We start from the raw sequence: 57,671 nt of genomic DNA, 5'->3' as shown, positions 1-57,671 counted from the left end.
TAAACATAAGGATATGATAAGGAGTGGAATGTGATGAAAAAGGAACAGGAACAGTTTGATATCGAAACGCTTCAGCTTATTCAAAATAGACTTGATTATATTTACTCCATCGCCAAGAGGTATAACAGTGATCACCCTGAATTAATGGACACGATTGAAAGTTTAGCTAATGTGGCAAACATGTTTGCAAAGAATAAATATGAAGAGTTGAAGGGTAAGGAAGTAACAGCGAGCCAACAAGGAAACATTGTAAGAAGGCTGGGAAACTCATACTCCAGAATGAGAGAGTATGAAAAACAAAAAGAGACGGACTTTCCGGAGTGGAAGCTTTGAATCATGGGTGATGTACGGGGACGGTTCTCGTGCCTCATTTTCGTTATTCTGAGGTACAAGAACCGGAAACATAGGGCCGGTCTCATTCCCCATTTCGAAAGCAGCTTGCTAATAAAAATTGGCAGGCTGTTTTATTTATTATGAAAATATAAATTCTGATGCAGACATTCATATTCTCGCAAAGAAAATCCCCTCCCGCTGCCATGAAGCAAAAGAACCGTCCCCGTGTCTCACCTACATATAATTTCCCTCAGCGGGGATAATAAAGCCAACTTATCCTCAAAATGGAGATTTATATGCAGAGTTTAGTAAAAATCTTGCTTCCAAGACAGTTGTTTATGTTGCTGATTCTTTCGACTGGATTGCTTAACCATGTGATTCTTATCCCGAATTTGCTCACTGCTGCTGGTCGGGATAGCTGGTTAAGTGTTATTTTGGTTTACCCGATTGCCATCTTCTTTTCATGGCTGGTTTACTTTATTGCCAAGAAAAGTCCGAATGAGGGCTTCTTTTCATTGATGAAACAACGTTTAGGAAAGGTGTTCTCGACGATCCTGTCCATTCCAATGATGCTCTTTTTGTTATCCAGCTGCTACGTCACCTTAAGGGACTTAATGATTTGGTTAAGTGCCTATTTTCTAGCTGACGCGCCCATTTTTATGATTAATATGATTCTAATTTCTGTATGTTTTCTTGTCACACTAAGCGGGGTAAAAGCAATGGCGATAGCGAGCGGATTCCTATTACCGATTGTGATGTTGCTAGGGTTCTTTATTGCATTTACAAACATTCATCATAAGGATCCTAGTTTGTTGTTTCCCGTTCTCGCCGAGGGTTATGCCCCTTTAATGAAAGGGGCCATTTATGGACTGGCCGGCCTCCTCGAGATATACGTGGTTATTTTATTACAGCCATATTCCCAAGAACCGATTAAATTTAGACAAATGTTCGTTTTATTATTCATTTTAACGGGCTTAATATTGGGACCGCTGTCCGCAGGCATCATGGAATTTGGCCCAACAGACGCAGTCAATTTTCGCTATCCTGCCTATGAGCAATGGCGTATTTTAAGTATCGGCGAATATATCTCCAATTTGGACTTTTTTGCTTTATACCAATGGCTGAGTGGAGCATTAATCCGGGTAGGCTTATTCATGTATTTGCTATGCACATTTTTCACATCAAAGAAGCAACCATACAGGCTGAATCCAAAGCTTGTGATCGTTATGTATCTCCTCTTATTCGGTCTTATGATGATAAAAGTCGAAACTTTTTATTTCTATAAGGCTGTTTATGATTACTTTTTGCCGATATGCATGGCATTTTTTTTAGTGCAAATCCTGGTATCTGTTGTACTTGTTTTAGTTTTTAACAAAAGGGATGATCATCATGGCAAGGACACCAAGCTCGAAACGACCTCATAACGGAAGTGCTGATCATAAACTTGAAGAGCTAAAAAATCAATTTGTGAAGAGCCAGGATTTAATCTTTAAAGTGCACATTTCCGGACGGGAAAGCTTTGATATCATTTATTTTCAAAGCTTAATCGATTTAAATTTTCTAGATCAATACATATTGCCTAAACTTGGGTTTCATATAGAGGCTCCCGTTCTATATAAACTGAAATCCTTTTTTCAAGCAGATGATGTCACCTCGAGAACAATTGAAGATTTATCCGCTTTACTTTTTGAAGGAAGAGTCCTATTCAAAATCGATGATGTGCTTTTAAGTATTGATGCCGGCGACTTTCCGAAACGAATCCCTGAAGAATCAGCGCTTGAGACTTCGATAAGAGGCCCAAAGGACGGGTTTGTTGAGGACATAAAGACAAACATCTCCCTCATTCGGAGAAGACTTAATACCTCATCTTTATGTTTGGAAAGATATATTATTGGGAAAAGAAGCAAAACAAAAGTCGCTCTCATGTATTTAGAAGATGTCATTGATCAAAGAGTTCTTGATGAGATCCACAAAAGGCTGGATAATGTCGAAACTGATATTTTATTGAGTATTCATGAACTTGAGTCATTTGTACGAGATCGTCCGTATTCAGTCTTTCCTACTATGGACTATACAGGGAGACCGGACTTTATTGTTCAGGGATTGAATCAAGGTCGATTTGCTCTGCTGGTGGACGGGAATCCTACTGTATCTATCGCCCCCATTAGTTTACTGGTACAGACCAAATCTCCTGAGGACAATTACATCAGTTATGCGTATGTTTCAGTCGAAAGGATCATCAGGCTGATAGGGTTAATGATATCTGGCTTTTTACCCGGTTTGTGGATTGCCTTATCCTCCTTTAACATTGAACAGATTCCGTACACCATGGTTGCGACGATAGCAGTCTCCCGTTTCGGCCTGCCTTTGTCTTCGCCCATCGAAATGGTGATTATACTCTTTTTATTTGAGCTATTTAATGAAGCAGGGGTACGCTTGCCGAGGGCGATTGGGCAAACGGTAGCGGTATTGGGAGGCTTAATTGTAGGTGATGCTGCCATCAGGGCCGGATTAACTTCTCCTACCATGCTAGTTGTTACTGCGATTACCTATATTTCGTCTTTTACGTTAGTGAATCAAACATTAAGTACAGGAATCACGGTTATCAGGTTTTCTGTTATTTTACTTAGTACGTTTTTCGGATTATTTGGAGTGGTGAGCGGCTTTATTTTAACGATTTTTTACTTTTCAACGCTGTCTTCCTTTGGGGTTCCATACCTCGCATCGGTGGCACCAATAAGCCTAAAAGAAGTGATGAAGTCATTCTTAAGACTTCCTAATGGCTTATACAAATCAAGAGCCGCCTCAACGAGCCCAGATGATCCAACAAGGGATGGTAATCCATCATGAGAATAATGAAACTCGTATTGGTTCTCTCATGTTGTCTAATCTTTACCGGCTGTACGGGAATAAAAAATATTCAAGATATCACTTATATCGTGGCGATTGGTATGGATTATGATGTGAAAAAAAAGGAATATACCGCGTATATTCAAGGTTTGAATTTTGCTAATGTAGCAAAGACAGAGGGAGGGAGGCCGGTAGAACCGATTCCGACTTTTGTGGCATCAGCCACTGGTGAAACACTAAATTTGGCAGTAAGTAAATTATATAAAAAGTCAGAACCGCCATTGTTTTTTGGACACGTTAAAACACTTGTGTTAAGTCAGCGTTTAATCAAACACAAGGCAAAAGAAGTAATTAAAGAAGTAGGCAGAAATCGTTCACTTCGCCCCACACTTAGAGTCGTAACGACAGATGAGGATATCCAAAAGGTTTTTAATGTAAAGGCATTATTCGATTATCCATCAGTGTATACGGTGATTTTTAAAAAAGATGGCAGTGATCTGGCCGAGGATGAAATAAGACCCACCACGCTCATGCGCTTTTTAAGAGACTATTATGAACCGATGGGGGCGGCCAAACTGCCTTTAGTTAAAATTGATAGAGACAGCTGGAAGACTAAAAAGAACTTCCCCATTTTATTTTTTAATGGATATGCTGTGTTTCAGCACAAAGAGTTTATCAAAGTTCTTCCTTTTAATGATGCAGTTTATATTAATTGGCTGCTCGAAAACAGGGTTGCATTAGATCGGAAAGTGATAAATAACGGAAAGCTGGTAGCTGCTGTCAGGCTGACTTCGCCAAAAATGAAAATAAAATACGAAAAGGGCGCATCTTCACCAAAGTTTTCTATCGAGCTTTTTGCACATGCTGATTTACTGGAAAAAATAGAGGATATCCCCATGAAAAAATTAAAGAAATTAATTGAAAGCGATATAAAAAAGAACCTTGAATCAATTTATAAAAAAGGGGTAGACGACCAGATTGATGTCCTAAACGCCGGGGAAAAATGGTATCGGGCCCACGCTAAACAATACCAACAATTAAAAAAATCACAGAACTTTTATTTAGATAAGAAATCCCTAAGTAAAGTTACCGTTAAGGTACAAGTCTTTCATTATAATGCCTATAAATATGACCTCAAAGGCAATGGGGATTTCTGAGGCACGGGGACGGTTCACATGCATCATTTTAAAAGCAGCTTGCTAATAACCGGCAGGTTGCTTTATTAGTTTTAAAGCCCAAAATTGCTTTTTTTACGAAGTACTTTACTCCCGTTTCAACTTTTCATTTTTTATAGTAAATTTTCCCTATTATCTATTATAATAGTAATGTATATTTTGAATTCAATATTTTCATAGTACTAATAGATTAATTCATAGGTAGGGATGATTGTTGTGAAAGAGTTGTTGCCAATTATCGAAAAATGGCCAGGCGTTGGCTTTATCATAAAATATATCTTGGATTCCAATCTGAAAGTTATTGGCATGGTTGCCGTGATAATCCTAGCTGGTTTGTATCTTCTAAAGGAAGGAAAAGAGCTGGCGGATTTATTTAAGCCAATCCTCAATCTTTTCCGTAAGAAAAATGGCCCTAACAAAGATGATTTGAAGCGGGAGCATTTTTATGAGGTATCCACAAGTCCAGAATTTGTAAAATGGCAAAATGAAGTCTTGAAAAAAATATACTCCGATTTGAACCTGTTAACCCTGTTTGGCAGGGACTACCCGATTCTGATTCATGAAGCGAAAGATAATTTTTCCTATCCTTTCAATGAAAAGGTTTCCGGCTTTGCAAAACTGAATAGTACCGACCTTCCAAAATTTGAGTATGATAAGGGGCAAAAGGCGTATTTTAACATGATGAAATCTACCATTAAACGGCCAAAATTGGTCGGCTTTGAATTGGATGAGTTTTATTTGGACAATGCCGATAGAATCGAAGGTTTCTCAGCTAAAGTATGTCAGTATGAGCAAAATGTCGTGACCAGCCATATTCTCGATTATGAAATGTACAAGTATTATCAAAAAAGAGGCGAGAAGGCACTGGATAAATCGGGTGAGGAGCTGTTAAATGAGCTGTCCTATCGAAAAAAAATCCATACTGGGAAAACACAAAGGGAAGTTGTGTCAACAGGGTGCAATCGCCATTCCTTGTTAAGTGTACAGATGCTAGTGATTTTTAAGGATAAAAATAATAGCTACCGGGCGCTGATGATTAAGCGATCGAAGGACGTAGCGATCAAGCCGAATTATTGGCAATTGATTCCGGCCGGCGGCTTTGAAATTTTTGAAAGAGAAGATACTACCTCAAAACTTGTCATCAAGCAAAATTTCAATATTGAGTTGGCCTTATTTAGGGAATTGATTGAGGAGGCCTTTAATGGGGCGGATTTTGAGGATAATGAATCTGGGAATGAATTCGAGGTCATTAATAAACACAAGGACGTTATTTACATAAAAGAATTGCTGAAGAAGAAGGATGCGCATCTGGAGTTTATCGGAAATGTGGTCGACCTAGTCTCGCTAAGGCCGGAGCTTTCGTTTCTATTGGTGGTCGATAACCTGGAATTTGCCGATATGAACTTTAAGAAAAATCATGAGGGCAAGGATTTGCAAGTTATTAAAGTGAACGAGATTCCAGATTTGCTAGAGGACGGCTTACTCTATCCGAGCAGCGCCGGGCTGCTCAAGCTAGCCATGAAAAGCCAACTATTCGCCGAACGCGGTCTGCTGCAGGAAATGTGATACACGGGGACGGTTCTCATGCATCATTTTGGTGATGCACAAGAGCCGTCCTTGTTTATCATTTCCAGTAAAAACCAGGGGACAAGTTGTAACCGCTTCCATTATAATAGAGATAGATAGAGGAAAGGGGATGCAGCAATGGAACTATTAATGGAACTACTAGCCAACAACCCGTCGGAGGAGCCTTGTGAAGAAAATTCCCCAACAATAGAAGAAGAGAATTACGATGTGTCTGACTATGATTATAATAAGAGGATATGGTTTTAATAGATGGAACGCGGGGACGGTTCTCGTGCATAAATGATGCATGAGATCCGTCCCTTTGCTTCACCTTTAGTGAACAAAATGGTCGGTATTTTTATCAATATATAAAGTGCCATCCTTTTGCAGTTCTGCGTAAAAGACTTCTGATAGGTCTGTTCCTGCTTGGGCTAATTGTTCATGGACCCAGGCCATATCTAGGTTAAATGGCTGAAGGTTCTCATCAATGATTTTCCCGTCCGCTATCACCTGAATAGGAATCGGGAACTGTGCAGCTTGAGGCCCTACCACGCCTAATGCCTGTGCCGGTAATGGTAAATCCCCGCACTTCAATGGCTGCTTTTGTTCCTTCAGCAAAACAGACAATTTTCCATTTGTCTCCAAAATTGCATAATCCACCTCCTCAATCGAAAAAACATCCTTATTCCTTAACAGGACCTGCAGCTCATCCATGTCGAGGAGCTGTTTTTTCAAGACATGCTCGAGTATTTTCCCTTGTTTGATAATAATGACCGGTTCACCTTCTACTACTTTACGGAACGATCTTGATTTGACATCGAAAAAAGCCACCAGCAAAGTCAGTCCGCACCATGTTAAAAGGCTGACAAAGCCTGAGGAAACCTTCAAGGTTGGGTCAACCGTCAACGACCCGGCAATTGTTCCAATCGAAATTCCGGTAATATAATTAAAAAACGTAAGCTGTGAAACCTGCTTCCGCCCCAATAGTCTTGTTAACAAAAAAAGCACCACAAAGGCACCAACCGCCCTCGCAAAAATCTCCACCACGCGACACTCACCATCCATTTGTAAAAATATACCTTATTTATAATCTCACCAGAAGTTATGACAAATATTCGGTTTATGAAGTGAGGCACGAGAACCGTCCCCATGCATCATGACCTTTTTCCTATGTTTCTTCCATTTCTCTTTATTGGCAGAAATAGTATAATGAAAGGAGAGTATTTTGAATATTTGGCAATTAATGGAAAACACAGTATCTGCTAAGGGATATGTCTTGAAGGAGCGGAGTTTTACATATGAAGGTCATGTCGATTGCTGCCCTTTTTGATGAGCATATGGGGATGAATGAAGCGTTAGGAAAATTAGTTGAGAGTCCGGAATTAACGATTTGGTATAGGGATTTGGCAAAGGATACGTTATGGGTATCGAAGGGAAATGCCGCCATCTATGGGTATACACAGGATGATTTTATGAATAAACCTTTTCTGTGGCGGAACTCTGTATACCCGGACGACCGGTGGATTCTTGACCATGCAATCGCCCGGCAGCTTACGGGCAGCCCGACGACCGTGGAATATCGCATTATTCGTTCGGATGGCGAAGTAAGGTGGATCGAGAATCGCACCCATTCGATTTTGGATTCGAATGGAAAGGTCAGTGCTATTAGCGGGTCTATCTATGACATTACCGAGCAAAAAAGAGAGTCCCTACAATTGCAGGAACAGCTCATCATGAACGAAAAAAGGTATAAGTCGCTCTTTAACTACAACCATGATTTAGTGTGTTCCCTGGATCTAAATGGGAAAGTGACGAGTGTTAATAAAAGCTGTGAAGCTTTAACTGGATATAGTGAAACAGAATTGATGAGTAAGTTTTTTAAAGATTGGGTTTATGAAGCTGACCTGCCTAAAACCTATCGGGCTTATAAACTTGCCAAAAATGGGCATTCCGAGCGGATGGAATTAAGAATCGTCCATAAAAGCGGAGACATTCTCTTCACTAGTACAACCACCATTCCGATTATGATTGATGACAAAATGGTCGGTGTGTATTGTATTGTCAAAGACATTACCAAACATAAAAAACTGCAGGAGGAATTAGAAGGCAATAACCTGCGTTACAAATCGCTGTTTGAACATAATGCTAACTGTGTCTACTCTTTTGATTTAAATGGGTATTTTACAAGCTGTAATTCCGTATGTGAACAACTTACAGGCTATCGAAAAGAAGAATTACTTAAGCCGATCTCTTTTCATTCGTTCATTGCTTCGGAAAAACTGCTAGATACCATCTATCATTTTGAACAATGTAAAAATGGCACACCGCAAAATTTCCGAACGTCCATTAAAAATAGAAATGGCTTGATTGTTCATGCCAACGTGACCATTGTCCCCCTCATTGCAGATGGGCAAATTAATGGCGTCTTTGGCATTGCGCAGGACATTACGAAGCAGGTCGAAATAGAAGAAATCAATGAGCATATGGCCTACCACGATTATTTAACCGGCCTGCCCAACCGAAATAAGTTAAATTCGACCCTTTCAAAGGAACTGCTATTCGCTCAAGAACGAAACCAGCAGGTGGCGATCCTCTTTTTAGATCTCGATCGCTTCAAACTGATCAACGATACACTTGGTCATACAACAGGAGATCAATTGTTAAAGGAAGTAGCCGAACGGATGAAATCTTCCCTCTATGATAAAGACATTGTTTTCAGACAGGGTGGGGACGAATTTATCATTATATTAAAAAATGCCGATCGCGATGTCGCTTCCATCGTATCGAGAAGAATACTCGATATTCTGAGTGAGCCTTTCCAAATCGATAACTATGATATTTTTACATCTCCGAGCATTGGAATCAGCATGTACCCGGAGGATGGCGAAAACGTGGAAATCCTCATCAAAAAGGCCGATTTCGCTATGTACCATGCCAAGAATGACGGAAAAAATAATTTTAAATTTTATTCCCAAAAAGAACGTAAATCCAACATGAATCCATTAAAAATCGAGATGGACCTCCATAAGGCGCTGGAAAAAGAAGAGCTGCTTCTTCATTACCAGCCAAAGGTGAATTTAAAAACAGGGAAAATAACCGGGGTGGAGGCGTTAATCCGCTGGAACCATTCGGAATTCGGGATGATTGCTCCCGGTACCTTTATCCCGATTGCGGAAGAAACTGGGTTGATCACTCCGATTGGCGAGTGGGCCTTATATACCGCCTGCAAGCAATGCAAGGACTGGCAGTGCAAAGGTTTTTCCACCACGGTCTCAGTCAATCTCTCGGCCCGTCAGTTTACGCAATCCAATTTGCATGAAACCGTTGCAATCGTCTTGTACGAGACGGAGTTAGAGCCTCGATTTTTAGAGCTTGAGATCACGGAAAGCATGACGGCCAGCATTGAACGGACTATTTATACGTTACAAAAGCTAAAAAAGCTTGGTGTACGGATTAGTATCGACGATTTTGGAAAGGGATTTAGTTCGTTAAATTACCTGCAAAAATTCCCGGTGGATACGTTGAAAATTGATCAGGAGTTTGTCCAGCGTGTGCACAAAAACCCAAATGACGAGACCATTGTCAAAACGATCATTTCGATGGCGCACAATTTAAACTTGAGTGTGGTAGCGGAAGGAATCGAGACAAAGGAACAGTTATTGTTCCTGCAGCAACATCTTTGTGACGAAGGGCAGGGTTACTTTTTTACAAAACCTGTAGCGGCCGAAGAAGTTGAAAACAATTGGTTTGCCATTCAGCAGATGGTGAAGGAATTCGGATTATCTCAAGACGTCAACGAACGCAAGTGGGCGGAAGAATTCGTCCGGATTGCGAGAAAAGAATTAAATGAAACCATCCGCCTTCAGCAAGGGATGACCTTTAAGTATAAAAAAATTAATGGCCGTTTCATTCATACCCTGTGTGATGGGGAGTTGCTGTATCGGCTTGGCCTTATCCCTAGTCTTGTTGTAGGAAAGAGTTTAGCAGAGTTTTTACCTAAGGAGTATGCCGAAGAAAAGGAAGTTTATTATCAAAGGGCTTGGGACGGGGAAGAACATGTTTCCTACGAAGGCGAGCTGAATGGCGTTACCTACCTTGCTGCGTTAAGCCCGATTAAACGAGGCGGGGAAGTCGTCGAGGTCATCGCTTCGTGTGTGGATATTACGGAAAGAAGAAAAGTGGAAAAAGCCTTGCATGATAGCGAAAATAAGTACCGGTTGATTACGGAGAACATGACCGATTTGATTATATTATTTGATCGGAACGGAAAGAGTGTTTATGCCTCTCCGTCTCATCAAACCGTACTCGGTTATGCTCCTGAATTTTTTATAGGAAACAATACGGCACATCTGATTCATCCGGAAGATGCCCAGCTTATCGAGAAGCTATTTGCAGAGGTGTTGGATAGCAAATCTCCGATGAAAGTGGAACTTCGCTTTTTACATGCGAACGGGGATTGGAGACTGCTGGAATGTAATGGCACGCCGGTTATTGGTGAGAATGGAGAAGTGGAACATATCATGGTGGTCAGCAATGATATTACCGAGAAAAGAAGAGCAGAGGAGCTGCTATCGAAATCGGAAAAATTATCATTGGTGGGTGAGCTAGCGGCCGGTGTTGCCCATGAAATCAGAAATCCGATGACCTCGATTAAAGGGTTTATTCAGCTATTCCAGCAGGGAATCATCAGGGACGAATACTTTGATGTGGTACTTGGCGAGTTCGACCGGGTGGAGGACATTATTAAGGAGTTTCTTTCCCTGGCAAGACCCCAGGAAATCCAGCTGAAGCAAGTGAATATTCCAGTTTTGTTAAAAGAGGTGGAGACCTTAATCAAATCGGAGGCGCACCTGAAGGATGTGGAAATTCTGCTGGAAATAGAGCCAGATCTCCCGACGATAATGTGCGACACTAACCAAATCAAACAGGTGCTGTTGAATCTCTGCAAAAATAGTATGGATGCGTTGGATACCAAACGAAAAGGTCTTATTAAAATCACGGTAGGGGTTGAGTGTAACCAGCTGCTGCTTCAGGTAATCGATAACGGAATTGGAATCAGTGAAGAGCGTATCAAAAGACTTGGTGAGCCTTTCTACAGCAACAAGGAAAAGGGGACAGGCCTTGGCCTGATGATCTGTTTTAGAATCATCAAGCAGCACAATGGAACGATCACCTTCCAAAGCAAAGGAAACTGCGGCACCACCGCACAGGTTAGGCTGCCGCTATAGTGAGGGCCTGATTTTGTTAGCTGCTATGAAAATAAAATCTAAAAAGTATAAAAAAAGACGGCGGGGGAAACAGTTCCCCCGCTTTTTCTGCGTTAGCACCTTATCCTTACTAAAATCTTTAATGTTTGACCCTTGCTACTTTGAAAAAATAATTGTTGAAAAACGCTTACATTGGGTTTATAATTTAGATAAATCGTTTTACTAAACCGGTTTAGTAAAATTATAACACATCATAGAAAGGATCCTTAGCATGCAGAATGTGATTGTCCCGTTAAATGCTTTTGATCGATCCAAGGTCCTAGAACGCGGCCAGGCTGCCTTTGTCGGACTTATAGCTGAAGCGGGTGCTTATGGGATTGAGATTCGCCGCGAACTTATGCCGGAACCAGTCTCATCGTTTGACATAACAGAAAACCGGCAGAAACTAGCTCCAATACAATGTTCACAGTTTAGTAGAATAAAGCAAGAAATTGATCGCCACGGACTGTTCACCGTGTACTCTGCACCAATCGAACTGTGGAAAGCGGGTCACCAATTAAACGAAGAAGAATTAACAACTGTTTTTCAAGAGGGCAGAATGCTTGGAGCGAAATGGCTCAAAGTATCACTGGGACATTTTAGCGAAGAGCATTCCGATTTCAGCGGCTTAAGGGATTTTTTAAAAAGGCACCAAGAAATCCAGCTGCTGGTTGAAAATGACCAGACCTTTCACGGCGGAAATGTCCATCACCTGTTTAGCTTTTTTGAAAACGCTGACAGATGGGTGATTTCTGTTAAAATGACCTTCGATGCGGGAAACTGGTATTATACCAACCAAGATGTCGAAGAAGCTTTACAGAAGCTCGCGCCGTATGTGGTTTACCTGCATTTAAAACAGGTTGAAACGCAAAATGGGAAACTGGTGACAATCCCGCTGCAAAAGGAAGGGACCCACACCTGGAAAATGGTGTTGAACCATTTCCCTCAAGACATTGTGAAGGCACTTGAATTTTCGATTGGGCCCAAGGAAAGAATCAGAGAATTTATAGAATTGGTATGGGAGGAGGCTTTACTATGCCACAGCAGCTAGATACGATTACGTTTGGGGAAGCGATGGCGATGTTTATGGCCGCTGAGCCTGGTCCCTTGCACACAATCAGCCAATTCACGAGGGAGCTTGCCGGTGCCGAAACGAACGTGGCAATTGGATTGGCACGTCTTGGTCTGAAGTCAGGCTGGGTAAGCAAGGTCGGAAATGATGCCTTCGGGAAATTTATCATCGACCGGCTTGGAAATGAAAACGTTGACATCAAAAGCGTCCTATTAGATGATTGCTATCCAACCGGATTCCAGCTGAAATCTAAGGTGACCGAGGGCGACCCAGAGGTTCAGTATTTCCGTAAAGGGTCGGCGGCCAGCCATCTCGGAGTGGACGATTTCAATGAGGCTTATTTTTCAAAAGCCAAGCATCTTCATATGACTGGGATTCCGTTAGCCCTTTCACTCGAGACACGGAACTTTGCCAGGCATGCCTTATCTTTTTTGAAAAATAACGGCAAGACTGTCTCCTTTGACCCCAATTTAAGGCCGTCACTTTGGTTGTCGCAGGAAGAAATGGTGAGGGTCATCAATGAAGCGGCCATCGAGGCTGACTATGTGTTTCCAGGGATTACGGAAGGGGAAATTTTAACCGGATACCGCAAGCCTTCAGATATTGCTTCCTTTTATTTAGAAAAAGGCGTTGAACTCGTCGTTATCAAATTAGGCGAAGACGGCGCCTATTATAAAACTGCCGTGGAAGAAGGAATCGTTCAGGGCTTTAAAGTTGAAAAGGTGGTTGATACCGTAGGTGCCGGCGATGGCTTTGCGGTTGGCGTCATTAGCGGCCTGCTCGAGGGACTTTCTATCCGTGACGCCGTTGTCCGAGGAAACGCCATTGGTTCCTTGGCTGTTCAGGCTCCTGGCGACAACGATGGCTATCCAACGAAAGTAGAGTTATTGAATTATATTGAAAAAAATTCCCAGGGAGTGAAGTAACATGAATCAAAAGGTTACGAAACAAAGATGGCTCCGCCTTATTCCGATTGCTTTTATCACTTACAGTTTAGCGTATCTTGACCGTGCCAACTATGGATTCGGTGCGGCTGCCGGATTGGCCAAGGATCTTCACATTACGGCGGGAACTTCCTCCTTGCTTGGTTCCCTATTCTTCTTGGGCTATTTCTTTTTCCAAGTGCCAGGTGCCTCGTATGCGGAGCGGAAAAGTGCGAAAAAGCTGATTTTCTGGTCGTTGATTGCCTGGGGACTGTTGGCTTCTTTTACAGGAATGATCACAAATATTAAGCTATTATTCGTGATACGTTTTGCGCTTGGCGTCGTGGAAAGTGCCGTTATGCCGTCGATGCTTGTGTTACTCAGCCAGTGGTTCACGAAGGAAGAGCGTTCCCGCGCGAACACGTTCTTGATTTTAGGAAACCCTGCCACTGTGTTATGGATGTCAATTGTCTCCGGTTACCTTGTTAACTCTGTGGGCTGGAGATGGATGTTTATTGTTGAAGGGATTCCTGCCATCATTTGGGCATTCCTTTGGTGGAAATTAGTAGATGACAAACCAAGACAAGCGAAATGGTTAACCGATAAGGAAAAAGTTGAATTTGAACAACAGCTGGAAAAAGAACAACAAGGCATAAAGCCGGTTAAAAATTACGGCGAGGCGTTTAAATCAAAACCGGTTATTTTGTTAAGTGCTCAGTACTTCTTATGGAGCATTGGTGTTTATGGATTTGTGATGTGGCTCCCTTCTATTATTAAAGCGGCGCCAAATATGGATATGATTGAAACTGGCTGGTTGTCTTCTGTACCTTATGTTTTAGCCATTATTCTTATGTTTACAGCATCTTATTTTTCAGATAAGACTTTAAATCGCGGCGCGTTCGTTTGGCCGTTCCTACTGATTGGGGCGATTGCGTTCTATGTTTCTTATGTAATCGGGGCAAGCAATTTCTGGCTTTCCTTTATCCTATTGGTGATTGCCGGCGGCGCCATGTATGCTCCTTATGGACCGTTCTTCGCAATCATTCCGGAAATCCTGCCTCGTAATGTGGCCGGCGGTGCGATGGCCCTGATTAACAGTATGGGCGCGCTTGGTTCCTTCGTTGGATCGTATATTGTCGGGTATTTGAACGGGGCAACCGGCGGATTCGGAGCATCATACATCTTTATGGCAGGTTCGTTGTTTGTTTCAGCGATTCTGACTGTTTGGGCGATCAAAGCTGCAAAAATGGGCAGCGCATCTTCAAATGTAAAAATAAGTGCATAAAAAAATCAACCGTTTTGGATTTGTGCCAAAACGGTTGAACAATAGATAAAACACACAAAAATAGTATAGAACGTTTTAGAGAGAAATTCAATAAAGGAAGAGTGGATGACTTGGAGAGGGGCAAGGACTTGGTTGTGCGTCGGAGGACCAGGTACCTTGATTCACTTAGGAGTCATCCTTCTTTCTGTTGGCTGCATTTTTCGGATTCGTCACGTCTTCCTTCTTCAAAACTGCAACTGGAAAATAACTATTTTTATAGTTACAATGAAGTCAACATGAAAGTAGAGAAGAGGAAGATTGATAATGGAAAAAGTAACAATGGCGGATGTGGCCCGGGAGGCGGGCGTATCCAAAAGTACTGTTTCCCAATATTTAAATAAGCGCTATGAATATATGGCTGATAAGACAAGGGCCAAGATTGAGGAAGCGATTGAAAAGCTTGGATACCAACCCAATATCATCGCGAGAAGCCTTAAGCAGAAGCGGACATCGATGGTCGGCATTATTGTTGGCAATATCCTGCATTATTTTTCAACAGAAGTGATCAGGGCGATTGAAGACTTTTGCCACCGGCATGGAATCCACGCGATTGTCTGCAACGCCGATGATGATCCGGAAAAGGAAAAAGGGTACATTGAAATGCTGCGAGCAAGACAGGTGGATGGACTGATTATTTTTCCAACCGGGCGGAATCATGAATTGTATGAAAAATTGCAGCGGGAAGGCTACCCTTTCGTGTTTGTGGACCGGAAAGTGGAGGACCTTGATGCGTTTTCTGTGGTGACGGACAATACCGAGTCGGCATACCAGATGGTTCGGGACCTAGCCGGGAAGGGCCATGAGAATATTGCTTTTGTAGTGCAGCCACTAATCACAAGTCCGAGGATTGAACGGCTTGCGGGTTATCAAAAGGCTTTGGCTGATTCGGGTTTGGCTTTGAAAGAGGAGCTTGTCGTTGAAGCAAGTTTAACGGAAATGAAAAGTAATCTGGAGGCGTTATTTTCTGCGAAAGAGAAGCCGACTGCTCTTTTTGCCGCTAATGACCGATCTTTTTTGGTAGTCATGGACTTCTTGAAGGAAAAAGGCATCAAGCTGGGTAGAGACCTGGAAATCGTTGTTTTTGATAATATACCTTTTGGGCATTTACTAGAGGCTCCTATTTCCTTCATCGTACAGCCTGCCAGAGAAATGGGCAACAAGGCAGCAGAACTGCTGTTTGCGCAAATTAACAATGAGCAAATCGTGTCAGAAAAGATTGTTTTTCCGAGCCGGAGAGTATAGGACAACGGGGGAACAGTAGCTTAAACGACCGTAAGGCAATAAAATTAAGCCTTATGGTCGTTTATCAGAGCAATAAAAGACCATAAGTTAAAAAAACGAGAAGGTTCGGTCGCATAGAAACGGTATAAGTTACCCATTATTGATTGGGAACCAAGGATAGAGTATTATTTTTCAATAAACCGATTTAGTAAAACGGTTTATCACTGAAGAAAGGAGATTCCCAATATGAAAATACAGCTGGCTTTGGACCGAATGGAGATTGCAGATGCTATCAAGCTTACCCAATTTGTTGAAGAGTCGATTGATTGGGTTGAGGTAGGAACGTCTTTAATCAAAGAGTTCGGCATCCATAGTGTGAAAGAGTTAAAGCAGGTATTTCCTCATAAAACAATTGTTGCCGATATAAAGACCATCGATAATGCACGCTATGAATTCGAGATGTGCTTCCAAGCGGGGGCCGATGTGGCCACGGTCATGGGCGTATCACCGCTGGTAACGATTGATGCCTGTATGGAGGTCGCCAAGAAATACAATAAAAAGGTCATGATTGACCTGTTGAATACTACTGAGGAACAAAAAAGGGAACTGCTCCGCTATCAGGATGCCATTTTTTGTGTGCATGTGAGTAAGGATGAGCAGGAGGCATTAGGGGCACAAAACCGCGGCGGCCAGGAATCCAGCGGATTTTTTCAAAAAGCAGGCGTTGAACTTGCAGCCGCAGGTGGAATTACGCTTGATTCCATTGAAGGTTTGCAAAAATCACTTTGTTCCTCGGTTGTGATTATCGGTTCAGCCATCACAAAGGCAAACAATCCCTCCGAGGCGGCGGCAAAATTTAAAGAAATCGGATTACAGCTGGAGGGAGTATAGATGTCATTCATTCCAACGATTTTAAAAGAAGTAGAAACGGTATTAGGAAAGGTATCAGAGGAACAGCTGCAGGAATTGGCAGCCAGCCTGCAAAAAGCAGAAAGGATTTTTATTATTGGTGAAGGCCGTTCCGGCTTAATGGCGAAATCGTTCGCGATGCGATTGATGCATTTGGGAGCGACGGTATTTGTCGTTGGTGAAACGATAACACCTTCGATTGCAGAGGGTGACCTGTTGGTTGCGGTTTCGGGGTCAGGCACAACCAAGAGTGTTGTCTGGACGGCTGAAAAAACAAAATCTTTAGGCTGTGAGGTCGTCGCTGTTACCACCAACCCTGAGTCCGCCTTGGCTGGTGCCGCTAATCACATTCTTCATGTGCCGGCAGCAACGAAGTACCGACGTGAAAACGAGCTGCAATCCATTCAGCCGCTTGGATCATTATTTGACCAATGCGTGCATATTCTTTTCGACACGATCTGCCTATTGTTTAGCCAATTAAATGAAGTTGACCATGCCGATGCGTTTAAGAGACATAGTAATTTGGAGTAAGATTAAGGGTGCCTGTTATATTGGACAGGCACCTTTCTATTTTTTTTGAATTAAAAGGGTACTTCCAAGCAGTGATTTACAAGTTTGTAAGATATAATATGAGAATAATAGATTGTGAAACTTTGGGAGCTGAAATCCGTGGAAACATTGCAAAATCAAAAACTATCAGAACGATTCGAAGTGGCCTTTAACCAAATACATGCCTGGCTGCAACGGAATATAGTGGAGGAACGATCCGATAAGTTTACCGACCTGCTTCGGTCAGGGTTTCCGCGTCATTCGATTATTCGAAAGTACTACCATGACTTGAAAATGTTTGCCCGACTAAGGAACTCCATTGTCCATGACAAGGTGGAACTAGGGTTTTATATAGCGGAGCCGCATGAGGCTGTAGTTGAAAAAATCGAACTGATTGCCGAGTTGCTCTTAGAGCCAAAGGCGGCATATTCTATCGCTTCTAAACCAGTATTCTACTATTATGAAAATGCTAAACTAAAGGATATCTTAACCGTCATCCAAAAGAAATCCGTTTCGCTTTTTCCTATTTATGATGAGAACGGTTTTAAGTGGCTGTTAACGGCGGAGGAAATCATCGGTTGGTTTGCCAATCATCTAACCGGCAACAGTATCGTGATTGACGAAGTAGAAGTAAGAGAGCTATTTTCTGAAAAAAGAAATCGCCGTGTCGAGTTTGTTGGCAAAGATATTGATATCTTCGAGGTAGAAGAGATTTTTGAACAATATCACTTAAAAAATCAAAAGCTTGAGGCCGTCATCATTACAGAAACCGGAGAACAGCAGCAAAAACCGCTCGCCATTGTAACCTCTTGGGATTTAGTAGAAATTGATGCGATAGAGTAAAGGGTGCTTGACCCCCGCTGCATTAACACTTTAAAGCAGCGGGGGTCAGGCACCTGTTTTCTGGAGGCTTTTTTTAAAATTAAGGTTTGTTTGCGGGATCCTGTTGGGGTTCCTGCTGATCCTTTTCATAATTGGTCAGCCCTGCACTCGTATGGGCAAAGTTGTTGCGGTCGCCGTGAATGTTGCCCAAGCCCTGATTGTGTTTTTTATTGCTTTTAAAATCCTCGATGAAGTTGTTGCCGATACTGAACACGGAGGCTGCTTGAATACTGCCAATCTTGATGTTGCCGATATGAAAAGTCGGCGATAAAATGGGGGATGCCACGGATTACTCATCCTTCCTGCCTTTGGTTTTGATCCAATAGCCGTGAGTTAGGGTGTTCTCATTTCCTGATAAAGTCCCAATTACTTCATTTATCGTAGTGTCGCTGTGAAACTGTTTATGGGTATTCTTTTTACCAAAGAACACCCCCGATGAGTCGCTGATATTGGTAATGCTGATCTTTCCCAATGAAAGTTTCATCCGAATTCAGCCCATTTCTTTTTTCGTTATCATATTCAGGGTGTGGGCGAATGACACAACTTTTCCGGAGGTTGGGCGAAATGTACCCATACGAGCACAGTTCATATGAATTTAAAAAATGGAAGTATAACCGTCCAAACGAAGAACCTGCAGGCCGGGGGTTTCGTGGGGGACGTGGGGAACCTGCCTTTAGCCGCCATTTCGGAAACGGAAGCCTTTAGAGGTTTTGGTAATGTTTTCGTTTGAGGGCGCGGCCTCTTCTTCAGACATGGCCTCTTGTTTTAGCTCCTGCTTGTCAATCTTTTGGATAATCGAAGCGGCGAAATCATCAGAGCTGGTAATGTTCGTGCCAATCAGCAGCTTCCCGCTTAACTCATCAATTTCGATGTTATCTAATTGAAAGGTGATGTTCTCCAGATAATCGATTTGTACTTTATCGATATGGATGCTCTTTCCGTTTGGTTCCTGCTGCTGCTTTTCGAGGAGCTCAATCATCCGGTCCAGCTTATCTAAAAGAAGGGAGTTTATTCCGTCATCGTTTTTCGTCTGCTTCTTCTTCCGAGAAAAAAACTTGAACATAAACTCCCCCCCTTTGTTACGAATTTAAAAGGCTCGCCCAAAAACTTCCTACTTCTAACTATATGACTTTGTTGGAGCGGTTATTCAGTGGCCTGCCTCGCACTGCTCTGGGAAAGGGTTGGGGAAATTTCACGGCAATTCTTGGCTATTACTGTCCATATCGGCAGGTCCTACAGACATTTCGAGTTAATATTTTGCTGATTTTGTCCGAAGAAGCGGTACATTCGAACAATTTGTGTTAATTTGCCCCTGATTTTGTCCGAAGAGCTCGTCATTCGGACAATTCGTGTTAAAATTTTGCTAGTTTTGTCCGAAGAAGCTCGTCATTCGGACATTTTGTATTCATTTGCCCCTAGTTTTGTCCGAAGTAACACCTCCCCCGCCAAAAGACCCATTCCTACCCCCAGCCCTTCTCCCCCTTAACGGTCTTGTGGTAAAATAAACCTGAATTTTCCTTTTAAGTGGGTGATGGCATTGCCTGTGTTAAGGCTGTCGAGAATAGAAAAAAGAACGAAGGTGGAGGGCCCTGGCTTAAGGTACTGTATCTGGGTTCAAGGCTGCCCAATTCACTGCGCGGGCTGCTTTAACCCGCATACGTGGGACCCTAACGGCGGCATCTTAATGGATATTGACGAAATCTACGAAGATATCAAACGTACCTTGGAAGCATCACCTGAACTGGAAGGCGTCACTTTTTTAGGCGGCGAGCCGTTTAGCCAAGCCCAGGCCCTCACCATCCTTGCGCAAAAAATAAAAGCTTTGAAGCTATCGGTTGTGACATTTACCGGCTATGAATATGAAACGATTTTGAAGTCGCCCAATCCAAGCTGGCCCAGCCTATTAAAAGAAACGGATTTATTAATAGATGGCCCCTACATCCAAAGCCAGCATGACCTGAGCCGTCCGTGGGTTGGTTCGAAAAACCAGCAGTACCGCTTCTTGACGGATGCATATAAGCATCTTGAAACCAAACTGGCGCAGATTCCCAACAAACTAGAAATAAGGCTCCATCCTGACGGAACGATATCCGCCAACGGAATGGCCGAGCCCATCGATTTACATATGTTACTAGAACTAGATTACGAAAGAAGGAGATAAATAACATGAGTCTTGAAATTGTACTCGTTCCGTTGGCGATTGCGGTCACAAAAGAGGTTGTCGAAGGAATCGCCAACCGTTCGCAAAAAAACAATCAGGACTATACCGTCCTTCCAACCAGGATGAAGGATGAGTCCCTTCTCCAGCAAGCGCTCGAGGAGTGGAGCTGCTCGTTCCGAAAAGCAGAGACACTCGATTCACTAAAAACAAACAATGAAAACGAAGTGACGTTTATCGTCAACGAAGAGGGCTGCTACTCGCTTGTCCTCCCGAAATCAGCCGACATCAAGGCATTCGAGGAATGGATTGAGAAGGTAGAGGGCTCCTACACCCATTACCTGCAACAGCGAGTCTATCAACATTTACTAGAAAAGGCGAAGGAACAGGGAATGGTTTTAGAAAAAGAAGAACTGCTCGAAGATCATTCCATCCAGCTCACCTATTTGGTGAATCGATAAAAGGGGGAGCACGACTTGGCGAAAGTATATACAGACAGGGGCAGGAAATGGGAGATGTTGAACAGCTGGTGGATCCTCTTCACGTTTCTGCCGATTGGCATGACCAGTTATATTGCATTTTTCTATGCCGGCACCAAAGCTAAAAATGCGCGCTGGCGGATTTATGGACTTATTTATTTGGCCGTCTTCTTACTGGCGTTCATTCCGACTTACACCGAATTTGAAGCAATGATTTTTCTGGCATTGTGGATTGTTCCGATTATCCATGCCTTTAAAATCCGCCCGGCCTATCTGGTTCAATTGGATGTGTTAAAGGCTAATGAAAGATTGTATTTGGACCAAGAGGTTTCGAAGCTTAGGCGGGAGGCGGAAGCGAAGTTTGGCATGACGCAAACGCCGCCGCAGCCGAAAAGGGAGGCCCGCGTGAACCAGCGGGAGGCAAGCACTTCACCAATGTCCCCGCCAACCCAGCCGCTTTTTTCCAATGACCAAGAAATCAGGAAGATTAATATTAATCTAGCATCGGAAAAGGAAATTGCCGCTATCCCTGAGATTGGGATTATTTTAGCAAAAAAAGCCGTCGTCAAACGCGAGGAACTGGGCGGTTTCGAATCGTTTGAACAGTTCGCGCAAATCATGGGATTGAAGGAGCACACGCTGGAAAAAATGAAACAGCGTCTGATTTTCTCTGAATCGGACTATACTGATACGCATATCCATTCTGGAAGAGTCATTGATTATTAAGTAAGTAGGCAAGCCGGGCGGTTCCGGCTTCCTATTTTTACATAGGGGAAATAAGGAGGAGAAAAATGGCTATCGTCAAACAAAAAGGAACGAGAATACTTCTGGCCAACCTACTGAAGGCCAGATTTCCTTATTTATATATCCAAACCTGGGAGGAAGACCGCGTCCTATCACTAATTCGCTCGGTAGCCCAGGACGCGGAGCTCATTAAAACACCGCGCGAAGTGTTTACCTGGAGCATCACAAAGGGGATTCAGGATCATAACCGGCAGTCGGTCGGCATCGGTGACAGCAAACAGCCGATGAAGGTGCTCGAGTTTATTGAAAAGCATGATAAACCGAGCATCATTGTGCTTCAGGACTTTCATATCTATTTCGGCGGCCAGGGGCGGCATGCCGACTTCCAGGTGATCCGGAAGCTAAGGGATATTTTATTAAAAATAAAGCAAAGCCCGAGCCCAATCAATGTCATCTTCACCTCGCCGTTTCTCGTGATTCCGGATGATTTGCAAAAAGACATCACGATTGTCGATTTCGACCTGCCGAACTTTCAGGAAATCCAGGCAGTTCTCGACGAGATGATTCGCGTCAATCAGCAAACGGGCAGAATCCAAATCTCCTTAACCACCGAAGAAAAGGAACGTCTCGCAAAAGCAGCGCTGGGGCTGACCTTGTCAGAGGCAGAGAATGCCTTTGCCCGAGCAATGGTCGAAGATGGCCGGCTGGACATCAATGATTTAAATGTAATCTTGCAAGAGAAGGAACAAATCATCAAGAAAACAGGTATTCTCGAATTCATCGCCAGTGATTTGAAAATTGAGGACGTCGGCGGATTAGAAAACCTCAAACGCTGGCTTTCAAAGCGGAACAAGTCGTGGCTCGATTCAGCCCGCAAATATGGCCTGCCCGCGCCGAAAGGGGTGCTGATTACGGGCGTTCCTGGCTGCGGAAAAAGCTTAATCAGTAAAGCGATTAGCTCAATGTGGCAGCTGCCTTTGCTAAGACTCGATATGGGAAAAATCTTCAGCGGGCTGGTTGGCAGCAGTGAAGAGAATATGAGAAAGGCGATTAAGACTGCCGAAGCGATATCTCCGTCCATCCTCTGGATTGACGAAATTGAAAAGGGATTCAGCGGCATCACAAGCGGCGGGGATAGCGGGACCTCATCACGGATTTTCGGTCAATTTTTAACATGGATGCAGGAAAAAACAAGCCCTGTATTTGTCATCGCCACCGCCAATAATATTTCCGGACTACCGCCGGAATTAATGCGGAAAGGACGCTTTGATGAAATCTTCTTTGTCGACCTGCCGACGCTCAGGGAGCGAAAAGAAATTCTTAAGGTGCATATCCAGAAGCGCATCAAGGATGAGGAAGTAAAGGGCGATTTCCAGTTAACGGATAACGTGCTGGACACCTTGGCAAGAAACTGCGACGGCTTTGTTGGTGCCGAAATCGAACATCTGGTCATTGATGCCTTATTTGAGGCATATTCCAATGACCGCCCGATTCGCTTTCAAGATTTCGAAAAGGCCATCTCTAACACAGTGCCATTGTCAGTGACCCAGGCCGAGCAAATCCGCGGAATTCGCGAGTGGGCCAACGTCCGTGCTGTTGCAGCCACACCGCAGGAGGATCTCAAAGAATATGGAAAAGACCCTGTGCTTGTACCAGGCGGCGGATTGGAAAAGGCAGATAGCCCAAGTTATGCAGATGATGTCCGCTTTAACCGCGGCGGTAGGACAATCGATTTCTAAAAAGGGAGTGAAGAGGGCAGATGGAGGAAAAACTTCAAATCCGCATTTTTCCTGATGGTCGGATTGAGGCGGAAACATTGGGCATTAAAGGGGAAAAATGTACAGATTATATATTGATATTAGAAAACATTCTTAACGCCCAGGCCGTCCAAGCGGAATATACGAAGGAATTCTACGAAACCGAACAAGTCGACCTGCAGCAAACTCAGCAGAATATTTTAAAATAAATCATTTAGAAGTCTTGCCCTAAAATGGTGAGGCTTCTTTTTTTATAGGCTACTATAGTAAACATTGTTGCTCCGGCTATCTTTACACTTCGCATCAGTCTGCCTGTTCATTGGGTAAAATCCCTCAACTTTTTTAATGATCAGCACCTCTTTCTTCCCTGCCCGCCTTATAAAAGCGCTTTCCTATAAAATGGTAATTTAGTCTCTTTTTGTAGGACATTAGTTATGTGAGAATAAGATTATGGATAATTATGGCGAATTCCAAGCTGGTTTTGCAGCGTTAGAGATAGCATGCAAGGAGAAGAATGATGAATGTTACGTTAATTAATAAGGAGAGGATTCACTCGATAGCCTTGCCGGAAAAGGTGCGGGGACAGTATTGGATATACGATTCCAATGGCAAATCCTCCAGAAAACTGATCGGCATTGAAGGGATCAATGGAGAGTGGATTTTAAAATCGAATAAGGATGTGAAGGTTCTCGACAATACCGGGAAGCCGATCCGAAATACGGTCTTGCAGCCGCTAAGCATATATAATTTAGGACTTTATACCCAGGACCAAAAAACGATCATTTTCACAGAGCCGAGCACGGACGACCGACAAATTTTTACAAAATACTTGGTTAACCGAGATATCGAGATTACCATCGGCCGGACCGAACAGAACGACATTGTGCTGGCCAATCGTTTTGTCTCGGCATCCCATGCAAAGCTGTCGTTTCATAACGGCCAGTGGCGTATCGAGGATCAAAACAGTTCAAACGGAACATTCGTCGCTGGGGAAAGAGTGAAAAACAAAGCCTTAAAGATTGGCGACACCATATACATAATGGGTTATAAAATAATCATCGGCAGCTATTTTGTTGCTTTTAACAATCCGGATGGAACACTCTCAATCCGGACCAATGCGTTAAAGCCGTTCATACCGCAAACGGTCGAAACCCCGGATGAAGAGGAAGAGTACGAAGTACCGGAAACCGACTATTTCTACCGTTCGCCCCGCTTTAAGCGCGATGTCGAAAAAGCGGTTATCAAGATCGATTCCCCGCCGCCGAATGCGATTGGCGAAGAGATGCCGATGATGCTGGTGATTGGCCCGTCGATGACGATGGGGATGGCCTCGATGGCGACTGCGCTTTTTGCTGTCAACAACGCGATGGCGACCGGCGATATTTCAAGGGCGATTCCGTCGATCGTCATGTCGTGCAGCATGCTGCTTGGAACCATCCTCTGGCCAATCCTAACCAAAAAGTTCGATATGCGGCGCAGACGGAAAAAAGAGAAAATTCGCCAGGAAAAATACAAGGATTATCTCGACCGAATCGCTGTCGTCTTTAATGAGGAAGCGGAAAAGCAGGAGGAAATTCTTCGGGAAAATCATGTTCCCATCAGCGATTGCATCAACCGGATTGAAAATGTCCAGCGCAATCTGTGGGAGCGTGGCCCCGGCCAAAACGACTTTCTGAAAGTACGGGTCGGCACAGGCAGCGGCCTGCTTGCAGCAGACCTTACCTATTCGGAGAAAAAATTCTCGATTGACGATGATAACCTGCAGGAAGAATTGTACACCTTGGTGGAATCGCCAAAGGTTTTGAAAAATATTCCAATCACTCTATCTTTATATGAAAATCATATTTCCGGCGTTATCGGCACCCGCAAGCAGACAATCGAGTTTGCCAAAGGGTTGATTTTTCAATTGGCTGCTTTATACAGCTACGATGAAGTGAAAATGATTTTCGTCTATGACCAGGAGGAGGAAGCACAATTCGGCTTTACAAAATGGCTACCTCATGTGTGGAGCAACGATAATAAATTCCGCTTCATTGCCACCAACAACAATGAGGTGAAGGAAGTTTCGGCGTATATCGAAAAAGAAATCGAAATCCGTGCGAATACCAATGACAGCGAGATGGAGGATGTCAAGCCGTACTACATCGTGTTTGCCCTAAGCAAAGAGCTCGCCTTCAAAGCCGAGATGCTGAAGCAGGTGTATGCCAAGAAAGAAAACCTGCATATCGGCGTCGTCACTTTTTATGATGAACTGAAAAACCTGCCAAAAGAGTGCTCGATGGTGGTGGAGCTGGAAGAAAACAGCGGGAAGCTGTTCGACAAAAACGATATTACTGGGAAGACGACTTCTTTTACACCGGATATCTTCCTAAACGGTGCCGACCCTTACCAGTTGAGCGTGAAGCTGGCCAATGTTCCGCTTGATGAGCTGGCCAATTCCTTTAACCTGCCGCAAATGGTCACGTTCCTGGAATTATACGGTGTGGGCAAGGTGGAGCACTTAAACGCTTTGACCCGCTGGAAGGACAACGACCCGACGAAGTCACTGGAAGCGCCGGTTGGCGTCGACACTCTCGGCGAATTGTTCAAGCTTGACCTGCATGAAAAATTCCACGGCCCGCACGGCCTAGTCGCCGGTATGACGGGTTCGGGTAAAAGTGAATTTATCATTTCCTATATCCTGTCGCTGGCGGTAAATTACCACCCGCATGAGGTGGCGTTTATTCTAATCGACTACAAAGGCGGCGGGATGGCGAAATCGTTTGAAAAGTTGCCGCACACAGCCGGCATCATCACGAACCTGGACGGCGCGGCGATCAAACGCTCGCTGGTGTCCATCGAAAGTGAATTGAAGCGCCGCCAGGCTATTTTTGCCGAGGCCAGCAAGCTGGTTGGCGAGAGCAATATCGATATCTATAAATATCAAAAACTATACCGCGAAGGAGTCGTCCGCGAGCCGCTTCAGCATTTGTTTATCATTTCCGATGAGTTTGCCGAACTGAAAACGCAGCAGCCAGAGTTCATGACGCAGTTAGTCAGCGCCGCGCGGATTGGCCGGAGCCTGGGCGTCCACTTGATTTTGGCAACCCAGAAGCCGAGCGGTGTCGTCGATGACCAGATTTGGAGTAACAGTAAATTCCGGGTCAGCTTAAAGGTGCAGGAACGGGCCGACAGTATGGATATGCTGAAACGTCCGGATGCAGCCGAGCTTACCGATACAGGGCGTTTTTACCTGCAGGTCGGATATAACGAATTGTTTGAAATGGGGCAGTCGGCCTGGGCTGGAGCGCCATATTATCCGTCCGATAAGGTGGTTGTTGAAAAAGATAACAGCGTTGTCGTTATTGACCGGAACGGCCGTCCGGTTAAACAGGCGAAGATTGATAAAAAGAAGGGCCTTTTCACAAATCCGAAAAAGCAACTTGATGTGATTACTGATTATTTAAGTAATATTGCGGCTGAGGAGAATATTAAGATTCGTCCGCTCTGGCTTGAGCCGATTCCAGCACTAATCCTCTTGGATGATATTCGGAAAAAATACAAAGCGGATCATGGTAAGTGGCTGCCGCCAGAAAATAAGCCAGCTGATCTCCGAGAGGCCGTCAGTGAAATTGCGGCAGCATCGGAAACTGTTCAGGCTGACTTACGGAAAACGGCACAGGCCGTTAGCCGAGCGGAGTCCTATAGGCTTAATCCGGTCATCGGCGAATACGACGATCCGGTCCACCAGCAGCAATGCCTGCTTCGCCTGCCGCTCACCGACGAAGGTAATACCATTATTTACGGGGCGGCTGGTACCGGCAAGACGACCTTCTTAAATACGATGGTTTATTCGCTCATTCATGAGCATACCCCGGAGGAAGTCAATCTTTATCTATTAGACTTTGCTTCGGAAACATTGAGAGCTTTTTCCAAAGCGCCGCATGTCGGGGATGTCATCCTTTCGTATGAAAGTGAAAAGGTCAGCAACCTGTTTAAAATGCTGCAGGGCGAAGTGGAAAAACGGAAGAAGCTGTTTGCCGATTACGGCGGGGATCACCGCTCCTATGCCGGGGCAACGGGCCAGAAGGTTCCAGCGATTGTCGTCGCCATTCATAACTTCTCAGCATTCACTGAGATTTACGATGAAAAGGAAGAGGCGGTTTCATACCTGTCACGTGAAGGCACCAAGTACGGAATCTACTTCGTCCTCACTGCACTGGGAACGGGCGCTGTCCGCTTCAGGCTGCTGCAGAACTTCAAGCAGCTGATTACACTGCAATTAAATGATGAGGCCGATTATGCAACGGTCGTTGGCAAGACGGATGGCTTATTCCCATCGAAATTCAAAGGCCGCGGCCTCGTCAAGCGGGATGCTATTTATGAATTTCAGGTCGCGCAAATTACCGCCGAACCCGTGCCATATCCAACTATTAAAGCAGAATGCGAGAAGCTGCAGGAAGCCTGGAAAGGAACAGCCGCAAAGAGGATTCCGATTTTGCCAGAAAAAGTGGACCACGAATTCCTGGCTGAATATTGCGGTTCAAAGGGAAGTCTGAGCATTCCAATTGGTGTGGAAAAGAACTCGCTGCAAATTCACTATTATCCGTTCGGCAAATCCTATCTCCATATGATTCTATCAGCTGGAACGGAGCACGAGTTGTTCGTCCATGACCTATCCCAGTTCATGGCGCAACAGGCAGGCTTAGATGTAACTGTGATTGACGCTGAGCAAAGTTTTATTGAGAAAAACAATGCTGGTTTCAAATATTATTCAACAACCAAAGAGTTTGAGGAGATAATGGCCGACCTGTTTGATCTCGTCGTCTACCGCAACAACACCTTCAAAGAGGCATTGGAAGAGGGCCGGACAGTGGAGCAATTTGAACAAAAGGTGATTATCATCAATTCAGTTGCTGCTTTAAAAAATGCTCTTTCGAATCTGGGGGCTGAGAAACTTGGCTTAATTCTGGAAAAGGGCGACGCGAAGTATAACGTGACCGTTATTTTTGCTGAACAATCCAAGAATCTGTCCGGGCTGACCTTTGACAAATGGTACAAACAACATATTCACAGTGGAAATGGTATTTGGATTGGCAGCGGCATTACCGAGCAATTCCAGCTCAAGCCGGCCAAGACCACATCCGAAATGCGCGAGGAGATGCCGGCAGAATTTGCTTACTCCCTTCAAAACGGGAAGGCTGTCAAGGTCAAGCTATTAAACTCGCAAAAGGAGAATGATGACAGCGATGAATAAAGTACTCGTGGAAATTTTCCTTCCTGCTGCTGCCCAAAGCTACGATGTGTATATTCCATTGGAAAGCCAAATGAGCGAGGTCCTCACGCTGGTGTCATCCCTTCTGGGCGACCTGTCCGATGGCAAGTACAAAGCGACAGGCAGCGAGGTTTTATGTGATGCTGAAACAGGAATTATTTTTAATATTAACATGCCAGTTGCCGAACTGGGCATCAAGAACGGTTCGAAACTCATGTTGATATAAATTTTTACAAAAAGAGAAAGGAGAATGACAAATGGCGAAAAGAATTAGAGTCACACCTCAAGAACTTGAGGCGGCATCCAAAAAATTAGCCGAACTATCCGAAACCTATACAGGTATCTATACCCAGCTTATGCAGGCAGCAAACACGATGGGTGAAGCATGGGAGGGCGAGGATAACCTTGCTTTCGTTGACCAGATCAACGGCTTCAACCAAGATTTAAAACAGATGGCCGATAAGCTTCAAACGGCAAGCCGCACACTTGATACGCAGCGTGCCAATTACGCTGCTACCCAAGAAAACAACATGGTTCAAGTGAGAAAACTAACAAACTAAGAAAGGTGTGAAAACAATGGCAGGTTCTATTAAAGTAAGTACGGCCCAGGTGGCTGATATTGCGAATACGATTGAAAGATTGAACCAACAGCTTATGGATGAATTAAAAAACAGCCAAAGCACAATCAAAAATCTTTCCAATACATGGGACGGTGAAGCCGCCCAGGCAACATACGCAGCATACGATGAGTTTTCCGCGAAGTACTTCCAAACCTATTACGACATTCTTGATAACTATGTAAAGTTCTTACGTGTCAATGTTGACCAAGGTTACTTCGAAACAGAAACAGCCAACGTTAACCTGGCTGACGCATTTAAATAAACCAATTTCTCAATGCTAAAGGTGACGGCTGGTCCGTTGCCTTTAGCCTAACTACGAAAACAATTCCGATTGGATTGATATAGAATATGAAAAGTTTGCAAAATTTGGAGTAGTCAGGATGAAAAGAATCCTTTATAGCCTGCTTTTAATCATTTTAGTAGCGGGATTAAGCGGGTGTATGAAGCAACCAACCGAAAAGGAAAACAAAGATAACGCGGAGGCAATGCTGAACTATTTAAGAGATACGTATAGTCGGGATTTTACAAAGGTGGAGTATATTCTGGTCAAACGCGGCTTTAATGACTTCATATCTCCAAGTCTATAACCCTGAATATTTTTCAGGCTGCATGATTGTAAAAGATAAAACTGCAGGTTAAAGAGAATGGGTTCTTCATCTATGACCGATAATGATGAGGCAATTGTTAACAGGACCCGCAGAGTTGTGAAATGAAGATATTTAAAGCAGCAGATATAAATTTATATAATTTTTCTGAATGAAAGCAGGTATAAACAATATGCTGAAAAAAATATTGAAAAAGGTGAGTGTCATCGCAATGGGACTATCAATTTTTAGCTTGATTGGCTGCAGCGAAATGGATAAAGAGCAGGCCGCCGATGTCGAAAAGCTGCTCCAAAAAAAGTATCACCAGGAATTTGAAGTGACCCATATTGGCGGCCGATATGGGACATCGACGAATGATACGGTTACCACTTATGTCCACCCAAAGGACCAGAAGGACTTGGTATTTAAGGCGGTTACGACAAAGGATGGAGAGCTTGTGAGTGATGGCTATATTCCAAGTCTGATTAGCAAGTCCTTCAATCAAATTATCACTCGGGAGCTTTCTTCTGCAGGAATTGAGAGTGAAACACACACAGTAGCGATGGAAGCAGACAGTTCGGCGGAGACCAATCCGGATGTTTCTTTGGAAGAATACGTTAAGGCTTATAAACCAGGCTATTTTTCAGGAGATATCATTGTCAAGGAAAAGCCTGATCTGTCACCGGAACAGTTTGAAAAGGCACTGACTGCGGCTTATCAAGCCGGGGTAAACACCGCCTATCAAGTGACTGTTCATGTGATTGCAGAAGATGAATATGACAAATGTGTAAAGAAATTTAAAGAGGTTCCTTATGTCACCAGTTCATGGTTTATTGACTACAACGTTGTAAAAGAATTTGACGCAGTTGCGGATGCCAATGGCTATCATTTTGCCGATGCTTCGGCAACAGCTAAGGACGGTGAGTAGCGTTGGCAGATAAGACTGCTTTAACGGAGCAAGAATTGAAATTTGCCACCGATATCGCTTATCTGGATTTGGAACTCCTAAAAGACAAATCGCGCAAAAACATTCCTGGTTCTGTTGGTGCAGGACACAGCCCGGACAATACTGTCGGGGGGCTTTTGAAAATGAAGGCGGACGGTAGCTCAAACTATTCACAGGGCCATTTTGATCAGCTGACTAAAGGCAAAGACGTGGGTAATGATCAAAGTGTCAGTCTAGATGCAGGTAAAATCAATCAACTGCCTAGTGAAGCGATGGATTGGAAAATTGTCAAAACGTTTGACCAAAATAACCCTGGGCAATCAGGTTTCTATGGTGTCGTTATCGAGACCGATAAAGGCTTAATCGTCTCCTTCCGCGGCAGCGAATCGCCCTCAGAGTATCAAAATATTCAGCAGGACTGGCTCAAGGCTGATGCTGCTTTAATCTCTGGCAGGCTTACAGACCAACAAAGAGATGCGCAGCGATTTATCGATGAGCTTAAAAAAGACGGCTATTTTGACAAGTACGACAATATTTCGTTTGCCGGGCATTCGTTAGGGGGAAATCTTGCGGAACACGCGACCTTCTACGCGGCAAAGCTTGGCTTGGCCGACCGGATTGATAGAACGATCAGCTATGATGGACCGGGCCACTCCAACGACTATTTGGAAGCGCACAAAGAGGAAATTGCATTGGCAAAGAGTACGGTACAAATGGATCATGTTCTGCAATCTCTGGTAGGCGGCATACTGCAGCATGCCGATGGGGTGAACTATTTTTATGCCGATTTAGTCGGAGAAGGTGCGGTTCAGCATGGTACGGAAAATGTACACTTTGATGAAAATGGCAATATTGTGCGAACCGACCAGCCTAATGCTTTATCCACCATCATCTCAAAGTATATTACATCGCCATTTACGCAAGGCTTGGACCGCCTTATTAGTCCTGTGGTAGGTTCTTTTTTAACTACTGCTTTGGTCGCCATAACTGACGCAGGCTGGAAACTAAAAAACGCCTTATATCAAGATGGAAAAATGACCACTGCCGGAAAAATTCTAGCGGTAACCGTGACAGTCGCTCTTGTTGTCACAGCCATCGTTGCGGGTCCTGCTCTGTTGGCGGCAACCGTTGCTCTGGTGGAATTTGCGTTTGTTGCGATTGGATATGTGGCACTGTTTGTTGCTTCGGTGATTGCGTTTGAGGTTCTAAGTGATGTTGCCGATGCAGTTGCGGCGTTTGCGGCCTATGTGTTCACGGACTTGATTCCGGAAATTATTGACCGGGTGGCCGAAGGGGTGGCCCAATTTGCGAACTGGACCAAGAAACAGCTGACAGAATTCCGGGATATGCTGGCAGAGAAATTTAATCATTTTCTTGGCGGCTTGAAAAATCTGTTTGGTTCCAGTCCGAAAGCTGTTCCGACGCCGCATATTCGGATTGACACCTATAAACTCAGGGCTTACGCGAATCGGCTGGATTCGGTGAAAGCGCGGATTTCCGAAGTCGATTCGAAATTGAATTATCTCTATCTATCAGAAGGCCTGCTTGACATCATCCATTTGGCGATTGCAGAAAATCTGCCGACAAAAAGGCAGATGAATAAAGTCATAGATTACTTGCGGGATACGGCCGCCGACTTTGACGAAGCAGAAAATCGGATCATGAGTATTTAAGGGCAGGGGGAGAAAGAATGAGCGGTTTAAGCAGTGCAAAAGCAGAATTAAGCAGTATTATTTCCGAGCTTGAGTCCATCGAAGCGGGGCTCCGCCATGATTTTAAAGGGATTGGCAGCGAAGTCGCCGCGGCCCGCATCCGTGATTTTATTGAGGAATGTGAAAGGGCAAAGCGAAGCTTAAGCAGGGTAAATCCATCTAATCTATCAGAAGCCTTTTTAGCGAAATTAGGGATAGGCAAAGGCTGATAAGGGGGCAGTGAAGCGATGAGTCAAATAAAAATTGATACGGCGAAGGTCGTAAACACGGCCAGCCGGATTACTACTATCAATCAGCAAATCGATGCTGAGTTTGCACGAATGGAGAAGGCCATTGCGCTTTTGAACGGCAGCTGGCAAAGCAGGGCTTCGGATCATGTCATCGGCCGTTTCCATTCTATTAAACATGCTTTTAAAGACAGCCGGTTTCAGGTGATGCAGAACTATTCCAAATTCCTTGTGCAGCAGGTATCGGACGGCTACAACAAGACGGAGACCGTCAATACAAATTTGGCAGACTCTTTTAAATAGGAGGAACGGAAAATGAGCTCTTTCATCGATGTCGATTACCGTGAGTTTGAAAAGGCGGCTTCAGCTGTGGAGGACTATGTGGATAGGCAAAAACAGAAGATGTCACAGGCGAATCAAGAGGTAGCCTCCCTTGGGGCAGGCTGGCAGGGCCAGGATTTTGAACGGCTTCAGTCCAAATGGAATGAGCTGGATAACACCGGTTCCACAGCCGTAAACCTGCAAAAGAGACTCAAGGATTACGCGGATGTGCTCCGGTATGTGGCCGATCAATATAAAAAAGCGCAGAAAAAGGCGATTGATCGAGTGAATAGTTTATAAGTTTAGTATTTTAAAGCAGGAGATAGTTATGGGAAAAACAACTGTTGAACAGCAGGCAAATAAATATTTGGTCGTGAACAAGCTGATTGTACCCGAGGCCATTAATGAACGGGAACTGAAGGGCATTGCAGCGGGACTGTCTGGCAGTCTTTTGCCGGTTACGGCCGAGAAGACGAAAAAGGGACTCGTTCTAAGGTGCTATGTCGAGGGGATGATGACGCTGCAATCCTATTTCAGCGGGATTGTCAGTAAGAAAATGTTCTTGGGGACGATGGCCAGAATTGCTGCGGTTGCCAAGGAATGTGAGAAAAACTTGCTAAATGTAAGCAATCTCATGTTGAATTGGGAAACGATTTTTCTCGACCCGCGGACGAAAGAGGTCAAATGCATTTACTGGCCGATTGTCAACAACCAAAACGCGAGTGTAGTGCCTGACTTTTTTAACGATATTACCTTTCGGGTGGTGTTTAATAAACACGAAGACAATGGCTATGTGACCTCCTATTTGCAATATTTCCGCAGCCATAGCCCATTTTCAATTAATGGTTTTGAAAAATTATTGTTTGAATTGCTGGGGAAAACAGTCGACAACAAGGGGTACCTGCCGTCCGGTTCGACGGGCAGTGTGGGCGAAGGTCTGCGGGAATCCGGGAGGATTGGGTATGGGACCGGAGCTGGGAAGACCGGGAATGCGGCCAGCGAAAAAGCTCGCCCCTCGAGCATTGCCTATAATCCGTTTGGCAATCAATATGATTTTTCAAAAAAATTAAAGGCATGTCCGCAGTGCGGGGCCAACAGTATGGAGGATGCCAAATTTTGCTCGGCGTGCGGGGCGCCCTTGGAGGGGCTGGCGGGCAGGCTTGAGGCTGCTGCGGAAACAAAAGAGCCTTTTGCGGCAGTGCCATCCGAAACGGAACATTTCAGTGGAACGACGGTTTTGGGTGTTGAGGATGTTGGCGGGACAACGGTACTTGAGGCTGATGTGTACGAAGAACCCCGCTTCCCTTATCTGGTCAGGGAGAAGACGCAGGAAGAAATCAGCGTCGACAAACCCGCCTTTCGGATTGGTAAGGAGCGCAGCTTTTGCGATTATTTCGTTTCCAGCAATAATGCCATCAGCCGCAGTCATGCCGATATTATCACAAAGGGCGGCCGCTATTATATCATCGACAATAATTCTACCAACAAGACTTATGTCGATGGCCGGGTGATTCCGGTTATGAAGGAGATTGAAATCTTTTCAGGTACAAAGCTGCGCCTAGCTAATGAGGACTTTACTTTTTATATATAGACTGTTTGGTCAACGGACAAAACCGTTGGAAAAATCAGAGGAAATGTCCGAAGGCAAGGTACCGATTATTTAGGCAAGGAGTTTAGACAATGGAAGTGTTATCCACGGCAGTTACAGATAAGGGGATTAAGAAACCGACGAATCAGGACAGCCTGCTTATAAAGGTTGCCGAAACATCGATGGGAGAGGTCGTTTTAGCTGTCATTTGCGACGGGATGGGCGGACTTTCCAAAGGGGAAGTGGCCAGTGCCAGTGTCATTCGTGCTTTTTCGGAGTGGTTTGAAACTGAACTTCCAGAACAGCTTGCCCGGAAGGATTGGGACGATATCCAGTATCGCTGGGAGCGAATCATCAAAGAGCAAAACCAACGGATTGCCGAGTATGGGCGCAGGGTGAGAATCCAGCTGGGCACGACGATTACTGCGCTGCTTCTCATCGACACCACGTTCATGCTGATTGGCCATGTCGGAGACTCGCGCGTCTATCGAATCGGGGAGAGGCAGCTTGAAATCCTGACAGAGGACCAGACGGTGGTCGCTAGAGACCTGAAGCGGGGTACGATTACGCCGGAGCAGGCTAAAACTGACCCTCGGCGAAATGTCCTCCTACAGTGCATCGGGGCATCAAAGCTGGTTGAGCCTGAATTTATCCATGGCCGTGCAACCCCTGGCGAAGTCTATATGCTTTGTTCCGACGGGTTCCGCCACATGCTTACCGAGGAGGAAATTTTTCAAGCATTCTCCCCGCAGGTATTGACGGACGAAGCGGTAATGGAAACACACGCAATCACTTTAGTGGAGCTTAATAAGCAAAGACAGGAAACAGACAATATCACTGTGCTGCTTGTAAAAATTCAGTAGGGATGGGGATTTCACGTGGCAGCAATTGGATCCGTTATAGATGGAAAATATGAAATACTGAAGCAGATCGGCCAAGGCGGGATGTCCAAGGTGTACCTGGCCATGGACAAACGCCTCAACAAGCAGTGGGCCGTGAAAGAGATTGAAAAAAGAGGCAGGGACAAAAACAACGAGGTCATTATCCAGAGTGCCATCGCCGAAGCGAACATGATTAAACGCCTCGACCACCCTTCTTTGCCTCGGATTGTCGACATCATCGACAACGGCAAAGTTATTTTTGTCATCATGGATTATATCGAAGGGGAGCCTCTGAGCAAGATTATGGAGGAGTATGGCGCCCAGCCCCAGGATCTGGTGATTGAATGGGCGAAGCAGCTTTGTGAGGTGCTCGATTATTTACATACCTGCAATCCGCCGATTATTTATCGGGATATGAAGCCGGCGAACGTGATGCTGAAGCCGGATGGCAATCTGAAGCTAATTGACTTTGGGATTGCCCGTGAGTACAAGGAGCAGAATCTTGCAGATACCGTCAGCTTAGGAACGAAGGGTTACGCGGCTCCGGAGCAGTTCGGCGGGAAGGGTCAGACCGACCCACGGACCGATGTTTACTGTTTGGGCGTGACGCTCTATCATCTGGTGACCGGGCACAACCCATCCGAGCCTCCTTATGAGCTTTACCCCATCCGCCAATGGAACCCGTCGTTGTCGGGCGGTTTGGAACGGATTATTGAAAAATGCACCCAGCTGAATCCGGATGATCGTTATCAATCGTGTGCCGAGCTGATGTATGCGCTGAACCATTACGAAGAGGCTGATGACCTTTATCGCGCCAAGCAAAAAAAGAAGCTGCGCGGTTTTTATGCGCTGGCGTGGGCTGCTTTTTTAAGCTTAGGCGTTGGCATTCTTGGCCAGGTGATGAATATTCAAACGAATAATGCCGATTACAATAAAACGGTTCAGATGGCGGAAAAAGCTGCCACCGATCAGGCCAAAATTGATTATTTTTTAAAAGCGATTGATATTAAGCCGGTGGAAACGAAGGCCTATTTGGGATTGCTCGGCGCATTTAAAGGGGATGCCGCTTTTTCAGTCGAGGAGGAGGAGCAGTTTAAGAAAAAAATCAACTCCCACCTTATCGAGTTTCGCGACAATCCAGAGTATCCGGACCTCGCTTTTGAAGTCGGGAAAATGTATTGGTATTACTACGATTATGGAAAAAGTGAAAATAGCGACAACCAGATTACGAGAATGAAAAGCTCCATCCAATGGTTCGAGGATGCCGTCCAGTACGGCTCGAAAAAAAGCGATTATTACGAGATGGCCGTCATTTACCGCGATATCGGCCGTTTTAACCAGAATATCACCCTCCACATCGAAGAGGCTTCGGACAAAGGCAAATACAAGCCGTATTGGGAAAACATCAAGGGGCTGATTAAAATGGTTGATAAAAGCCCAGAAGAGAGTGAAATTGTAAAACTTGAACTCTATAAATTGACGATGTATTCGATTGAAACCTATGCCCGGAAGTTTAAATTGGATGGCGTGAAGGAAAGCGACCTTCGTGCGGTGACAGAGGCCGTCAAGCAGAGTACCAAGGATGTCGAGGTCACGGCAGAGAAGACGGAAACAATTAAGAAGGACGTTGTCGACCGCTTTGCCCTCACCGAAAAAGCCGTTGATAACGCCTTTCGGAAGGAATAGGGGGTGACGAGCATGGGAGCAGCATGGCAGATCATTTCCATCGTTGGATATTCCCTCGCCGCCGTATTGTTTATTGTTGCGGTAGTTTTATTTTTCAAAATGAACATTTTGGCCATCATCGGCGATTTGTCTGGTCGAACCGCCGCCAGGCAGATTGAGGAAATCCGCGAACGAAACAAAATGACGGGCAGCAAGCGCCACCAGCCGGATGCCTTTAATCTCGACCGCGGGTCGCTGACCGAGCCAGTCGGGGTTCGCAGGCTGTGGACAGGGCGGACTGGGAATACGGGCAGGACTGGAAATACGGGAAATACGGTCATGAACGGGAACACGTCTGGGGCCGGGAACCTGGTCGGAGCTACAGCAAGACCGGGGGATACTGTTGGTAGAACTGGGAATACGGGGAATGCGGCGCGCTCTGTTGTGAACACAGGGAACATGGCTGACACAGCTGCCCCAGGATTTACTGGTGCTAGAGGGAATACGGTAAGTACTGGGGACGAGTTTAATACTATAAACACGGGCTTTACAGGGAAAGTAGATCCTAGAGTTTTCGAGAGTGGTTCCTCTGAGGCAACCGAAGTGCTGGCAAATGACGGGACGGAGTTGCTTTTCCAGGCTGATGAACACCTATCAGAAGGTACGGCTGTCCTTTTAAATGAAACCGAGGTCCTTCTTGAGAGCAGTACGGAGGTGCTGTACGAAAGTACAGAGGCATTTGAGCCTGGCGTAGTGTTGCTGGATTCAGGAACCGAAGTCTTGGAAAGCGGCACGGAGGTTTTAATAGAAACAAATGAAACAACCGTATTAAACCCTGCCGTTGAATTGGAAGATGAAGAAGATGCCCCACTTGCAAAGATAGAATTTAGGATAATTAGAGATATCAAGATTACGCATACGGATGAAGTGATCTAGAAGCGGGGAACGATCTTAAGGCAGGTTTTGGAATGCGGGTCTAAATCTTTATTGGCGCCCGAAACTATGAAAATATGTCCGGAAAGGTAACTAATACGGACTATTGGCGCCTGAAAGCGCGCAAAGATCCCCTGAAAGGTAACCAATAGAGTCTATTGACGCCCGAAAGCGCGCAAAGATCCCCTGAAAGGTAACCAATAGAGTCTATTGACGCCCGAAAGCGCGCAAAGATCCCCAGAAAGGTAACCAATAGGGTCTATTGGCGCCCGAAAGTGCGCAAAGATCCCCGGAAAGGTAACCAATAGAGTCTATTGACGCCCGAAAGCGCGCAAAGATCCCCGGAAGGGTAACCAATAGGGTCTATTGGCGCCCGAAAACGCGCAAAGATCCCCGGAAAGGTAACCAACAGGGGTCCATTGGCACCCGAAACGGTCAAAAAATCCCCAGAAGGGTAACCACCAGGGGTCTATTGCTGCCCGAAACCACCAAAAGATTACCAGAATGGTAAATCAATCAGGGGAATTGGAGCCCAAAAATCAATAGATATTTTAATAGAATAGAATTTCCAAAGGGGAGGAGAAAGCGTGTTTACAAACAGAAAATCAAGGGCGACGCGCGTTCTGGCGGTCATCCTTGCCATTTTGCTGGTTGCCTATAACATACCAGCCAGTGCCATCATGCCGGTGTTTGCAGAAACAACTGGCACCACAGACGGTGGGACTGACCAAACTGCAGCAACTGGCTCAACAACGACAACGAAAACGACAACGGAATCAGGGGAGCAAACCGCAACACCGGATTCAACCGCTCCAAGTGGAACAACAGGTTCTAGTGAATCAACTGACACTGGAGGGACAACCGACACGCCTGATAAAGTAAACTATCAAGTTTCAGTTAACACTATAGCAGGCGCGGGTACAGTAAAAATCAATAATGAAGGTTACGTAGAGCCCGTACAGGTGGAGGAAGGGTCAAACGTTAACATCGAAATAACACCAGACCCGAATTTTGACATCAAAGCTGTCAAAATCGCTGGGATCGACCAAAAGATAACAAACAAAGAAAGCTACATCAACACAATTACGTCCATATCGTCGAACACCATCATCGAAGTCGAGTTTGTTTTAAAAACCTACACTGTTACTTTCCAATATAACGCACTTGAAGGCACGGTAAAGGATGATGCAAACCAAACGATTAGCTCGCTGGGCGGAACAGTTAGCGTCCAGCACGGCAAGGACTCGTTTTTCACTGTTACCCCGTTAACCGGGTTTCATGCCGAGAGCATCAACTTAGATGGCACCAACCTCGATCTGACAAAGGATGTTACACCAATCCAGCCAGACAGCTATAAGTACACCTTCACAAATGTTACAGCAAACCACGACGTCAAGGTAGAGTTTGCCATCAACACCTATACCGTTACGGCTAGTGTCAACGGCGGCAACGGAGATGTGAAGCTGGATAAATCCACATTCGATTATGACGGCGCAGCAACAGCCACGATGACACCAAACCAGGACTACCGTGTAGCTTCCATCAAGGTAAACGGAACGGCTGTGGATCTCGCCGCTGATGCGAATTTTACAGAAAATGAGGACGGGACTTATTCTTACACGGTTAAAAACATTAAAGAGCCAATTTCAATCGAAGTAACCTTTGAGAAAATCCCGACACTAGACGGAACTTGGTCGCAATTCGTTTCGATCACACCAACCGCTGGTTCTTTACTCGACTCGTATAAAGAAGGCGGCAAAGAAATCCGCGTCTATTCCAAGGATGCTGTGGTGAAGGTTGCACCAATTGGAAGCTACAACCTTATCAATCTGCAAACCTCCGCCGGCTCCAGCAAAAAATGGCAAACGGAGTACACCTTCAATAAATCCACTTCAATTAATGACATGAAGGTGAAGATTGCAGGCACGAAAAAGAGCGAGCAAACGGTTAACTTGAATGGCGATATCTTGCTGGTATTCGATAACCAAGGTCCGGCCGTCAAAGAGCCTGCACTGGATGGAAAAAACAAAACCACCATCAATAACGTGACATGGTTCAGTGACACCGTGAACGTTTCCGGTGAAATCGATAACGGAACCCAAAGCTTTGACGGCGTCGCCTACTCTACTCCTATTGAAAAAGTTTTTTACAGCAATGCCGCGGATGCAGCGGCTGCTCCAAGCGAGGCAACATTCGATGTAAAAACCAACCGCTACACCTTTGGCCCAGTCGAAAAAGGCCAATACAAAGTTTGGGCTGTTGACAAGGCGGGGAACCAATCCACCGAAAAACTAATCAACATTAACATCGACCAGACGAACCCGACACTAGCTGACGGCAAAGCTGTGAAAGTCGAACAAATTAATGACGGCACTTGGTCCCAAGTTTTAAACATCCTTACATTTGGAATGTTTTTTAACAAAGGTATTCAGGTAACGGTGAAAGCCAAGGATGGGGAATCTGGCGTTCAGAAGATTACGTTGTATGCAAAATCAACTAATTCGACTGATAAAAAGGTTGTTCCAGTGGTTTCCGAAACCTTCAGTAAAGATACCCGGACAGCCGAGGCCGTGTTCCTCCTCGATGATGAAAGTTTCGAAGGGACGTTTTCCGTCGAGGTAACCGACAATGTCAACAACAAACAAACCTATGATGTTAACGAAACGAATATCGAACCGGAAGGCAACGGACACTTCATGATTGACCGAAAGGCGCCAACCGCGGAATTAACGGTTGCCTCTGAAAAAGATCCGTATGTAGCCGATGATACTGCGTTTTACAGCGGAGATGTGAAAGTGAACGTCAAGGCGGAAGACCAGGAATCAGGAGTTAACAAGGTAACGATTAACCTAAATGACAAGAAATATAAAGAATATGATTTTTCACAAGAAAAGCAAGTAAGTCCGGCGATTGAAGCGATTGACACAAGCACGCTTGACCAAGAAAATCGCTTATACGATTTTTCCGTTACGGTAAAAGATAATGCTGGCAATAAAACGGATGCAGCGCCAAAGAAAATTTTTATTGATGAAAACGCACCGGTTCTTGCAGACGGAGAGGCAGTAACTTTTGCTGTCATCAACGACAGCACGATTGCCAAGGTGTTAAACTACCTTAGCTTTGGAACATTTTTTAATAAAAAAATTGAAGTGACTGTGAAGGTCAAGGATGACGCTTCCGGAATAAAGGATCTAAAGGTAAATGCTGTTCCAGAGAACGCGGGGGAAGAGGCACCGGCGTTAACTCGGGAAAGCTTTGAAACCCAAGGTCTAACCGCCGAAGCGACCTACACTCTGGATGTGGACCGTTTCAAGGGAACGTTCCAAGTCGAAGTCACGGACAATGTGAATAACAAGAACCAGACGCCATATTTGGTGAATTCGAGCAATTCGAATATCAAGGCCAAGGATAGCGGTGTTGTGATGATTGAAAAAACAGCACCTGCTGCAGCTATCAATATTACCGCTAAAAACGGTGTTTCATCCTATGTAGCTGATGATACAAAAGAGTTTTACAACGGCGAAGTCATGTACGATGTCGATGTGCAGGATGCCGATTCTGGTGTCAATACGGTCAAAATCAACGTGAACGACCAGCTTGTTGATGAGTATTTTTACCATGAAGAGTTGACGGTCCAGCATCGCCCGGATTTGGCGGCGACGGATACCGGCGATTCCAGGATTACCAGAAATGAAGATGGTTCCTACCATATCGCTGTTGAAACTGTTGATAATGCTGGGAATGCGGCACAGGTTGAAAAAACTATTTTCATAGACCAATCGAGCCCAATGATTACCGATTTTCATTTTTCAACAGATGAGGAGCAGCAGGATGCAACCGAGAGTCTTCAGGAAGCAGTTGAACTCACGGAATATGGCTTCTTTTTCAAAAAGCCGATTCGGGTGACGGTGAAAGCCGAGGACCCAGTGATTGGCTTTGAAGCGACAAGTGAAGTTCAATCGATGGTGATTTATCTGCAAGATTATGAGAATGGCAAAATCTATGCGGTGCTTGCGGATGGTTCGTTACAGGAAATTGCACCAACTGAGGTCAACAACATTGCGGCTGTTCCAACAACAGGCGAATTTAGTTTCAACGTTCCGGCAGCATTTAAAGGACAGATTTTTGCTAAAGCGACGGACCATGTCAATAATACAAGTGCTTTTGCCACACCGGACGGGACGGTCATTGAGGATGAAGCGCAGCACGCCAAAGAAGCACATATTACGCTTGAAAAAGCAGAAACATCCTATCGTGACAATCAGGGTCTCGAGCTTTACCCGAATAACGTGGATGTGAAGCTAACCGTGACCGACACTTACTCAGGCTTGAATGAAGTAGAATGGTCGGTGGTAGCACCTTATGATACGGCGAATAACCAAGGCGGACGCCTGCAGATTAATAATGACGGCTCGTTTGCGGATGGCAGCAATCCAGACGGCTGGAAGGTAGCGAAGACTGATAAAAACCTCGTTACCGAGATGACTAAAACGATTGCGGTCAGCAATAATAGCAACGCCATCCTCGTGAAGGTGAAGATAACGGACAGGGCCGGCAACACATCGGAAAAAGAGCTGACATTCAGCATCGACAAGACGGCGCCGCAGATTAAAGTGACCTATGACAATAATTCGCCGGATCAGGATTATCCTGATTTTTACAAAGCTGACCGGACGGCAACCGTTGTGATAACCGAGCGGAACTTTAATCCAAAAGATGTCGAACATTTGATTACAAATACAGATGGGGCTTTGCCTTCGTTGGTTGGCTGGAGTACCGCTTATAATACGGCGGACCCGGATAAGACAACACATACAGCAACAGTGAAATTCAGCGCGGATGGCGATTATACCTTTGATATCAAGTATAAGGATAATGCCGGAAATGCGGCACCAGCAGTGCCGCAACAGAAGTTTACGATTGATAAAACGATTCCTGTTGTGAAGGTTTCTTACAGCAACAACTCGGCGGCCAATGGCAACTATTATCGGGCCAGCAGGACCGCGACTATTTCGATTACCGAGCATAACTTTGATGCCGGGCGTGTAAGGGTGACAGGTACGGCCAGCGATAATGGGTCAGCCGCGGCATTCCCGAAAGTGAGCGGCTGGAGTTCGAAGGGTGACGTCCACACAGCGACTATTCAATATGCTGTGGATGGCAAGTACAGCTTTGATATTGATTTTACCGACAAGGCCGGGAATATTGCGGCCGATTATAAGGCAGAGGAGTTCACCGTTGACCAAACAGCGCCTGAACTGACAATTACCGGCGTTCAGGATCAGTCGGCAAATAACGGCGACGTGATTCCGGTGATAACCTATTCCGATACGAATTTTAATCAGAAGGCTGTAAGCATCAAGCTAACCGGAGCGAATCACGGCCCGGCGACGCTCGATGGCAGCTATGCCGATGCGCCAAACGGCCAGGTGTTTACGTTTAAAAACTTCGAGAAGAAAAAAGAAATCGATGACCTTTATACGTTAACGGCGACGCTTGTGGACTTTGCTGGAAATGAAACCTCCAAGACGATTCGTTTCTCTGTAAATCGCTTTGGTTCGGTTTATGTGTTCGATGATGCACTGAAGGCGATTGACGGAAAATATGTGCAAAAGGAAACGGACGTCATCGTGACCGAGACGAACGTCGACAGCCTGAAAGCCGATACGATTCAAGTCAAAATGACGAAGAACGGTACACCTTCTGACTTGGCAGAGGGTAAGGATTATACCGTCACTGAAACCGGCGGTGCCGGGCAGTGGAGTCAGTACAAGTATGTGGTGAAAAAATCGCTGTTCACTGGCGATGGCAAATATACCGTTGCGCTTTATTCCGAAGATGCAGCAGGTAACATCAATGAAAATATCGATGAGAAGAAGCAGGCTGAAATTTCCTTTGGTATCGACAAGACCGCACCGGTGATTGTGCCGATCGATATTGAGAGCGGGGAGCAGTATCCGGTTGATACGAAGGCCGTAACGGTTTCTGTTAAGGATAATCTTGTGCTTAAGGATACCGAAATCTATCTAAATGGTAAAAAAGTGGAGCACAAGGCGGACGGCGAAAACTACACGTTTGATATCCAAAGCTTAAACTCCAAACAGAATGTGAAGATTATTGCGGTAGATGCGGCCGGAAACGAGCTGAGCAAAAAGGTTAATGACATTCTCGTTTCCACCAACCCGATTGTCCGCTGGTATAACAATAAGACCTTGTTTATGGGATCGATTGGCGGTGTCGGCAGCCTGGCAGCTGTAATTACGGCGCTAGTCCTTGTCCGGAAGAGGAAAACTTATGGGGCCGAGACCATTGAAAAGTAATGAGAGGAGGGCGACGTAATCATGCTTAAAGATACATCACTTCTCGTTTTGATCATTGCAGCCGCCGGATTAGTTGTGAATATTATTACGTTGATCGTAGTCATTGCGGTTTTAAAGAAGTTTAAAAAAGAGGCGGTGATGTTGGATGCTGGGCAAGCTGCTGTAGCAGTGGAGGCCTCGGTGCAAAAAGAGAAGCCTGCCGCTGCTGCCGGTGCAGGAGTGGTCTTTTGCCGAAACTGCGGGAGCCCATTCGACTCCAACAACGCTGCCTGTCCACAGTGCAACACACCGCGAGGCTACAGAAAAGAAGAAGGGACCTGATTCTCTATTTGAGGTCATATGTTTAGAGGCTTGCCGTTTTGGCAAGTCTTATTTTTTTGCTTCTTTTTGAAAAATTGTCCTTTATTTTGCCTGTGAGGTTCAAAACCTGAGGTGGTCGGTAAAAATAGGGGTCCTATTTTACCCGTAAGATCCCCGAAAATGAGAGGACGGAAAAAATAGGGGCCCTATTTTACCCGTAAGATCCCCGAAAATGAGAGGACGGAAAAAATAGGGGCCTTATTTTACCCGTGAGGCCCTCGAAAATGAGAGAACGGTAAAAATAGAAGCCTTATTTTACCCGTGAGGTTTCCGAAAATGAGAGAACGGTAAAAATAGACGTCCTATATTACCCGTGAGGTTCCAAAAAATAAGGGAACGGTAAAAATAGAGTTCCTATTTTAAAATAAACGCCTTTTCTCCTATAATGGAAATAACAATATTCTTTACGGGAGGCAGGAAACCGATGCTAGCAGTCATAGAAAAATCAGAAAATGGCTACATCGCACGATTCGAGCGGCAATTTGATCACTCCGTTGAGGAGGTATGGTCCTGGTTAACGGACAACGAAAAATTAGCAAAGTGGTTTAACGAGCTTCGAGTTGGTGAGCTTCGTGAAGGCGGGTTTATGAAGTTCGATATGGGCGACGGAAAATTTGAGAAGATGGCCATCACGGACCTTAAAGATCAATCCGTATTGGAATTTACTTGGGGAAGCGACATGTCAGTGCGATTCGAACTTTCCACGGAAGCTCCCGGCTGCAAGCTATTTTTAATAGAAAAGATTGAAAAAATCACGCCCCATACCCCAAAGGACCTTGCCGGCTGGCATGTATGCCTTGATGTGATTAAGGCCATGATGGAAGGCGAAACCATCGAACGGATGGAAGAATGGAAAAAGTGGTATGAGGAATATAAACAAGCTGCCCGGAAAGTGTCTCCAAATGAATAAAAGGTCCAGACTTGAAACAGACACATTAGGAAGGAGAACTTTATGCGGTATTTACTGTTATTAATTATAGCCGTTCCGGCAGCGGAAATTGGTTTTCTGCTTCTTTCGGGAAAAACAATCGGGGTCTGGCCTACCATCCTGCTCATTATTTTGACCGGCGTGTTAGGAGCATACTTAGCCAAAAGAGAGGGATTACAAACTATCAGGAAGGCCCAGGAGCAGCTTCGAATGGGACAAATCCCGGGCGAAGCGGTTTTGGACGGCATTTGTATCATGATCGGCGGAATCCTGCTGTTAACACCGGGGTTCTTGACTGACATATTCGGCTTCCTGCTCCTATTCCCTCCAACCCGAAAGCCGGTTAAATTTCTTATGATTAACGCACTAAGAAAACGAATAGAAAAAGGCAATATACGAATCATAAAATAGGCAAGGGGCCTGAAACCCTGCTTCTGCAAAAGTTTAATGCGGCAAAGCAGCGGGGAGGGCCCCTGTTTTATTCGATAAAGTTAATTTTAAAAAATAAAAGGGGGTAAACAGATGAATTTATCAGGTAACTCGATTTTAATAACCGGCGGTGCCTCTGGTATTGGCCTGGCGTTTGCGGAGCGGTTTTTGGAAAGAGGGAACGAGGTCATCATAGTGGGCCGGCGCCAGGAAAAGCTTGAAGAAGCAAAGGCAAAGTATCCTAAACTACATATACATGCTTGTGATGTATCTAAATTAGAGGACCGGGTACAGCTTTCGGAATGGGTTACCAAAGAATTTCCTTCTTTAAATATTTTGGTCAACAATGCCGGCATTCAGCAGCGAGTGAATCTCCTCAAACCAGATAAGGATTGGGGCTATTACCAAAATGAAATCGCCATTAACGTCGAAGGACCCATTCATCTTTCGATGCTCTTAATCCCGCAGTTAACGAAGCAGAAGGACGCGGCTATTATTAATGTTTCCTCTGGATTGGCGCTGATGCCGGGTGTGTGGGTGCCGATTTATAGTGCGACAAAAGCAGCTCTTCATTCCTTTACAGTTTCCTTAAGGCAGCAATTAGCGGAAACGAGCATAGAGGTGGTTGAAATTTTCCCACCAGCAGTGAATACAGATTTAGGCGGGGCGGGACTGCATACCTTCGGGGCACCTTTGGCCGATTTTGCCGACACCATTTTCCATGGTTTCGAAAATAACCGCCAAGAAATAGGCTACGGTGATACCGAGAATCGGCTTAAAGCCACAAGAGAAGAAAATTTAAAAGGAAGCCAAAAGGCATGGGAAGGATTTTTGAAAAATAACCCGGATTGGCGGGAGTGAACGGTGTTGTAATCAATGGAGAGTGACATTCTGGTCCCCACATCTGTGATGCAGCAAGGTTAATCATGGTTTCCTCCATATTTTTATGATTGAAACAATGTGATCACCGTGATAACCTTGAGATTATGTAGAAAAAAAGAGGTGAGGGGATTTTGAACATAAAAGCTTTAACCATTGCGTTGTTTACCGTTATGATATGGGGAGCATCTTTCCCTGCCATTCGGGTGATTTTACATGGAGGCTATTCTCCAGGGCATCTAATCCTCACTCGATACCTTATCGCTTCGGCACTATTTGCGATTTACGCGCTATGGCCCGGTGTTAAATTCCGTCTGCCACAAAAAGGGGATATACTGAAAATTGTGATACTGGGGTTTGTAGGGATCAGTATTTATCATATTGGCGTTGCTTTCGGTGAGAAAACCGTAAATGCAGGAGTCGCGGCGATGCTGATTTCGTCAACGCCTATTTTTACTGCCTTAATTGCTCTATTCGTATTAAGGGAACGGCTAGGGTTGTTTGGCTGGATTGGCTTAGGTTTGGGCTTTTTGGGAATCGGTATCATTGCACTTGAAACAGCAGGCTCGTCTTTCCATATCTCCAGCGGGGTGTTCCTTCTATTAATCGCTGCCTTGGGGACATCGGTGATGTTTGCCTTTCAAAAGCCTCTCTTGACACGCTATTCATCGATAGAATTAACAGCCTACTTTACCTGGGTTGGAACGATTCCTTTTTTCATTTACTTTCCGGGATATTTTCAAGAACTGCAGCACGCAACCCTGGATGCCCATTTATCAGCTATTTATTTAGGGATTTTTCCAACTGCGATTGGCTATGTCACATGGACTATCGCCCTCTCCTTAGGAAAATCCGGGTCGGTTATGAGCATGATATATTTTGAACCGGTATTCGCCATCCTCATTGCCTGGATTTGGATCAATGAACAGCCAAGCTTCATTTCCATCATCGGGGGCGCAGTTGCCATTGCCGGAGTTATCGTCGTCAACACACTCGGATCCAAAAAGCACACACCAGCAATCGAACCAGTAAGCGTCCAGCCCCCACTGTGATGCATGGGGACGGTTCTCATGCATCACTATTTTGAGGCATAAGAACCGTCCCTATGCATCATTTTTGTATAAAACTTGATGGATTGATGGTACAATTGATGGTATAATGAGCCTGAGCCTGTCATATCGTGAGGAAGGTAGATTACGATGAAACCATTGCAAAGTGATAGTGTGATTCCGCTTTATCATCAGCTTAAGGAAAGATTAAAACAGTCGATTGATAGTGGTGACTGGAAGCCTGGGGATCAAATTCCATCAGAGCATCAATTAATGAATGATTATAATGTTAGTAGAAATACCGCAAAAAAAGCAATTGAGGAACTGGTTCAGGACGGGCTGCTTTATCGAATTCAGGGAAAAGGCACGTTTGTGGCGAAGCCGAAGCTGATGCAGCAATCCTTAATGGGATTATACAGCTTCAGCAAGGGCTTTAAGGAAAAAGGGATGGTCCCTAATGACATTGTCATAGACATCCGGGAAGTCAAACCAACCCCGGAGATCATTGAAGAACTGCAGGTAACCGGCGATGAACAGGTCATTGAAATGAAGCGCCTTCGCTGTGTCGATGATGACCCATATATTCTGGAATCCTCCTTTTTCCCCAAAAGGGTTGTACCAAATATCGAGCCATTGAAAAGGGTTGGGGAGACCTCCTTGTATGATTTGCTTGAGGCGGAATTTAACGTCGTTGTCAGCAGGGCAAGAGAGGCGTTTGAACCTGTATTAATCCGTCCAGATGAAAGCCAATACCTAAAGACAGAAGCCGGAAAACCAGCTCTATTGTTAGAACGGACTGCTTTTGACACGAGCGGGAAGCCGGTGGAGTTTTGCCGTTCAATCGTGCGCGGCGATCGCTGTCGTTTCTATACAGAACTTACGTAAAGTTCATTTTTTCAAAAAGGCCTCACCAACTAAGAATCAGAAGTGAGGCTTTTTTAGAAAACAATTTTCAACAAGATTTCACTACAAAGGTTATTGACTTAAAATTATGAATGGTGCTATATTCTTATTAATTCAAAAAATTTAAGCGATTGCCGTTGTAAGCTTTGACCTCGAGGTGTTTTACTAGTGGTAAGATTAAAAGATATTGCTGAACATGTAGGCGTTTCCATCTCTACTGTTTCGCGGGTCATTCAAAATGACCAAACACGGAATGTGAATCAGGAAACAAAAAATAAGATCTGGCAGGCGGTTAAGGAGTTAGGTTATACACCGAACCAGCATGCTCGGAATCTTGTTCACAACAAACAGCAAAAAAGCAACACACGAACGATGAAAATTGGCTGGGTGGCCAATCCAAAGCAAGCGGAAATCAACCCATACTTTTCCGATATCTATACCGGAATTCGTGACACATTAACCAATCATGATTACACCCTAATTAGTATTACCAAGGATGAGATTGAAAATGAAACGCTGCTCCTTAAAGCGATTCATGACTTGGGGATTGAAGGGTTGCTGCTGATCGACAGGATTGATGACAGCCTGATTGACTACATACGAAAAACAATTCCTGTGGTAGGACTGGACTTTTTCTATACGGATAAGAATATCGCCATTGTCGATTATGACCGTAAGGAAGCCATTAAAACGGTTGTTAAGCATTTGATTAGCCAAGGACATCGAGAAATTGGGTTTATTGGCGGCGGGGCAAATGAAACCTATAAGGATTTGCATGATGAATCCCGGTTTAAAGGTTTCCAAGCTGCCGTGGACGAAGCGGGACTTACTCTTAGGCAGGACTGGGTCCTCAACACCAAGTGGAAAATGGAAAACAGCTATGAGGGAATGAACCAACTGATTCTAAATAACCCTGAATCATTGCCAACCGCTATGGTATGCGCCAGTGACATGATGGCCATAGCAGCGATGAGGGCAGTGATTGAAAATGAGTTGAGAATTCCTGAAGACATCGCCTTTTTTGGCGTCGATAATATCGAAATGGGGAAATATTCATCACCTCCGCTTTCAACGGTCGATATTCCGAAATATGAAATGGGAAAAATGGCAGCGAAAACAATTATGGAAATGGTAGAGGAAAAAGTAACACTCCCTATTAAAATGATTTTGCCCTTTAAATTGGTTATTCGTGAGTCATCTGCTATAAAACGGACCTAAACGGTTCCTTTTTTAAAAGCTTTCGGAAAACGTTTGGATAAAATACGGAAAATTTTCCGAAGAATGCAAAATGAGAGGAGAAGGATTATGAAAACAATGACAGCACTCCTGATAGGTGCGGGTGACAGAGGGGCAAGGGCTTATGCGCCGTATGCCGCGGCTTATCCGAATGAATTGAAGATTGTCGGTGTCGCGGAGCCGTGGGCCGAAAGAAGAACAAAAGTACAAGAAGCCCATCAGATTCCGGCAGAAAATAGTTATGAATCGTGGGAAGAGGCGTTGCAGAAGGAGCAGCCGATTGCTGATATCGCCATTGTCTGTACACTCGACAGAGATCACTTCAAAGTGACAATGAGAGCGTTAGAGCTTGGCTATCATGTTCTGTTGGAAAAACCAATGTCCCCGGATCCATTGGAATGCATTTTGATGGAACAGCAGGCGAAAAAATATAACCGGCAGCTGACCATCTGCCACGTCCTGAGATATACCGATTTCTGGTCCACGATTAAAAAGGTGATTGCGAGTGGGGATATTGGTGAAGTGGTCTCTCTGCAGCTGAATGAAAATGTGGAAGTCATGCATATGTCGCACAGCTTTGTCAGGGGAAATTGGAACAATAAAGAAAAGTCTAGCCCAATGATTCTGCAGAAATCCTGCCATGACATGGATATTATCTCGTTTGTGATGGGAAAAGAGTGTAGACGTATAAGCTCCTATGGCTCGTTGATGCATTTCAAAGAGGAAAATGCCCCAGCTGGTGCGCCACTCCGATGTTTGGATGGCTGTCCTGCCGAGCTTGAGTGCCCATTCCATGCTGGTAGATATTATCTTGGCGAAGGAAAGGGCTGGGCAAAGAAATTCACCGAGGACCATACAAACGAAGGAATTATCAAAGCTTTAAATAAAACCCCTTACGGAAAATGCGTGTACCGCTCCGACAATAATGTTGTTGACCATCAGGTGGTAAATATGGAGTTCGAGGACGGTGCCACAGCCACCTTCAGCATGTGCGGTTTTACAAGAGAGCAGACGCGAATCGTCCAGATTATGGGGACAAAAGGAGAAATCCGCGGAAATATGGAAGAAAATAAGATGTCTATCTTTGACTTCCTGACCAAGCAAGAAACCGTCATCCATTTCGATCGACCTATGGGCGGACATGGCGGCGGTGATCATGGAATCATGAGAACATTCCTCCGGGAGATCCAGATTGGCAAAAACGAGGGCGGGGTTTCTTCTGCTTCTGCTTCCGTTAGAAGCCACCTAATGGCATTTGCCGCTGAAGAATCCCGCTTGCATGAGGGACAATCTATTAATATCGATGACTATTATCAAAGTTTACAAGAAACCATTAAAGCCTAAAGTTGAAAAAATTGGATTGTCACACCACGTTTTCGTGGTGATGCAATAATAAATTAAGAGCAAGAAGAAGGAATGGAATAATTAACTACATTAGGAAAACGTTTGGATACGGAGGTGGTAAGCGTTATCTAAATATGTTAAGAGAAACCTAAATGGATCAACATGAAGATTTTTTATCATCTAGAAAAACCCTTATGTGTAAAAACAGTAATGAATTGAAAAACTACTAAACTACTTTTGAAAGAAGGGCAAAAGGATGAGAAAATGGCTAATCATGCTTCTAACTGTGGTTCTAGGATTATTGGGGCTTGCAGGCTGCAGTGATAGTGACAAAGCTTCTAGTGATGCTAAAGATGGGAAAGTCGAAATAACCTATGGCATTTGGGATAAAAAACAACTTCCAGCCATCGAAGATATTATTAAATTATTTAATGAAAAATATCCAAACATCAAGGTTAAAACGGAGATTACCCCTTACGGACAGTACTTCCAAAAGCTTGAAACAGCAGCAACGGGCGGTGCATTGCCTGATGTTCTGTGGATGAACGGGGCTCACGTTACCCAGTATGCAGAGGGAAAAGTAATCCTTCCATTAAGTGATATGGCAAAAAAAGACAATTATAGCTTGGATAATTATCCGAAATCATTAATAGACCTATATACCGTTGACGGAAAAGTTTATGGAATTCCAAAAGACTACGATACCATCGGTTTCTGGTACAATAAAAAGATTTTTGACGATGCAGGTGTACCGTATCCGGATGAAAGCTGGGATTGGAATAAATTAAAAGATGTGGCGAAACAGCTGACAAACAAAGATAAAGGGGTTTGGGGTTTTGCGTCTACGATTGCCAACCAAGAAGGCTATTATAATTTCATTTGGCAAAATGGCGGCTATGTTATTTCCAAGGATGGCAAAAAGGCTGGATTTGATGATCCAAAAACAGTCGAAGCCCTTAAATTCTATACAAGTTTCATAAAAGAAGGTTTATCGCCAACACAAGCACAAATGACCGAAACGGCTGCTTCTGAACTATTCTCTTCAGGAAAAGTAGCGATGATGCTTGATGGCCCTTGGATGGTACCGGAATATAAGAAAAATCCTGATTTAAATGTTACCGTCCTGCCAAAAGGAGAGACACGCGCAACAGCGATTCATGGATTGTCCAATGTGATTGCGGCCAATACAAAGCATAAAGATGCAGCATGGAAATTTGTCCAGTTCTTGGGCTCTAAGGAAGCTGCCGAGATTTATGCGAAAACGGGAACCGTCATTCCAGCGTTTAACGGCGCGCAGGATACTTGGGTGAAATCTGTTCCAAGCCTTAATCTTCAAGCCTTTATTGATGCAAGCGAATATTCTGTGCCGCTGCCGAATGCGAAAAGCACAGGAGAAATTTGGCAATACGAGGTCGATATCCTGAAAAAGGCATGGAGCCAAGAAGAAAGCATTGAAGATGCCGCAAAAGAATTAACGAAAAAAGCAAATGAGGCTTTATCTAAGTAGTAAAAAAAAGAAGAGGAGAATTGATTTCTTCTCTTCCATTTCCTTAAAGGGAGGGAATCATGTGAAAGAAATTCCTCTTCAGACCGAAGTCAAGCCAGCAAAAAAATTAAAGGGTGTGAGCCTTGCAAAGACCAGAAAGCGTTCAGATTACTTTTGGGCGTATCTGATGATTGCCCCGACGATGCTGGGGCTGGCTATTTTTTACCTGTGGCCGATCATCCAAAATTTTTACTTTAGTTTTACCGAATGGGGCTCTTTTGGCCAATATGAGTGGACTGGGCTCGATAACTACAAGCGGATGCTGGGGGATGCCACGCTCCTGCAATCTTTTAAAAACACGAGCATCTATATAATCTTTACTGTGCCGATTGGAATCTTCCTATCTATTATAATCGCTGTTTTGTTAAACCAGAATATTAAGGGGAAATCGGTTTATCGGACATTGTATTTTTTACCCGTGATTACCATGCCGGCCGCCATCGCTATGGTTTGGAAATGGCTCTATAACGCGGATTACGGGCTGCTCAACTATCTGTTATCATTAATCGGAATCAAAGGGCCGCAATGGGTCACCGACCCGCATATTGCCTTATATTCGGTCATTGCCGTCGCGATTTGGAGTGGGATTGGCTATAACATGGTTATCTTTCTTTCCGGGCTGCAGGGAATTCCGAAAATGTACTATGAAGCAGCCGAAATCGATGGTGCAGGCCCGATCACGGTATTCTTTAAGATTACGCTGCCGCTGCTCTCACCTGTCATTTTCTTTGTGACCATCATGTCTCTCATCGGGGCGTTCCAGGTGTTTGACTTGATTTTCATGATGATTGGAAAAGGAAGTACGGCATTAGAAAGTACGCAGTCTATCGTTTATTTGTTCTACCAGCATGCCTTCGTATTGAATGACAAAGGATATGCAGCGGCCATTGCGGTTCTTCTTTTAGTGGTCATCCTAATTATTACCGCGATTCAAATGGTGTTACAGAAAAAGTGGGTTCATTATGATTAAAGGAAGTGGTACCATTGCAAAGAACAAAACAGCTTGTTACAAGTAAAACATTCCTTATCCATTTCATCCTGATTGTCGGAGCGGTGGCAATGGTATTGCCTTTCTTATGGATGATTCTCACCTCGCTAAAAACGTATCAAGAGTCCATTCATGTGCCTCCCGTTTTCATTCCTGAGGAGTTCCAATGGGGGAACTACAAAGAGGTGTTTGGGCTCCTGCCTTTTTTTAAATTTATGTATAATACGGTCTTCATCACACTGCTTCGGACTGTCGGCCAGCTGTTTTTGTGTTCGCTTGCAGCCTATGCATTTGCCCGGATTGAATTTCCCGGCAGAAATGTCTTGTTTTTGTTAGCGCTGACCGTGTTAATGGTACCTGGTCAAGTGTTTTTGCTGCCGCAATATATGATTATGGTAAAGTTAGGCTGGCTCAATACGCTGTCGGCTGTTGTTGTGCCAGGATTGTTTAGCGCTTTCGGAACTTTCCTGTTGCGCCAATTCTTTATGGGGCTGCCAAAGGAATTGGAGGAGGCGGCAAGGCTTGATGGCTGCAACCACTTCCAAATCTATTGGAAAATCATGCTGCCGCTCGCAAAACCAGGATTAATTGCATTAGGGATTTTCACTACCCTTTGGAGCTGGAACGAATTGATGTGGCCAATGATTGTTAATAGTTCGCCGGAATCGATGACATTATCAGTCGGCTTATCCTCCCTGCAAGGCCAATATTTGACCAATTATCCGATTCTCATGGCAGGCTCTTTCTTGGCCATCCTGCCAATGCTGATCCTGTTTATCTTCCTGCAAAGGCAGTTCATTGAAGGAATTGCCGTTACCGGTGGAAAATAAGAATTTGCTCGGAACCGTTTAGGAAGTTTTTTTATCTGTTGGGTTGACCCTACAAGTAAGGATGTTATAATAAAATTACAAAGTAAATGAACTCATAGCTTCAGTGTCTATGAGTTTTTCTTTAAATTAACTTGTACCAACAACCCATCCTTACATAAATTTTTTTACAGTCGAGGTGCTAAGTATGAAAAAAGCCATTGGCCTTGATATCGGCGGGACAAAGATTGCGGCGGGTATCATTTCGGAAAACGGTGAATTGTTAAAGCGCGCCGAAGTGAAAAGTGATCCTTCAGATAGAGAGCACATGTTTACTAGAGTTGTTGAAGCCATCGAACAGGTTCTGAACGGTTCTTCTTTTTCGATTACTGACATAGAAGGCATTGGTGTAGGCGTACCGGGCAAGGTGGACCGGGAGACCGGAATCGCTGTTTTTCAAAATAATCTGCCTTGGGCTCAGTTTCCGGTCGCTGACCGCCTTAGGGAACAATTTGGACTCGAGCGAATTGAAATTGACAATGATGTCTATACGGCCGCCTTTGCCGAGTGGAAGGCGGCTGGCGGCAACAGAAATGAAACGTTTGTCTATGTAACCATCAGCACGGGCATCTCCTGTGCCATCATCCATCAAGGTTCCTTTTTCAGAGGGGCGGGGTTTGCCGGTGAGTTTGGATTAATTCCAATTCTAGCAAATGTAGCTGGTCGGAAATTAGAGCGCCTGGAAAAAGCGGCAGCCGGGCCAGCCATTGCAAAATTGGCCGAAAAGGTACTGTCGGGGACTCTATCGACTAAGGAAGTTTTTGAACGCTATCAAGCGGGCGCGGCCGAGTACCAACCAATTATCGATGAAGTGACGAACCATTGGGCGCAGGGTTTCTATTCGATTTCCTGTCTATTAGATCCGCATCAAATTGTGTTTGGCGGCAGCGTGATCGCCAATAATCCTTTTTTACTTGAAATCATAAAAGAAAAACTAAAATCCTATCAAATTCCTGAACAACAGCATGTATTACAGCGGATGTCCGTCAGCACCATCAAGCAGGATAACGGCATCGTCGGAGCGGGCCTCAGGGTATTTGAAGAAAATTAGGGGAGTGTTGAGAATGTTTACGTTAAGTTTGGAAAAATTAAAGCCGTTAGGTGCGGAGATTACCACAGCAGAAATCAAGCAACAGCCTGAATTATGGGCAGAAACGTTTACACTTTATAATGAGAAAATTGAAAAAATCCAAGTGTTTTTGCAGAACATAACAGAAAAGCATGGACGGGTTCGCGTCATTTTTACAGGGGCTGGAACTTCCGCCTATGTCGGCGACACAGTGACACCATATTTAAAAGGAAAAGTCGATGAAAAACAGTGGGATGTGCAGAGTGTTCCAACGACAGCGATTGTCTCTAACCCATATCAATTTTTGAAAGCCGATATCCCGACTTTGCTGGTTTCGTTTGCTAGAAGCGGCAACAGTCCGGAAAGTGTGGCGACCGTTGAGCTTGCACAGCAAATCGTCACGAATCTCTACCAAATCACGATTACCTGCTCAAAGGAAGGGCAACTGGCACAGCGGGCAGCAGGGGATGATGAGAATCTTCTATTATTAATGCCGGAGAAATCCAATGACCAAGGCTTTGCGATGACCGGAAGCTACACCTGTATGGCTTTAACGGCTCTGCTAATTTTTGATTCCTTATCAGATGAAGAAAAAGGACAGATTGTCAAAACCATCCGCGGCATGGGTGAAAGTGTTATCTGCAGAGAAGCGGAAATAGAAAAAATGGTTGGAGTCGATTTTGACCGGATTATTTATCTTGGATCAGGCGGCTTTGAAGGCTTGGCGAGGGAAGCACAGTTGAAAATTCTTGAACTGACTGCCGGAAAAATTGCTACCGCTTTTGATTCATCGCTTGGATTCCGTCACGGTCCGAAGTCATTTGTGAATGATAAAGCTGTCATATTCACGTTTGTTTCCAACCAGCCTTATACCCGTAAGTACGATCTGGATATGTTGAATGAATTGAAGCAGGATCAGGTAGCAAGCCTCATTTGTGCGATCTCTGTTGACGGGGACAGCAATTATACTGGTGATACATTCTTATTTGACCGTGAGGCAGGGACTGTACCGGATGCTTATCTGTCACTGCCGTTTGTGATGGTTGGGCAGACAATCGCTCTGCTTGCTTCTATTAAAGTTGGAAATACACCGGATACCCCATCACCGAGCGGAACCGTCAACCGTGTGGTTAAAGGGGTAACGATTCACGAATATAAAAGTTAGGCTGTTAACGTAAATATTGTTGCTTCTTTCTATAGAATTGAAGCAACAAAGCGTAATATTGACACTTTTTTGAGGAATTTTCAGGCTTTATTTGCGAATCCAGCACTTTTATTTGCGATTTTACGAATTTTATTTGCGAATTCAACCCTTTTATTTGCGATTTTGCAATTTTTATTTGCGAAACCTTATTAGCAACAATCTCTTAGAATAGGGACAAAAAATTAACAAGGATGTCATCCGCATCCATTATTCATAGAGGTGCATGTATGGATCTATTTATTTATGCAGATCAGTTTTTTCTTGAGGATGGGGTGGCAGGACCTGGTTATCTGGAAATTAAAGAGGGCAAATTTTCCTATTACCATCATCAACTGCCGAATCCGTCTGCAACAGTCATCGATTATTCCGGCTATTGGATTGCTCCAGGTTTGGTTGATACGCATATTCATGGCTTCCAAAACCATGATGTCATGGACAACGACCCTGAGGGGTTGAAGGTAATTTCCGAGGGGCTGCTCTCGTGCGGTGTGACCTCGTTTTTGCCAACCACTCTGACGTCTTCTACGGAGGCATTGAACGATGTGGTCACGATGATTGGAGAAAATTATTCTAGCGTTCCAGGAGCGAAAATCCGAGGAATCTTTTTAGAAGGTCCATTTTTCACAGAAAA

The 57,671-nt window shown here is 44.6% G+C and carries 52 protein-coding genes (1 of these 52 cut by a window edge); 48 read left to right on the top strand and 4 right to left on the bottom strand.

Features of this window, described 5'->3' with window-relative positions; translation table 11 throughout:
- Positions 1 to 33: 33 nt before the first annotated feature.
- The 6 genes from ACZ5B7_RS27675 to ACZ5B7_RS27650 all read left to right on the top strand — a co-directional run bounded on the left by ACZ5B7_RS27675 (position 34) and on the right by ACZ5B7_RS27650 (position 6,191).
- A complete protein-coding gene (locus tag ACZ5B7_RS27675; RefSeq protein WP_464491776.1) occupies positions 34 to 333 on the top strand; it encodes a hypothetical protein in 300 nt (99 codons plus the stop codon).
- Between the two features lie 296 nt (positions 334 to 629).
- Positions 630 to 1,757 (top strand): GerAB/ArcD/ProY family transporter, encoded by a 1,128-nt coding sequence (locus ACZ5B7_RS27670; RefSeq protein ID WP_464491775.1) that lies wholly within the window; start codon positions 630 to 632, stop codon positions 1,755 to 1,757.
- Positions 1,723 to 3,183 carry a spore germination protein gene (locus ACZ5B7_RS27665; RefSeq protein ID WP_464491774.1) on the top strand — a complete coding sequence of 487 codons (1,461 nt, stop codon included), beginning with the start codon at positions 1,723 to 1,725 and terminating at the stop codon, positions 3,181 to 3,183. Before ACZ5B7_RS27670 ends, ACZ5B7_RS27665 begins: the two co-directional genes overlap by 35 nt.
- On the top strand, positions 3,180 to 4,340 hold the full coding sequence (locus ACZ5B7_RS27660) for a Ger(x)C family spore germination protein (protein WP_464491773.1): 1,161 nt from the start codon (positions 3,180 to 3,182) through the stop codon (positions 4,338 to 4,340). Before ACZ5B7_RS27665 ends, ACZ5B7_RS27660 begins: the two co-directional genes overlap by 4 nt.
- Positions 4,341 to 4,574: 234 nt before the next feature.
- Positions 4,575 to 5,924 (top strand): hypothetical protein, encoded by a 1,350-nt coding sequence (locus ACZ5B7_RS27655; protein WP_464491772.1) that lies wholly within the window; start codon positions 4,575 to 4,577, stop codon positions 5,922 to 5,924.
- A 138-nt stretch (positions 5,925 to 6,062) separates the two neighbouring features.
- Positions 6,063 to 6,191: a hypothetical protein gene (locus ACZ5B7_RS27650; RefSeq protein ID WP_464491771.1), complete on the top strand. Its 129-nt coding sequence runs from the start codon at positions 6,063 to 6,065 to the stop codon at positions 6,189 to 6,191.
- A gap of 66 nt (positions 6,192 to 6,257) precedes the next feature.
- On the opposite strand, the gene ACZ5B7_RS27645 is transcribed toward ACZ5B7_RS27650, so the two are convergent.
- Positions 6,258 to 6,971, bottom strand: a complete 714-nt coding sequence (locus tag ACZ5B7_RS27645; RefSeq protein WP_464491770.1) for a DUF421 domain-containing protein — start codon at positions 6,969 to 6,971, stop codon at positions 6,258 to 6,260.
- Between the two features lie 251 nt (positions 6,972 to 7,222).
- Here ACZ5B7_RS27645 and ACZ5B7_RS27640 point away from each other — a divergent pair, with 251 nt between their 5' ends.
- From ACZ5B7_RS27640 to ACZ5B7_RS27605, 8 genes are all read left to right on the top strand, one after another.
- Positions 7,223 to 11,152, top strand: a complete 3,930-nt coding sequence (locus ACZ5B7_RS27640; protein ID WP_464491769.1) for a PAS domain S-box protein — start codon at positions 7,223 to 7,225, stop codon at positions 11,150 to 11,152.
- Positions 11,153 to 11,402: 250 nt separating this feature from the next.
- Positions 11,403 to 12,221, top strand: a complete 819-nt coding sequence (locus ACZ5B7_RS27635; RefSeq protein WP_464491768.1) for a sugar phosphate isomerase/epimerase family protein — start codon at positions 11,403 to 11,405, stop codon at positions 12,219 to 12,221.
- A complete protein-coding gene (locus ACZ5B7_RS27630; RefSeq protein WP_464491767.1) occupies positions 12,206 to 13,168 on the top strand; it encodes a sugar kinase in 963 nt (320 codons plus the stop codon). The genes ACZ5B7_RS27635 and ACZ5B7_RS27630 overlap by 16 nt, the downstream gene beginning before the upstream one ends.
- A gap of 1 nt (position 13,169) precedes the next feature.
- On the top strand, positions 13,170 to 14,450 hold the full coding sequence (locus ACZ5B7_RS27625; RefSeq protein WP_464491766.1) for an MFS transporter: 1,281 nt from the start codon (positions 13,170 to 13,172) through the stop codon (positions 14,448 to 14,450).
- 303 nt (positions 14,451 to 14,753) lie between these two features.
- Positions 14,754 to 15,731 (top strand): LacI family DNA-binding transcriptional regulator, encoded by a 978-nt coding sequence (locus ACZ5B7_RS27620; RefSeq protein ID WP_464491765.1) that lies wholly within the window; start codon positions 14,754 to 14,756, stop codon positions 15,729 to 15,731.
- 225 nt (positions 15,732 to 15,956) lie between these two features.
- Positions 15,957 to 16,601 (top strand): 3-hexulose-6-phosphate synthase, encoded by a 645-nt coding sequence (gene hxlA / locus ACZ5B7_RS27615; RefSeq protein ID WP_464491764.1) that lies wholly within the window; start codon positions 15,957 to 15,959, stop codon positions 16,599 to 16,601.
- Positions 16,602 to 17,150: a 6-phospho-3-hexuloisomerase gene (hxlB, locus tag ACZ5B7_RS27610; RefSeq protein WP_464491763.1), complete on the top strand. Its 549-nt coding sequence runs from the start codon at positions 16,602 to 16,604 to the stop codon at positions 17,148 to 17,150.
- Positions 17,151 to 17,288: 138 nt separating this feature from the next.
- Entirely contained in the window at positions 17,289 to 18,011 is a 723-nt protein-coding gene (locus ACZ5B7_RS27605; protein ID WP_378586142.1) for a calponin homology domain-containing protein, read from the top strand.
- A gap of 79 nt (positions 18,012 to 18,090) precedes the next feature.
- On the opposite strand, the gene ACZ5B7_RS27600 is transcribed toward ACZ5B7_RS27605, so the two are convergent.
- From ACZ5B7_RS27600 to ACZ5B7_RS27590, 3 genes are all read right to left on the bottom strand, one after another.
- A complete protein-coding gene (locus ACZ5B7_RS27600) occupies positions 18,091 to 18,336 on the bottom strand; it encodes a hypothetical protein (protein WP_464491762.1) in 246 nt (81 codons plus the stop codon).
- Positions 18,337 to 18,339: 3 nt separating this feature from the next.
- Positions 18,340 to 18,534 (bottom strand): hypothetical protein, encoded by a 195-nt coding sequence (locus ACZ5B7_RS27595; RefSeq protein ID WP_464491761.1) that lies wholly within the window; start codon positions 18,532 to 18,534, stop codon positions 18,340 to 18,342.
- Between the two features lie 189 nt (positions 18,535 to 18,723).
- Positions 18,724 to 19,113 carry a hypothetical protein gene (locus tag ACZ5B7_RS27590; protein WP_423799842.1) on the bottom strand — a complete coding sequence of 130 codons (390 nt, stop codon included), beginning with the start codon at positions 19,111 to 19,113 and terminating at the stop codon, positions 18,724 to 18,726.
- A 468-nt stretch (positions 19,114 to 19,581) separates the two neighbouring features.
- On the opposite strand from ACZ5B7_RS27590, the gene ACZ5B7_RS27585 reads away from it, so the two are divergent.
- The 34 genes from ACZ5B7_RS27585 to nagA form a co-directional block, all read left to right on the top strand.
- On the top strand, positions 19,582 to 20,211 hold the full coding sequence (locus tag ACZ5B7_RS27585) for a 4Fe-4S single cluster domain-containing protein (protein ID WP_464491760.1): 630 nt from the start codon (positions 19,582 to 19,584) through the stop codon (positions 20,209 to 20,211).
- 5 nt (positions 20,212 to 20,216) lie between these two features.
- The gene (locus ACZ5B7_RS27580; RefSeq protein ID WP_464491759.1) at positions 20,217 to 20,669 is read left to right on the top strand and encodes a hypothetical protein; all 453 of its coding nucleotides are present in this window, start codon (positions 20,217 to 20,219) and stop codon (positions 20,667 to 20,669) included.
- A 15-nt stretch (positions 20,670 to 20,684) separates the two neighbouring features.
- Positions 20,685 to 21,413 carry a ComEA family DNA-binding protein gene (locus ACZ5B7_RS27575; RefSeq protein WP_464491758.1) on the top strand — a complete coding sequence of 243 codons (729 nt, stop codon included), beginning with the start codon at positions 20,685 to 20,687 and terminating at the stop codon, positions 21,411 to 21,413.
- Positions 21,414 to 21,478: 65 nt separating this feature from the next.
- Positions 21,479 to 23,170: an AAA family ATPase gene (locus ACZ5B7_RS27570; protein ID WP_464491757.1), complete on the top strand. Its 1,692-nt coding sequence runs from the start codon at positions 21,479 to 21,481 to the stop codon at positions 23,168 to 23,170.
- A gap of 20 nt (positions 23,171 to 23,190) precedes the next feature.
- Positions 23,191 to 23,397 (top strand): DUF2997 domain-containing protein, encoded by a 207-nt coding sequence (locus tag ACZ5B7_RS27565; protein WP_464491756.1) that lies wholly within the window; start codon positions 23,191 to 23,193, stop codon positions 23,395 to 23,397.
- A 305-nt stretch (positions 23,398 to 23,702) separates the two neighbouring features.
- Positions 23,703 to 28,424: a type VII secretion protein EssC gene (gene essC, locus ACZ5B7_RS27560; RefSeq protein WP_464491755.1), complete on the top strand. Its 4,722-nt coding sequence runs from the start codon at positions 23,703 to 23,705 to the stop codon at positions 28,422 to 28,424.
- Positions 28,417 to 28,668: a ubiquitin family protein gene (locus ACZ5B7_RS27555; RefSeq protein ID WP_464491754.1), complete on the top strand. Its 252-nt coding sequence runs from the start codon at positions 28,417 to 28,419 to the stop codon at positions 28,666 to 28,668. Before essC ends, ACZ5B7_RS27555 begins: the two co-directional genes overlap by 8 nt.
- A gap of 31 nt (positions 28,669 to 28,699) precedes the next feature.
- Positions 28,700 to 29,002: a WXG100 family type VII secretion target gene (locus ACZ5B7_RS27550; protein ID WP_213143944.1), complete on the top strand. Its 303-nt coding sequence runs from the start codon at positions 28,700 to 28,702 to the stop codon at positions 29,000 to 29,002.
- 16 nt (positions 29,003 to 29,018) lie between these two features.
- Positions 29,019 to 29,324, top strand: coding sequence for a WXG100 family type VII secretion target (locus ACZ5B7_RS27545; protein WP_464491753.1), 306 nt, complete (start codon positions 29,019 to 29,021; stop codon positions 29,322 to 29,324).
- Positions 29,325 to 29,442: 118 nt separating this feature from the next.
- Positions 29,443 to 29,649, top strand: a complete 207-nt coding sequence (locus tag ACZ5B7_RS27540) for a hypothetical protein (RefSeq protein ID WP_464491752.1) — start codon at positions 29,443 to 29,445, stop codon at positions 29,647 to 29,649.
- Positions 29,650 to 29,839: 190 nt separating this feature from the next.
- Positions 29,840 to 30,574: a hypothetical protein gene (locus tag ACZ5B7_RS27535; RefSeq protein ID WP_464491751.1), complete on the top strand. Its 735-nt coding sequence runs from the start codon at positions 29,840 to 29,842 to the stop codon at positions 30,572 to 30,574.
- Positions 30,575 to 30,576: 2 nt separating this feature from the next.
- Positions 30,577 to 32,265: an Mbeg1-like protein gene (locus ACZ5B7_RS27530; protein WP_464491750.1), complete on the top strand. Its 1,689-nt coding sequence runs from the start codon at positions 30,577 to 30,579 to the stop codon at positions 32,263 to 32,265.
- A 17-nt stretch (positions 32,266 to 32,282) separates the two neighbouring features.
- Positions 32,283 to 32,513: a hypothetical protein gene (locus tag ACZ5B7_RS27525; protein WP_213143948.1), complete on the top strand. Its 231-nt coding sequence runs from the start codon at positions 32,283 to 32,285 to the stop codon at positions 32,511 to 32,513.
- Positions 32,514 to 32,531: 18 nt separating this feature from the next.
- The gene (locus ACZ5B7_RS27520) at positions 32,532 to 32,834 is read left to right on the top strand and encodes a WXG100 family type VII secretion target (protein ID WP_464491749.1); all 303 of its coding nucleotides are present in this window, start codon (positions 32,532 to 32,534) and stop codon (positions 32,832 to 32,834) included.
- 12 nt (positions 32,835 to 32,846) lie between these two features.
- The gene (locus ACZ5B7_RS27515) at positions 32,847 to 33,152 is read left to right on the top strand and encodes a WXG100 family type VII secretion target (RefSeq protein ID WP_464491748.1); all 306 of its coding nucleotides are present in this window, start codon (positions 32,847 to 32,849) and stop codon (positions 33,150 to 33,152) included.
- Between the two features lie 28 nt (positions 33,153 to 33,180).
- On the top strand, positions 33,181 to 34,443 hold the full coding sequence (locus tag ACZ5B7_RS27510; protein ID WP_464491747.1) for an FHA domain-containing protein: 1,263 nt from the start codon (positions 33,181 to 33,183) through the stop codon (positions 34,441 to 34,443).
- A gap of 89 nt (positions 34,444 to 34,532) precedes the next feature.
- Positions 34,533 to 35,303 carry a PP2C family protein-serine/threonine phosphatase gene (locus ACZ5B7_RS27505; RefSeq protein WP_464491746.1) on the top strand — a complete coding sequence of 257 codons (771 nt, stop codon included), beginning with the start codon at positions 34,533 to 34,535 and terminating at the stop codon, positions 35,301 to 35,303.
- A 15-nt stretch (positions 35,304 to 35,318) separates the two neighbouring features.
- The gene (locus ACZ5B7_RS27500; RefSeq protein WP_464491745.1) at positions 35,319 to 37,007 is read left to right on the top strand and encodes a serine/threonine protein kinase; all 1,689 of its coding nucleotides are present in this window, start codon (positions 35,319 to 35,321) and stop codon (positions 37,005 to 37,007) included.
- Between the two features lie 12 nt (positions 37,008 to 37,019).
- Entirely contained in the window at positions 37,020 to 37,922 is a 903-nt protein-coding gene (locus ACZ5B7_RS27495; RefSeq protein ID WP_464491744.1) for a hypothetical protein, read from the top strand.
- A 584-nt stretch (positions 37,923 to 38,506) separates the two neighbouring features.
- On the top strand, positions 38,507 to 44,239 hold the full coding sequence (locus tag ACZ5B7_RS27490) for an Ig-like domain repeat protein (RefSeq protein WP_464491743.1): 5,733 nt from the start codon (positions 38,507 to 38,509) through the stop codon (positions 44,237 to 44,239).
- Between the two features lie 21 nt (positions 44,240 to 44,260).
- Entirely contained in the window at positions 44,261 to 44,560 is a 300-nt protein-coding gene (locus ACZ5B7_RS27485; RefSeq protein ID WP_464491742.1) for a hypothetical protein, read from the top strand.
- Positions 44,561 to 45,023: 463 nt separating this feature from the next.
- Positions 45,024 to 45,509 carry an SRPBCC family protein gene (locus tag ACZ5B7_RS27480; protein WP_464491741.1) on the top strand — a complete coding sequence of 162 codons (486 nt, stop codon included), beginning with the start codon at positions 45,024 to 45,026 and terminating at the stop codon, positions 45,507 to 45,509.
- Positions 45,510 to 45,551: 42 nt separating this feature from the next.
- Entirely contained in the window at positions 45,552 to 45,938 is a 387-nt protein-coding gene (locus ACZ5B7_RS27475; RefSeq protein WP_423799826.1) for an FxsA family protein, read from the top strand.
- A 111-nt stretch (positions 45,939 to 46,049) separates the two neighbouring features.
- Positions 46,050 to 46,817: an SDR family oxidoreductase gene (locus tag ACZ5B7_RS27470; protein ID WP_464491740.1), complete on the top strand. Its 768-nt coding sequence runs from the start codon at positions 46,050 to 46,052 to the stop codon at positions 46,815 to 46,817.
- Between the two features lie 152 nt (positions 46,818 to 46,969).
- A complete protein-coding gene (locus tag ACZ5B7_RS27465) occupies positions 46,970 to 47,887 on the top strand; it encodes a DMT family transporter (protein ID WP_464491739.1) in 918 nt (305 codons plus the stop codon).
- Between the two features lie 147 nt (positions 47,888 to 48,034).
- Positions 48,035 to 48,769 (top strand): GntR family transcriptional regulator, encoded by a 735-nt coding sequence (locus tag ACZ5B7_RS27460; protein ID WP_464491738.1) that lies wholly within the window; start codon positions 48,035 to 48,037, stop codon positions 48,767 to 48,769.
- 186 nt (positions 48,770 to 48,955) lie between these two features.
- Positions 48,956 to 50,005, top strand: coding sequence for a LacI family DNA-binding transcriptional regulator (locus ACZ5B7_RS27455; RefSeq protein ID WP_464491737.1), 1,050 nt, complete (start codon positions 48,956 to 48,958; stop codon positions 50,003 to 50,005).
- Positions 50,006 to 50,092: 87 nt separating this feature from the next.
- A complete protein-coding gene (locus tag ACZ5B7_RS27450) occupies positions 50,093 to 51,367 on the top strand; it encodes a Gfo/Idh/MocA family protein (protein ID WP_464491736.1) in 1,275 nt (424 codons plus the stop codon).
- Between the two features lie 256 nt (positions 51,368 to 51,623).
- Positions 51,624 to 52,874 carry an ABC transporter substrate-binding protein gene (locus ACZ5B7_RS27445; protein ID WP_464491735.1) on the top strand — a complete coding sequence of 417 codons (1,251 nt, stop codon included), beginning with the start codon at positions 51,624 to 51,626 and terminating at the stop codon, positions 52,872 to 52,874.
- A gap of 70 nt (positions 52,875 to 52,944) precedes the next feature.
- Complete coding sequence (locus ACZ5B7_RS27440; RefSeq protein WP_464494585.1) at positions 52,945 to 53,883, top strand: carbohydrate ABC transporter permease; 939 nt, start codon at positions 52,945 to 52,947, stop codon at positions 53,881 to 53,883.
- Between the two features lie 89 nt (positions 53,884 to 53,972).
- Positions 53,973 to 54,731: a carbohydrate ABC transporter permease gene (locus tag ACZ5B7_RS27435; RefSeq protein ID WP_464494584.1), complete on the top strand. Its 759-nt coding sequence runs from the start codon at positions 53,973 to 53,975 to the stop codon at positions 54,729 to 54,731.
- 184 nt (positions 54,732 to 54,915) lie between these two features.
- Positions 54,916 to 55,818 (top strand): ROK family protein, encoded by a 903-nt coding sequence (locus ACZ5B7_RS27430; RefSeq protein WP_464491734.1) that lies wholly within the window; start codon positions 54,916 to 54,918, stop codon positions 55,816 to 55,818.
- A gap of 13 nt (positions 55,819 to 55,831) precedes the next feature.
- Positions 55,832 to 57,001 carry an SIS domain-containing protein gene (locus tag ACZ5B7_RS27425; protein ID WP_464491733.1) on the top strand — a complete coding sequence of 390 codons (1,170 nt, stop codon included), beginning with the start codon at positions 55,832 to 55,834 and terminating at the stop codon, positions 56,999 to 57,001.
- Between the two features lie 266 nt (positions 57,002 to 57,267).
- Positions 57,268 to 57,671, top strand: the 5' portion of a protein-coding gene (gene nagA, locus ACZ5B7_RS27420; protein WP_464491732.1) for an N-acetylglucosamine-6-phosphate deacetylase. It continues 775 nt past the right edge of the window; the window shows 404 of its 1,179 coding nt (coding positions 1-404); it begins with the start codon at positions 57,268 to 57,270; its stop codon lies off the right edge, out of view.

It is taken from the genome of Neobacillus sp. S1115, assembly GCF_055385565.1.
Note: the sequence above shows the minus strand (reverse complement) of the source record. Positions and strands in the feature narration are given on the sequence as shown.

Coding starts and splice junctions, on each gene's coding strand:
- ACZ5B7_RS27675 (WP_464491776.1), top strand. CDS start 34: ATGAAAAAGGAACAGGAACAGTTTGATATCGAAACGCTTCAGCTTATT.
- ACZ5B7_RS27670 (WP_464491775.1), top strand. CDS start 630: ATGCAGAGTTTAGTAAAAATCTTGCTTCCAAGACAGTTGTTTATGTTG.
- ACZ5B7_RS27665 (WP_464491774.1), top strand. CDS start 1,723: ATGGCAAGGACACCAAGCTCGAAACGACCTCATAACGGAAGTGCTGAT.
- ACZ5B7_RS27660 (WP_464491773.1), top strand. CDS start 3,180: ATGAGAATAATGAAACTCGTATTGGTTCTCTCATGTTGTCTAATCTTT.
- ACZ5B7_RS27650 (WP_464491771.1), top strand. CDS start 6,063: ATGGAACTATTAATGGAACTACTAGCCAACAACCCGTCGGAGGAGCCT.
- ACZ5B7_RS27640 (WP_464491769.1), top strand. CDS start 7,223: ATGAAGGTCATGTCGATTGCTGCCCTTTTTGATGAGCATATGGGGATG.
- ACZ5B7_RS27635 (WP_464491768.1), top strand. CDS start 11,403: ATGCAGAATGTGATTGTCCCGTTAAATGCTTTTGATCGATCCAAGGTC.
- ACZ5B7_RS27630 (WP_464491767.1), top strand. CDS start 12,206: ATGCCACAGCAGCTAGATACGATTACGTTTGGGGAAGCGATGGCGATG.
- ACZ5B7_RS27625 (WP_464491766.1), top strand. CDS start 13,170: ATGAATCAAAAGGTTACGAAACAAAGATGGCTCCGCCTTATTCCGATT.
- ACZ5B7_RS27620 (WP_464491765.1), top strand. CDS start 14,754: ATGGAAAAAGTAACAATGGCGGATGTGGCCCGGGAGGCGGGCGTATCC.
- hxlA (WP_464491764.1), top strand. CDS start 15,957: ATGAAAATACAGCTGGCTTTGGACCGAATGGAGATTGCAGATGCTATC.
- hxlB (WP_464491763.1), top strand. CDS start 16,602: ATGTCATTCATTCCAACGATTTTAAAAGAAGTAGAAACGGTATTAGGA.
- ACZ5B7_RS27595 (WP_464491761.1), bottom strand. CDS start 18,534: ATGAAACTTTCATTGGGAAAGATCAGCATTACCAATATCAGCGACTCA.
- ACZ5B7_RS27590 (WP_423799842.1), bottom strand. CDS start 19,113: ATGTTCAAGTTTTTTTCTCGGAAGAAGAAGCAGACGAAAAACGATGAC.
- ACZ5B7_RS27585 (WP_464491760.1), top strand. CDS start 19,582: ATGGCATTGCCTGTGTTAAGGCTGTCGAGAATAGAAAAAAGAACGAAG.
- ACZ5B7_RS27580 (WP_464491759.1), top strand. CDS start 20,217: ATGAGTCTTGAAATTGTACTCGTTCCGTTGGCGATTGCGGTCACAAAA.
- ACZ5B7_RS27570 (WP_464491757.1), top strand. CDS start 21,479: ATGGCTATCGTCAAACAAAAAGGAACGAGAATACTTCTGGCCAACCTA.
- ACZ5B7_RS27565 (WP_464491756.1), top strand. CDS start 23,191: ATGGAGGAAAAACTTCAAATCCGCATTTTTCCTGATGGTCGGATTGAG.
- essC (WP_464491755.1), top strand. CDS start 23,703: ATGATGAATGTTACGTTAATTAATAAGGAGAGGATTCACTCGATAGCC.
- ACZ5B7_RS27555 (WP_464491754.1), top strand. CDS start 28,417: ATGAATAAAGTACTCGTGGAAATTTTCCTTCCTGCTGCTGCCCAAAGC.
- ACZ5B7_RS27550 (WP_213143944.1), top strand. CDS start 28,700: ATGGCGAAAAGAATTAGAGTCACACCTCAAGAACTTGAGGCGGCATCC.
- ACZ5B7_RS27545 (WP_464491753.1), top strand. CDS start 29,019: ATGGCAGGTTCTATTAAAGTAAGTACGGCCCAGGTGGCTGATATTGCG.
- ACZ5B7_RS27540 (WP_464491752.1), top strand. CDS start 29,443: ATGAAAAGAATCCTTTATAGCCTGCTTTTAATCATTTTAGTAGCGGGA.
- ACZ5B7_RS27535 (WP_464491751.1), top strand. CDS start 29,840: ATGCTGAAAAAAATATTGAAAAAGGTGAGTGTCATCGCAATGGGACTA.
- ACZ5B7_RS27525 (WP_213143948.1), top strand. CDS start 32,283: ATGAGCGGTTTAAGCAGTGCAAAAGCAGAATTAAGCAGTATTATTTCC.
- ACZ5B7_RS27520 (WP_464491749.1), top strand. CDS start 32,532: ATGAGTCAAATAAAAATTGATACGGCGAAGGTCGTAAACACGGCCAGC.
- ACZ5B7_RS27515 (WP_464491748.1), top strand. CDS start 32,847: ATGAGCTCTTTCATCGATGTCGATTACCGTGAGTTTGAAAAGGCGGCT.
- ACZ5B7_RS27510 (WP_464491747.1), top strand. CDS start 33,181: ATGGGAAAAACAACTGTTGAACAGCAGGCAAATAAATATTTGGTCGTG.
- ACZ5B7_RS27505 (WP_464491746.1), top strand. CDS start 34,533: ATGGAAGTGTTATCCACGGCAGTTACAGATAAGGGGATTAAGAAACCG.
- ACZ5B7_RS27495 (WP_464491744.1), top strand. CDS start 37,020: ATGGGAGCAGCATGGCAGATCATTTCCATCGTTGGATATTCCCTCGCC.
- ACZ5B7_RS27485 (WP_464491742.1), top strand. CDS start 44,261: ATGCTTAAAGATACATCACTTCTCGTTTTGATCATTGCAGCCGCCGGA.
- ACZ5B7_RS27480 (WP_464491741.1), top strand. CDS start 45,024: ATGCTAGCAGTCATAGAAAAATCAGAAAATGGCTACATCGCACGATTC.
- ACZ5B7_RS27475 (WP_423799826.1), top strand. CDS start 45,552: ATGCGGTATTTACTGTTATTAATTATAGCCGTTCCGGCAGCGGAAATT.
- ACZ5B7_RS27470 (WP_464491740.1), top strand. CDS start 46,050: ATGAATTTATCAGGTAACTCGATTTTAATAACCGGCGGTGCCTCTGGT.
- ACZ5B7_RS27460 (WP_464491738.1), top strand. CDS start 48,035: ATGAAACCATTGCAAAGTGATAGTGTGATTCCGCTTTATCATCAGCTT.
- ACZ5B7_RS27450 (WP_464491736.1), top strand. CDS start 50,093: ATGAAAACAATGACAGCACTCCTGATAGGTGCGGGTGACAGAGGGGCA.
- ACZ5B7_RS27445 (WP_464491735.1), top strand. CDS start 51,624: ATGAGAAAATGGCTAATCATGCTTCTAACTGTGGTTCTAGGATTATTG.
- ACZ5B7_RS27435 (WP_464494584.1), top strand. CDS start 53,973: ATGGTATTGCCTTTCTTATGGATGATTCTCACCTCGCTAAAAACGTAT.
- ACZ5B7_RS27430 (WP_464491734.1), top strand. CDS start 54,916: ATGAAAAAAGCCATTGGCCTTGATATCGGCGGGACAAAGATTGCGGCG.
- ACZ5B7_RS27425 (WP_464491733.1), top strand. CDS start 55,832: ATGTTTACGTTAAGTTTGGAAAAATTAAAGCCGTTAGGTGCGGAGATT.